Source organism: Microvirga ossetica (assembly GCF_002741015.1).
In the GTDB taxonomy this organism is placed as follows: Bacteria; Pseudomonadota; Alphaproteobacteria; order Rhizobiales; family Beijerinckiaceae; genus Microvirga; species Microvirga ossetica.
The window spans coordinates 1,194,863-1,252,533 of sequence record NZ_CP016617.1; the positions used below are offsets into that span (position 1 = coordinate 1,194,863).

Annotated in this window: 46 protein-coding genes and 5 pseudogenes (1 of these 51 cut by a window edge); 25 read left to right on the plus strand and 26 right to left on the minus strand. The window is 62.2% G+C overall.

Annotated features, from left to right (window positions below; all coding sequences use genetic code 11):
• Window positions 1-30 precede the first annotated feature (30 nt).
• Window positions 31-339 carry a 5'-methylthioadenosine/S-adenosylhomocysteine nucleosidase family protein gene (locus BB934_RS33790; protein ID WP_099514156.1) on the minus strand — a complete coding sequence of 103 codons (309 nt, stop codon included), beginning with the start codon at window positions 337-339 and terminating at the stop codon, window positions 31-33.
• A gap of 134 nt (window positions 340-473) precedes the next feature.
• Between BB934_RS33790 and BB934_RS33795 the strand changes: the two genes are divergently transcribed.
• Window positions 474-1,670, plus strand: coding sequence for an IS256 family transposase (locus tag BB934_RS33795; protein ID WP_099514157.1), 1,197 nt, complete (start codon window positions 474-476; stop codon window positions 1,668-1,670).
• On the opposite strand, the gene BB934_RS33800 is transcribed toward BB934_RS33795, so the two are convergent.
• Entirely contained in the window at window positions 1,598-2,116 is a 519-nt protein-coding gene (locus BB934_RS33800) for a 5'-methylthioadenosine/S-adenosylhomocysteine nucleosidase family protein (protein WP_099514158.1), read from the minus strand. The two genes, BB934_RS33795 and BB934_RS33800, sit on opposite strands and share 73 nt — an antisense overlap.
• A gap of 253 nt (window positions 2,117-2,369) precedes the next feature.
• Between BB934_RS33800 and BB934_RS47725 the strand changes: the two are divergent.
• From BB934_RS47725 to BB934_RS33815, 4 genes and pseudogenes are all read left to right on the plus strand, one after another.
• Window positions 2,370-2,513 (plus strand): annotated as a pseudogene (locus tag BB934_RS47725) (IS6 family transposase); the annotation flags it as partial.
• A 296-nt stretch (window positions 2,514-2,809) separates the two neighbouring features.
• A complete protein-coding gene (locus BB934_RS33805) occupies window positions 2,810-3,526 on the plus strand; it encodes an IS6 family transposase (RefSeq protein ID WP_099514159.1) in 717 nt (238 codons plus the stop codon).
• Between the two features lie 297 nt (window positions 3,527-3,823).
• Window positions 3,824-4,315: an RNA polymerase sigma factor gene (locus tag BB934_RS33810; RefSeq protein WP_099514160.1), complete on the plus strand. Its 492-nt coding sequence runs from the start codon at window positions 3,824-3,826 to the stop codon at window positions 4,313-4,315.
• A 21-nt stretch (window positions 4,316-4,336) separates the two neighbouring features.
• Window positions 4,337-5,092, plus strand: a complete 756-nt coding sequence (locus BB934_RS33815) for a hypothetical protein (protein ID WP_157934481.1) — start codon at window positions 4,337-4,339, stop codon at window positions 5,090-5,092.
• Window positions 5,093-5,222: 130 nt separating this feature from the next.
• Here BB934_RS33815 and BB934_RS33820 read toward each other — a convergent pair whose 3' ends face one another.
• From BB934_RS33820 to BB934_RS33835, 3 genes are all read right to left on the minus strand, one after another.
• Complete coding sequence (locus tag BB934_RS33820) at window positions 5,223-6,107, minus strand: TonB-dependent receptor domain-containing protein (protein WP_099514162.1); 885 nt, start codon at window positions 6,105-6,107, stop codon at window positions 5,223-5,225.
• Window positions 6,108-6,358: 251 nt separating this feature from the next.
• A complete protein-coding gene (locus BB934_RS33825) occupies window positions 6,359-6,556 on the minus strand; it encodes a hypothetical protein (protein ID WP_099514328.1) in 198 nt (65 codons plus the stop codon).
• An 896-nt stretch (window positions 6,557-7,452) separates the two neighbouring features.
• A complete protein-coding gene (locus BB934_RS33835) occupies window positions 7,453-7,839 on the minus strand; it encodes a hypothetical protein (RefSeq protein WP_099514164.1) in 387 nt (128 codons plus the stop codon).
• Window positions 7,840-8,458: 619 nt separating this feature from the next.
• On the opposite strand from BB934_RS33835, the gene BB934_RS33840 reads away from it, so the two are divergent.
• Window positions 8,459-9,265 carry a hypothetical protein gene (locus BB934_RS33840; RefSeq protein WP_157934482.1) on the plus strand — a complete coding sequence of 269 codons (807 nt, stop codon included), beginning with the start codon at window positions 8,459-8,461 and terminating at the stop codon, window positions 9,263-9,265.
• A 2,210-nt stretch (window positions 9,266-11,475) separates the two neighbouring features.
• Entirely contained in the window at window positions 11,476-12,693 is a 1,218-nt protein-coding gene (locus tag BB934_RS33850) for a S8 family serine peptidase (RefSeq protein ID WP_157934483.1), read from the plus strand.
• A gap of 168 nt (window positions 12,694-12,861) precedes the next feature.
• Here BB934_RS33850 and BB934_RS33855 read toward each other — a convergent pair.
• Window positions 12,862-13,570 (minus strand): annotated as a pseudogene (locus BB934_RS33855) (IS6 family transposase).
• A gap of 563 nt (window positions 13,571-14,133) precedes the next feature.
• Entirely contained in the window at window positions 14,134-14,379 is a 246-nt protein-coding gene (locus BB934_RS33860) for a DUF6894 family protein (RefSeq protein WP_099514168.1), read from the minus strand.
• Between the two features lie 195 nt (window positions 14,380-14,574).
• Between BB934_RS33860 and istA (BB934_RS33865) the strand changes: the two genes are divergently transcribed.
• The 3 genes from istA (BB934_RS33865) (at window position 14,575) to BB934_RS33875 (ending at window position 17,292) form a co-directional block, all read left to right on the plus strand.
• Window positions 14,575-16,113: an IS21 family transposase gene (gene istA, locus BB934_RS33865; RefSeq protein ID WP_099509451.1), complete on the plus strand. Its 1,539-nt coding sequence runs from the start codon at window positions 14,575-14,577 to the stop codon at window positions 16,111-16,113.
• An 18-nt stretch (window positions 16,114-16,131) separates the two neighbouring features.
• Window positions 16,132-16,893, plus strand: coding sequence for an IS21-like element helper ATPase IstB (gene istB / locus BB934_RS33870; protein WP_099509450.1), 762 nt, complete (start codon window positions 16,132-16,134; stop codon window positions 16,891-16,893).
• Window positions 16,894-17,031: 138 nt separating this feature from the next.
• Window positions 17,032-17,292: a DUF7696 family protein gene (locus tag BB934_RS33875; protein WP_099514329.1), complete on the plus strand. Its 261-nt coding sequence runs from the start codon at window positions 17,032-17,034 to the stop codon at window positions 17,290-17,292.
• A gap of 773 nt (window positions 17,293-18,065) precedes the next feature.
• On the opposite strand, the gene BB934_RS33880 is transcribed toward BB934_RS33875, so the two are convergent.
• From BB934_RS33880 to BB934_RS33890, 3 genes are all read right to left on the minus strand, one after another.
• On the minus strand, window positions 18,066-18,464 hold the full coding sequence (locus BB934_RS33880) for a transposase (RefSeq protein ID WP_335645646.1): 399 nt from the start codon (window positions 18,462-18,464) through the stop codon (window positions 18,066-18,068).
• Between the two features lie 71 nt (window positions 18,465-18,535).
• Window positions 18,536-19,677, minus strand: a protein-coding gene (locus BB934_RS33885; RefSeq protein ID WP_418294697.1) for an IS3 family transposase whose coding sequence is annotated in 2 segments (ribosomal slippage) — window positions 18,536-19,419 and window positions 19,419-19,677 — 1,143 coding nt in all. Because the reading frame shifts where the segments join, the coding sequence is not laid out codon by codon here.
• Between the two features lie 196 nt (window positions 19,678-19,873).
• Window positions 19,874-20,392, minus strand: a complete 519-nt coding sequence (locus tag BB934_RS33890) for a helix-turn-helix domain-containing protein (protein ID WP_237050067.1) — start codon at window positions 20,390-20,392, stop codon at window positions 19,874-19,876.
• Window positions 20,393-20,640: 248 nt separating this feature from the next.
• Here BB934_RS33890 and BB934_RS33895 point away from each other — a divergent pair.
• Together BB934_RS33895 and BB934_RS33900 are read left to right on the plus strand one after the other, a co-directional pair.
• A protein-coding gene (locus BB934_RS33895) for an IS3 family transposase (RefSeq protein WP_418294697.1) occupies window positions 20,641-21,782 on the plus strand; the annotation gives its coding sequence in 2 pieces (ribosomal slippage) (window positions 20,641-20,899 and window positions 20,899-21,782; 1,143 coding nt in all).
• A gap of 489 nt (window positions 21,783-22,271) precedes the next feature.
• Window positions 22,272-22,619 carry a DUF6894 family protein gene (locus BB934_RS33900; RefSeq protein WP_099514169.1) on the plus strand — a complete coding sequence of 116 codons (348 nt, stop codon included), beginning with the start codon at window positions 22,272-22,274 and terminating at the stop codon, window positions 22,617-22,619.
• On the opposite strand, the gene BB934_RS33905 is transcribed toward BB934_RS33900, so the two are convergent.
• Window positions 22,609-23,378, minus strand: a protein-coding gene (locus BB934_RS33905) for an IS5 family transposase (protein WP_099511788.1) whose coding sequence is annotated in 2 segments (ribosomal slippage) — window positions 22,609-23,057 and window positions 23,057-23,378 — 771 coding nt in all. Because the reading frame shifts where the segments join, the coding sequence is not laid out codon by codon here. The two genes, BB934_RS33900 and BB934_RS33905, sit on opposite strands and share 11 nt — an antisense overlap.
• Before the next feature lie 147 nt (window positions 23,379-23,525).
• On the opposite strand from BB934_RS33905, the gene BB934_RS33910 reads away from it, so the two are divergent.
• Entirely contained in the window at window positions 23,526-23,750 is a 225-nt protein-coding gene (locus BB934_RS33910) for a hypothetical protein (protein WP_099514170.1), read from the plus strand.
• A gap of 32 nt (window positions 23,751-23,782) precedes the next feature.
• Here BB934_RS33910 and BB934_RS33915 read toward each other — a convergent pair whose 3' ends face one another.
• From BB934_RS33915 to BB934_RS33920, 3 genes are all read right to left on the minus strand, one after another.
• Window positions 23,783-23,968: a hypothetical protein gene (locus tag BB934_RS33915; RefSeq protein ID WP_099514171.1), complete on the minus strand. Its 186-nt coding sequence runs from the start codon at window positions 23,966-23,968 to the stop codon at window positions 23,783-23,785.
• A 55-nt stretch (window positions 23,969-24,023) separates the two neighbouring features.
• Complete coding sequence (locus BB934_RS47730) at window positions 24,024-24,188, minus strand: hypothetical protein (protein ID WP_157934484.1); 165 nt, start codon at window positions 24,186-24,188, stop codon at window positions 24,024-24,026.
• Window positions 24,189-24,575: 387 nt separating this feature from the next.
• Window positions 24,576-25,010 carry a YybH family protein gene (locus tag BB934_RS33920; RefSeq protein ID WP_099514172.1) on the minus strand — a complete coding sequence of 145 codons (435 nt, stop codon included), beginning with the start codon at window positions 25,008-25,010 and terminating at the stop codon, window positions 24,576-24,578.
• A gap of 531 nt (window positions 25,011-25,541) precedes the next feature.
• Between BB934_RS33920 and BB934_RS33925 the strand changes: the two are divergent.
• Window positions 25,542-25,964: pseudogene (locus BB934_RS33925) on the plus strand (transposase); the annotation flags it as partial.
• Window positions 25,965-26,696: 732 nt separating this feature from the next.
• Here BB934_RS33925 and pbpC read toward each other — a convergent pair.
• Together pbpC and BB934_RS33940 are read right to left on the minus strand one after the other, a co-directional pair.
• Window positions 26,697-28,799 carry a penicillin-binding protein 1C gene (pbpC, locus tag BB934_RS33935; RefSeq protein WP_099514175.1) on the minus strand — a complete coding sequence of 701 codons (2,103 nt, stop codon included), beginning with the start codon at window positions 28,797-28,799 and terminating at the stop codon, window positions 26,697-26,699.
• Window positions 28,796-33,838, minus strand: coding sequence for an alpha-2-macroglobulin family protein (locus tag BB934_RS33940; protein ID WP_237050537.1), 5,043 nt, complete (start codon window positions 33,836-33,838; stop codon window positions 28,796-28,798). The genes pbpC and BB934_RS33940 overlap by 4 nt, the downstream gene beginning before the upstream one ends.
• Before the next feature lie 93 nt (window positions 33,839-33,931).
• Here BB934_RS33940 and istA (BB934_RS33945) point away from each other — a divergent pair, with 93 nt between their 5' ends.
• Entirely contained in the window at window positions 33,932-35,419 is a 1,488-nt protein-coding gene (gene istA, locus BB934_RS33945) for an IS21 family transposase (protein WP_157933989.1), read from the plus strand.
• Entirely contained in the window at window positions 35,416-36,183 is a 768-nt protein-coding gene (istB, locus tag BB934_RS33950) for an IS21-like element helper ATPase IstB (protein WP_099508287.1), read from the plus strand. The genes istA (BB934_RS33945) and istB (BB934_RS33950) overlap by 4 nt, the downstream gene beginning before the upstream one ends.
• Before the next feature lie 128 nt (window positions 36,184-36,311).
• Here istB (BB934_RS33950) and BB934_RS33955 read toward each other — a convergent pair.
• From BB934_RS33955 to BB934_RS33970, 4 genes and pseudogenes are all read right to left on the minus strand, one after another.
• Window positions 36,312-36,818: pseudogene (locus BB934_RS33955) on the minus strand (adenylate/guanylate cyclase domain-containing protein); the annotation flags it as partial.
• Between the two features lie 210 nt (window positions 36,819-37,028).
• Complete coding sequence (locus tag BB934_RS33960) at window positions 37,029-38,690, minus strand: tannase/feruloyl esterase family alpha/beta hydrolase (protein WP_099514177.1); 1,662 nt, start codon at window positions 38,688-38,690, stop codon at window positions 37,029-37,031.
• Between the two features lie 43 nt (window positions 38,691-38,733).
• Entirely contained in the window at window positions 38,734-39,861 is a 1,128-nt protein-coding gene (locus BB934_RS33965) for a serine hydrolase domain-containing protein (protein ID WP_099514331.1), read from the minus strand.
• A gap of 139 nt (window positions 39,862-40,000) precedes the next feature.
• Complete coding sequence (locus BB934_RS33970; RefSeq protein ID WP_099514178.1) at window positions 40,001-40,945, minus strand: LysR family transcriptional regulator; 945 nt, start codon at window positions 40,943-40,945, stop codon at window positions 40,001-40,003.
• A gap of 163 nt (window positions 40,946-41,108) precedes the next feature.
• Between BB934_RS33970 and BB934_RS33975 the strand changes: the two genes are divergently transcribed.
• The 9 genes and pseudogenes from BB934_RS33975 to tam all read left to right on the plus strand — a co-directional run.
• Window positions 41,109-42,212, plus strand: coding sequence for a 4-oxalomesaconate tautomerase (locus BB934_RS33975; protein WP_257792380.1), 1,104 nt, complete (start codon window positions 41,109-41,111; stop codon window positions 42,210-42,212).
• Window positions 42,205-43,200: a Bug family tripartite tricarboxylate transporter substrate binding protein gene (locus BB934_RS33980; RefSeq protein ID WP_237050438.1), complete on the plus strand. Its 996-nt coding sequence runs from the start codon at window positions 42,205-42,207 to the stop codon at window positions 43,198-43,200. The genes BB934_RS33975 and BB934_RS33980 overlap by 8 nt, the downstream gene beginning before the upstream one ends.
• Before the next feature lie 286 nt (window positions 43,201-43,486).
• Window positions 43,487-44,155 carry a tripartite tricarboxylate transporter TctB family protein gene (locus BB934_RS33985; protein WP_099514180.1) on the plus strand — a complete coding sequence of 223 codons (669 nt, stop codon included), beginning with the start codon at window positions 43,487-43,489 and terminating at the stop codon, window positions 44,153-44,155.
• Window positions 44,155-45,660, plus strand: a complete 1,506-nt coding sequence (locus BB934_RS33990; protein ID WP_099514181.1) for a tripartite tricarboxylate transporter permease — start codon at window positions 44,155-44,157, stop codon at window positions 45,658-45,660. The genes BB934_RS33985 and BB934_RS33990 overlap by 1 nt, the downstream gene beginning before the upstream one ends.
• 56 nt (window positions 45,661-45,716) lie before the next feature.
• Window positions 45,717-47,003, plus strand: a complete 1,287-nt coding sequence (locus tag BB934_RS33995) for an ATP citrate lyase citrate-binding domain-containing protein (protein ID WP_099514182.1) — start codon at window positions 45,717-45,719, stop codon at window positions 47,001-47,003.
• Window positions 47,004-47,040: 37 nt separating this feature from the next.
• The gene (locus BB934_RS34000; protein WP_099514183.1) at window positions 47,041-49,743 is read left to right on the plus strand and encodes a CoA-binding protein; all 2,703 of its coding nucleotides are present in this window, start codon (window positions 47,041-47,043) and stop codon (window positions 49,741-49,743) included.
• A gap of 33 nt (window positions 49,744-49,776) precedes the next feature.
• The gene (locus tag BB934_RS34005; protein ID WP_099514184.1) at window positions 49,777-50,430 is read left to right on the plus strand and encodes a TerC family protein; all 654 of its coding nucleotides are present in this window, start codon (window positions 49,777-49,779) and stop codon (window positions 50,428-50,430) included.
• A gap of 10 nt (window positions 50,431-50,440) precedes the next feature.
• The gene (locus tag BB934_RS34010) at window positions 50,441-50,827 is read left to right on the plus strand and encodes an acyl-CoA thioesterase (protein WP_099514185.1); all 387 of its coding nucleotides are present in this window, start codon (window positions 50,441-50,443) and stop codon (window positions 50,825-50,827) included.
• A 127-nt stretch (window positions 50,828-50,954) separates the two neighbouring features.
• Window positions 50,955-51,722: pseudogene (gene tam / locus BB934_RS34015) on the plus strand (trans-aconitate 2-methyltransferase); the annotation flags it as partial.
• Window positions 51,723-51,911: 189 nt separating this feature from the next.
• On the opposite strand, the gene BB934_RS34020 reads toward tam, so the two are convergent.
• The 6 genes from BB934_RS34020 to BB934_RS34050 all read right to left on the minus strand — a co-directional run.
• Complete coding sequence (locus tag BB934_RS34020; protein ID WP_237050439.1) at window positions 51,912-52,325, minus strand: hypothetical protein; 414 nt, start codon at window positions 52,323-52,325, stop codon at window positions 51,912-51,914.
• Between the two features lie 315 nt (window positions 52,326-52,640).
• Window positions 52,641-53,366 (minus strand): acetoacetyl-CoA reductase, encoded by a 726-nt coding sequence (phbB, locus tag BB934_RS34030; RefSeq protein WP_099510353.1) that lies wholly within the window; start codon window positions 53,364-53,366, stop codon window positions 52,641-52,643.
• Between the two features lie 90 nt (window positions 53,367-53,456).
• Window positions 53,457-54,629: an acetyl-CoA C-acetyltransferase gene (locus BB934_RS34035; RefSeq protein ID WP_099514107.1), complete on the minus strand. Its 1,173-nt coding sequence runs from the start codon at window positions 54,627-54,629 to the stop codon at window positions 53,457-53,459.
• A gap of 118 nt (window positions 54,630-54,747) precedes the next feature.
• Window positions 54,748-56,130, minus strand: coding sequence for an NAD(P)/FAD-dependent oxidoreductase (locus tag BB934_RS34040; protein ID WP_099514334.1), 1,383 nt, complete (start codon window positions 56,128-56,130; stop codon window positions 54,748-54,750).
• Between the two features lie 26 nt (window positions 56,131-56,156).
• Window positions 56,157-57,536: a dicarboxylate/amino acid:cation symporter gene (locus tag BB934_RS34045; RefSeq protein WP_099514187.1), complete on the minus strand. Its 1,380-nt coding sequence runs from the start codon at window positions 57,534-57,536 to the stop codon at window positions 56,157-56,159.
• A gap of 27 nt (window positions 57,537-57,563) precedes the next feature.
• Window positions 57,564-57,671 carry the end of an NADP-dependent malic enzyme gene (locus BB934_RS34050; protein ID WP_099514188.1) on the minus strand. 2,238 nt of this gene lie beyond the right edge of the window, so the window shows 108 of its 2,346 coding nt (coding positions 2,239-2,346); its start codon lies beyond the right edge, outside the window — the gene reads right to left on this strand; it ends in the stop codon at window positions 57,564-57,566.

Consider the following 57,671-nt stretch of genomic DNA (forward strand, 5'->3'; position numbering starts at 1 on the left):
TGTGATATCCGCGCCTGCCTGATGCTCCTGTCAGGGCATGATCCTGAGCAGATCCTCGACGCAGAGCGCCGAGTTGTGAGCCACCATAGCCACCATTTCGGCGTAGGACAGATGACTGTCATCCCCTGCCCCATCCGAGATGGTGCGGATGATATAGGCTCCCTTTCCGAAACGGTGGGCGACTTCGAGCACCGCCGTAGACTCCATATCCACGATATCCCCGCCAAGGGCCTTCAAGCGGGCTCGGGCGTCCTGACAGTTGATGAACACGTCCCCTGACAGTACAGAGCCGAGCCGGATGGTCAGCTTGTCGGCCATCCGGTCCCGGAGATGCTCCATCGTTTGCTCAACCTGGGTCGGAACACGTGGCGTCCCGGGACGTGGTGTAGGAGCAGGCTACCGATGAGGTGGTCATCGCCAGTCTTCGGTTAGAGTTCGGGTAGCGACACCTGACCCTGACCCCGGAGACGACGATGACCGACGAGAGAATGGCCCTGATCGAGCTGATCGAAAAGGGGGCCGATGCCGATCTCATCCGCGACATGCTCGCTTTTGCCGCCGAGCGCCTGATGAGCCTGGAGGTGGAGGCCCTGACCGGAGCTCCCGCCGGCGTACGCAGCTCGGAGCGCCTCACTCACCGCAATGGATACCGGGAGCGGGCCTGGGACACCCGCGCCGGCCGGATCGATCTTTCCATCCCCAAGCTGCGCAAGGGCTCCTACTTTCCTGTCTTTCTCGAGCCGCGGCGCACCGCCGAGAAGGCGCTCACGGCCGTGATCCAAGAGGCCTACGTTCATGGCATCTCGACCCGCTCCGTGGACGATCTCGTCAAAGCCATGGGGGCGTCCGGCATCTCGAAGAGCCAGGTCTCGCGCCTGTGCGAGGAGATCGACGAGCGCGTCAACGCCTTCCTCTCGCGCCCGATCGAGGGCGAGTGGCCGTACCTGTGGATCGATGCCACCTATCTGAAGACCCGAGAGGCCGGCCGGATCGTCTCCACGGCCGTAATACTGGCGGTGGGCGTCAATACGGATGGCCGGCGTGAGGTGCTGGGCATTGCCACCGGGGCCTCGGAGGCTGAGCCGTTCTGGACCGCCTTCCTGCGCTCTCTCGCCGACCGCGGCTTGCGCGGCGTGAGCCTGGTGATCGCCGATGATCACAAGGGGCTGCGGGCGGCAGCTTACCGGGTCTTCCATGCTTCGCTCCAGCGCTGCCGGGTTCATTGGATGCGCAACGCCATGGCGCATCTCGCCCCGAAGCAACGCCCAGCCGTGGTGGCCATGCTCAAGACCATCTTTGCCCAGGACACGGCCGAGGCGGCCAGAGAGCAGTGGGCCTCGGTGGCAGACGCCCTGCGCGAGCGCTGCCCCAAGCTCACCGAGCTGACGGACCGCTCGCGCGAGGAGGTGCTGGTCTACATGAGCTTTCCACGTGAGCACTGGGGCCAGATTGCGTCCACCAATCCGCTCGAGCGGCTCAATGGCGAGATCAAGCGGAGGGCGGATGTGGTGGGGATCTTCCCCAATGACCGGGCGGTGATCCGGCTCGTGGGAGCCCTGATGCTGGAGCAGAATGACGAGTGGGCGGTGAGCCGGCGCTACATGTCGCTGGAAAGTCTGAGCGCGTTGAGCGATGATCCCGTCCGCAGGCTGTCGGCCGTGACCGCCTGATCAATCCGGCTCAGCCGAGGACTGGCGCGCTTACACCACGCCACGGGACACGATCGGCAGATCCTGTAAAGGCTGGGCAATACCCGGTAGCGGGAGGTCACCGACTGGGACGCAGGTGAAAACGCCATTGCTGATGAGCCCGTAGTCATGGTGGCTCCCTTGGTGACCAGCACCACGGAGCCAACTTCAAGATCGGTCAGCGCTCCCGCAACGCCAGAGAATATTAGATCATCCCACCCGAAGGTCGTGAACAGGATCGTCGCCAGCGTGGCGGCATTGACCTTTCCAATACCAGACTGGGACAGGACGATAGGTCGGGAGCGGTCCGGGACATTGCCCTTCCAGAACTGAAACCCAGCAAGCGTGGTCGGCTCCCCGTCAAACTCAAATCGGTGGTGAAGAGCGTCTAACTCCTCCGGAGTCGCGCAAAGAATGCCTGTCGTCATCGAAGTTGCCTCCCACCGGCTTGAAGATCAGAACTCACTCACACTCCGGCATCTTTTGCCTAAACTGCCATGCACGAACCTAAGCGAGGAGTGACGACGGAGAATCTACTCTCGGTCGAATCCAGTATATTCTGAGATTTGGGCTGTGCTGGGTGTGGTCATATCTTGCAACGCGAGTTCAGGCTCTACAAGCGGCTCTGTTGCATTAACTCCGGCCGTATAGCGAGGAGCGGTTCATCAAGGATCCGCTCCCGTGTCTCTGTTCAAGCGCCGTCGCTTCCCGGTTGAGATCATCCTGCTGTGCGTGCGCTGGTACTGCAAGTATGGGATCAGCTATCGCGATCTCGCCGACATGATGCAGGAACGCGGTGTCGCCGTTGACCCTTCCACGATCTTCGACCTGTGAGAAAATCCACTGGGAGCTCGAACGTGCTACAATAGCCAGAGTCTTCGAGGGAGATCAGGTGGTGGCCCCTGTCGATCCGCAGGTCTCAAGTGAGACGGTTCAAGCATCCTGCTCAGACCTATCGCGACGGAAGCGCGTTCGGCTGGTGCACGTTGATCGCCGCCAGCTGTGCTGGACCATGCTGGATGTTGAGCGATTGTTCGACGAGGACCATCCGGTGGTTCTGTTGCAGCTTTGAGGCTTCGTCTACCCCCGCTATGAAGTGAGGGTGTAAAGAGGGGCTGGCGGTGAAGCAAGGAAGCAAGAACCCGTTCAAGGGTCGACAATTCACGGCGGAGATCATTCTGTGGGCGGTCCGCTGGTATCTGCAGTTCCCAATCAGCTATCGCGATCTCGAGCGCATGCTCGCCGATCGTGGCATCAAGGTGGATCATACGACCCTCTTTCGTTGGATCCAGGCTTATGCACCCGAGCTGGACAAGCGCATCCGTCCGCATCTCCAGATGACAAATGGATCCTGGCGCGTGGACGAGACATACATTCGGGTGAAGGGCGAGTGGGTGTATCTGTACCGTGCCGTCGATGCAGTCGGGCAGACGATCGACTTTCTGCTCTCGCCCAAGCGGGATGCAGCTGCCGGCCGACGTTTCTTCCGCAAGGCTTTGCGACAACCGCATACGGTCAATCCGAGGACCATCACGGTCGACAAGAATGCCGCCTATCCAATCGCGGCTAAAGCTATGAAGCAGAGTCAAGAACTCTGGCGCTTTGCCAAGTTCCGGCAGGTGAAATTTCTGAACAACATCGTTGAACAGGATCACCGGCGCATCAAGCGACTGGTCAGGCCCGGGCTGGGCTTCAAGAGCTTCATGACGGCCTCCCGAACAATTGCGGGCTACGAAATCATGGCGATGGTCCGCAAGGGTCAAGTGGCGAGCGTATCAGTGAACGACATGAAGGCCCAGAACGACTTCATTGCTGCTCTGTTCAGCGCTGTTGCCTGATCTGAGGCCTCATTCGGCTTCCGATCAACCTACCTCGCGGCTTGCAACAGAACCTACCAGTCTGCCCCACAAAACCTCATGCTCTCCGTCATGGCTCAGGTCGGAGGGAACCCCCGAACCTGGCGGCTGTGCAGGCCGGGATGTCCGGCGACGGCTATCCCTAGCAGAAGTGACGGGCCACCTTTGGCCCACCACATGATGCAAGTAAGTTGCGATTGCACTCGAATTTTCTCTTGAGACGGGAATAAAACGACTAGCTCCTCCGTTATGGCACCAAGGGGGCTCTTCGGAGCAGGAATGCCGACAGCCATAGGACAGGAACTGGTGGCGCTTCTGCCGCGGCTGCGGCGGTTCGCATTGGTGCTCTGCCGCTCACCATCACTTGCGGACGATCTCGTCCAAGGGGCATGCGAGCGCGCGCTGGCCAATCCGGACAGTTGGACGCCGGGGACCCGGTTCGACGCCTGGATGTTCCGAATCCTCCGGAACCATTGGATCGACCACCTCAGACGAACGAAAGCCGAAGGCATGGCGGAAGATATCACGACCCATACGCAACTGATCGGCGACCCGGGCGAAGGGCCGATCCTCAGCAGGCTGGTCCTGTCGGAGGTCCAGCGTGCCATCGACAGCCTGCCCTTGGACCAGCGGGAGGTTCTCGTTCTCGTCTGCGGCGAAGACCTCACATACCGGGAAGCGGCAGACATTCTTCACGTTCCCATCGGCACGGTGATGAGCCGTCTCGCGCGTGCCCGCAGGCGGCTCGTGGAACTGACGGCGGCTGCTTAGAGCGAGCATGGAGCAATGATCATGTCAGAGCTGCATCTCAGCGACGAGGTCCTGATGGCCTTCGCCGACGGCGAACTGGACGAACCCGTTGCCGCGGCAGTTGCAAGGGCGATGGCGGACGATCCCAGGGTCGCTAGGCGGATCGTCGACTTTCAGCAGAGCCGGCGGCTCACGCGCACCGCCTATTCCGGCGAGCTCATGCCGGAGGTGCCGCCCGCCCTGCTCGCTGCTGTATCGGCCCAGATCGAGGCCTATGAGGCGAAGGAGCATCGCACCGTCATCACGAACCTCGCGGAGGAGCGTAAGCGAAGGCTTCGGGCTGAACCGCGGCTCCTGCGCATGGCTCTGGCAGCCTCCATTGCCGTCGTCGCATGCGGCATCGGCTACTGGGCGGGTCGGCAAGGCAACGACAGAACCGACGATCTCGTAGCACGGCTGGATGATTCTGCGATCCATCGCGAACTGAGCCGAGTTGCCTCCGGCGAGGAAGTGGAGCTGCCGTTCGGCCGCCTGCGTGTGATCTCGTCCTATCGACTTGAAAATGGCTCCCTGTGCCGCGAATTCAGACTTGCCCATGCCAAGGAGATCGCCGATGCTGTCGCCTGCCTTCGGGATGGATGGAATGTGACTTTCGCTTTGGCGGGTGCTGCCACAGATGCCGGGTATGTGCCGAGCGGTGCCGGCGATCCGATGGCGGCCTATCTACAAGCGGTTGGAGCAGGAGAACCCCTTGTAGGTGATGCTGAGGCAAATGCGTTGCGCGAGGTTGCACGATAAGGTCCAAACAGGGCAGCCAATGCCCCCATCCGAAGGGCGGAGGCGTCAGCACTCCACGTCAGACGGCGATCCGCTGAACCTCGCCTGAATTCCTTAAGCCGTTGGCGGGCTCAATGGATCGGCGATCCGTTCAGAGCCGGGCCTTGATGGTCGCGGCGATCGTGCGGCCCGGGGCGGGGATGTAGAAACCGAACTCATAATCCTGGTCGAGCAGGTTCAGCGCCGTGACGCCAAACTGGAAGTGCCGATCCGGCGTCTCCCAGGTGATCGCGGCGTCGGTCGTCCAGTAGGCATCCAGCCTGTCGTTCTCATAGGAGCCCGAGCGTTTGCCGATGTAGTTCTGCGTCAGGGTAAAGCGCAGGCGGCTCGGATGGACGAACGTCACGCCGGCCCGCGCGAACCGATCCGGAATGTACGGCACCGGTTCGCCCTGTCCCCGTCCTTCGAGAATTTCCGAGGTTACTCCGCCGATCGTGCCGAAGACACCGATGCCATGCCCGAGCCAGACGTTGACGGTGGCGGCCAGCCATTCCGAACGAGCCTCGTCGATGTCCTCGATGAGGCTCAAGGTATTGATCCTCGGGGTGCTGAGGTCTTGCAGCGTCTGCCGTTGGTACTCCAGGGCCGTGAAGACGTGCGGCATCCATTCCGCGTCCCAGCGCAGAACCAGGCCCTTCGTCGGCCCGTTTGCGGGAGCGTCGGCCGGGATCAACCCGACGGTGGTTGTCGGTGCCAGCGAATAGGCCAGGAAGGACTGCGCATCCTCGATGTAGGCCGCGCGAAGCCTTGGCCCTCCACGGGCGACACGCCGACCCCGAGCCGCGGAGAGAACCAGACTTGCCTGCTTCCGATTCGGCTTCACTGCTGATGAGGCTTGATGCGCCGGGTCATAGATCGCAATCACCTGATCGATGGCCGAGACCTGCTTCTTGACCGTCTCGATCCTGAGCGTCAACTGCTCGACTACGACAATCATATCGGCGCGCTTCCGCTTCAGTTCCTCTTCAATCCTCACGTTGTCCAGCTCCAGAGATGAAGCTGGAACCTATCGGATTGGTCCGCTCAAGTCTGGTGGCGTTTGCTACCGAATGCCGGAAAAATAGCCGCCAGCGACGTACGTAGTCCCCTACCCTGCTTGAAGTCTGAATTTGGTCAGGCGCCGGCTGACTCCAGCTCGGCGCCTGACCTACCGGCGCAGCCCCTACGCCGTACCCCGCGCGCCTCACTCCTGACAGGTCCGGCGGCGGTAGCCTGACGTGGCAATCGCTAACCCACGTATTGCTCAGCGGCGGCCTCGCCCAACGAGAAGAGGAGAACGCCGATGTCCTCGCCCAGAAGCTTGATCGCATTGCGGGCGTACTCCCGGTAGCGTTCCCTGTCGAACGCGGGCTCCGCGTCCCAGGCGAAGGCACTTGGTTGGGCGTCATGGATGGCCTGCGCCACAAACTCAATGCGTCGTTTCATGTCGTCTGCTGTCGTTGTTGCCGCCATCGTGTCATGGGTTGGCTCGCATAAGGCTTGCTCCGATGAAGGAGCCGTAAGGGAGGCGGCGAAGTGGATTGATGCACGATGGAACGACGGCCCAGCATTGGGAACAGTCGCAGGCTCGGAAGTGATGATTTGTGATCCGCTATCGAGAGACATGACCCTGTCCTGGCTTCAGTGACGCTGATTGTTAGCAAACGTCGGCATCCATCGTTCTATTCCTTATATTTGCGAAAATTTTTCGGGCATGCGGCGGATGGATGGACGGTCTCGCAGTTGCTTCAGGCCGTTCACTCAGCACCTCCGTACTCCCGAATGATTATGTCGGAAGCGGTTCGGCCGTAACGCAAAAGGCCCGAGGAGATCCCCGGGCCTTTTCCTGTGTTGCTGTCCTTGGTGCTCAGTAGGTGCCGAACTTGAAGTTCAGCTTGGCGCGCGCCACGAAGAAGTCGTTGTCGTCGCTGCCAACGGCGGGAGCAAAGATATCGACCGGGGTTCCGCCTGTCGGGGTAAATCCATGTTGATTCTGAGTCCGCGACCGGCGGGCGGCGTTTGAGCGATCCGGCCTCGGTAGCAGCGGATTGACGAGACAATCCAAGCTTTCGTGTTGATGTCCGAAATGAGTGCAACCTGGCGATATTCGAAAGATGCCTGCCTGCCGTAAATCCCCTGATTGAGCGGCGGAGCCGCCTCAAAGCTGGTGACGTTCGCAATCGGATGCCGGAAATCTTATCGGTTTCGCGATGGGAGCTGACCTCGCCACGCTGATGGTCGACTTCGGGACAGTTTTTCCCGTTCAGGGCGCTTAGTTCGAAGTAATTCTGGACCATGCGAAGGGCGTTCGAGATCGAACACCTCTACGGCCAGACGGTCCCTCAAACTGACCGGAGACCAGCTTCTTCATCAGGGAAGGAACGCATACGCCCTTGGTTCCGGAGGAGCTTTCCCGAGGTCTTACCGATCCGTGTTTTCAGGATGTGTCGAATGCTCCGAAGCTCCTCCTGGAGGGACTCAAGCCGAGCCAACAATTCGGCATCAGTCATTTTGGGTAAGGCACCATCACCCTGATATGGCTGTGGTTGAAGGACCTCGTGGATCTTCTCCAGCGTCGAGGGGCCGACTTCGGGCGTTGCCAACCAGTGGCGATCGGAGATTTGCGCGACTTCCTGAACGGTGGGTCGGCGTCCCTGAAACTCCTGCAAGATCGCCCTGCGCACTCGAGGCGGAATTGCGTCCAAGGGAAAGAACTCGTCCTGCTGCATGTGACATCCTTCAACCCAAGATGTCCGGCCAACGCAAAGGAGGAATTTCGGCCCGCACATGGCGAGTTGAGGACATTTTTTGGTTGTCACCACCAAGATCCGTTCGGAAGGCCTGTTTGATACCTAAGAACTACGGATCAGTATGTCCGAGTAAGCGGACGGCATAGGGCCGATCAAGGATCGCTAGGCTAATATTGATCAAGAAACGACAACATGCCTAATGATGGGAGCCGATGTGCTAGATTTGAGGAAGATTGCTTTAAGTACAGCACGTATACTGCTCAGCTTATCGCTTGATGCAATAAGGGATTAGATCGCTTTCATTCATCTCGGATTTGTTGGAGGTTGCGTTTTCAGCGTCCCATGCTGCGCACCAACGAGCCGGCCCCTGTTCATTACTCCGCCGCGCTGCAATTTGCGAAGCCGGGCATTTGAAGCCGTCATGAGGTGATCATGGCACGTTGGTGGCGACATATCCTCGTTGCGGTAGCAAGCACCGCTGCTGCTCTTCCCCTTCGGGTTCAACTTGACCTCGGCCATAGCGCCAGCGTGCCCATCCTGGATGGGGCAGCCTTCGCCAAGGGCGGTGACCGCTCCGGGGGCGATGGGGGTGGAGGACATGGCGGCGATGGCGGTGGAGGCCGCGGTGGCGACGGGGGTGGAGGCCGCGGTGGCGATGGCAATGGCGGCGGGAAAGGCGCCGGGAGTGGCAAAGGCGGTGCCGATGGAAACCGCGGCGGAAAAGGCAGCGATGGCAGGTCGGGCGACGCTGGAGGAGCAGGCGGCGGGAACGGGAATGCCGGAGGCAGCAAGGGCGGCTCGCCTGGAGGCAACCAAGCTGGGGGCAATCCGGGCGGAGGCAATGCAGGCGCAGGCGGCCCAGGCGCGGGCAACCAAGGCGGAGAGCGCGGTAACGGTCAAGGCGGGGGCAAAGGCGACCCTGGCCACGGCGGTCAAAGCGGCGGCCCTTCCGGAGGTCCAGGCGGTGGTGCCGGAGGAGGCACCAGCCCTGGGGCGAGTGCCGGTAACAGCAGCGCCGGAGGCAACTCCCAGGGCCAGGGCAAAGGAGGCAACGCGGATGGCAACTCGTCCGCAGGCTCCGGTGACGGAAAGTCAGGCAACAACGGGAACGGCAAGGGACGAGGCGGCAAAGGGCCAGGCAAGGCTGACAACGCACGGGGCGGGAACAGGAGTGCCCGAGATAGCAAGGGAACCGGCTCGGCCGACGCGAGATCCGGCCTGGGGAACAGTAAAGGCAACGGCGCCACCAAAGGGAACTCGAAAGGCAGTCCTGGCGGCGTCGGGGATGGACACGGCACGGGTCATGGCAACACCAATGCTGACGGCAGCAGCGGCAAAGCCGGAGACAAAAGCGATGGCGCTCGCGGGAACAGCGGTACGAGGACACGTGAAGGCAGAAACGTAGCCGGCAGCACCGCCAGCGCAGGATCCAACAAGGATAACGCTGGCAGGAACAAGGCTGGGGCGCAAAGAGCCAACGGTGCCCAGAGAGTTGGTGACAAGGCGACCTCTGCGAGCAGTACGGAAAGCTCCGCCAAGACAAGTACGGCAGGCCACAGCGAACGCGGCAGCGCGAAGGCGCAGGCCAACGCCAGCAAAACCCGAACAAATCAGGGCAGGGCCGCTAAATCGGCTCAGTCAACATCAAGCCAGACCACAACTGCCTCCCCGGCGCAGGCGAACACCAGCCCAACCTCGTCGAGCCAGCGCAAGTCCGCCGCATCCGACCAGCAGACGACCGGTCGGACCAGAACTGCCTCTCAACCACCAGAGACATCAAAGGCCTCATCCCAGGCGAAGGCTGAAGCAGGTGCCCCCATTGGCTCAACACCGACGAGCAGGGACACCACCACGGTACCCGACCAACAACCAGCGGGCCCGGCCCCCACGATCGATCAAACAGCCGCTCCGATGCCGGCGACTTCACAGGCTTCAACCCAGACGCAGGCCGCACAGGCAAGTGCCCCCAACAGCGCCGCCACGATAAGCCAGAACTCAGCCCCCACATCCGAGCAGCAGGCAGTGGGAGAGCCCCCTACGCTCTCTCCGACATCGGCGAGCGCCAGCCCGACACCGACGAACCAGGCACCCGCCACCCCGGCGCAGGAAACATCTCTGCCGTCAAGCGAGACACAGACCGTACAGGCAGAGGCGCCCACCAGCGCTGCTCCAACGAGCCAGGGTACGGTCCCCAAGCCTGACCAACCGACAGGGATACAGCCCTCCGCAACCCCTCCGGCCGCGGTGAGCCCCAGTCCAACCCTGCCGAGCCGTGACATGGCTGCGACACCTGATGAGCAAACGACGAGCCCTGTCCCAGCATCCACGCCGGCCCCGACGAGCCAGGCCTCAGTTCCCGCGCCTGATCAGGCATCACCGAGTCAACCTCCGGAGGCCTCCCCTGCCCCCACGAGCGAAGTCACGACCACGGCACCCGGGCAGCCAACAGCAGGCCCGGCCCCCGCGACCGATCAAACAGCCGCCCCGACGCCTGCGGCTCCACAGTCTTCGACCCAGACGCAGGCCGCACGGGCAGATGCCCCCAACAGCTCCGCTCCGATAAGCCAGAGCTCAGCCCCTGCCTCCGAGCAGGCGGCGGTGGGTCAGGCCCCCACGGCATCTCCGACACCCGAGAGCGCCAGCCCGACGCCGACGAACCAAGCGCCAGCGTCACCCGCGGCACAGGGACCATCACAGCCGCCAAGCGAGACGCAGACCGCACAGGAAGGCACCCCGACCAGCACCACCCCAGCGAGCCAGAATACAGTCCCCGGGCCTGACCAACCGACAGGGACACAGCCCTCCGATATCTCTCCGGTCCCAGCGAACGCCAGTCCGGCCCCGCCGAGCCAGGACGTGGCTGCTGCACCTGAAGAGCAAGCAGCGAGTCCTGCTCCAGCCCCCGCGCCGGCCCCGACGAGTTCACAGGAACCAGCCGAGACGGAGGCTGTCCAAGTAGGCTCTTCCGCCAGCCCCACCCCGAGCCAAGCCCCAGTTCCCACGCCTGCTCAGGCAACACCGAGCCCAACTCCGGAGGCATCTCCGACACCCTCGAGCGAAGTCACGGCCACGGCACCCGCCCAGCCGACAGCGGACCAGCTTCAGGCCGTCTCTCAGGAAGCTTCCACATCACAGGGTTCAGGGTCAGGATCCGTGCAAGCGGACACCCCTGCCAGCCCAGCCTCAACGAGCGAGAGCCCGGCGACATCCCAGGGAACAGACAAATCAGGAGCCGTGCAAGCGGATGCTCCGGCCAGCCCGGCCTCAACGAGCGAGAGCGTAGCTGCCGCACCCGAGCAGCAAACATCAAGCCCGACCGAAGCCCCCTCACCGGCACCGGCAGCATCTGACGTTTCACCCCAGACAGAGACTGCACAAGAAGCTATCTCCACCAGCCCAACGCCGACGAGCCAGAGCACAGCCCCTGCATCCTCCGAGCCCATCGGGAGCCCGGCGCCAGCTCCCTCGCCGGCAGCGGCGAGCACCAGTCCAACGCCGACGAGCCAAGGTGTGGCCGCCGCATCGGACCAGCAGACTTCGAGCCCGGCTCAGGCAGCCTCTAAGGCAGCCGCTTCAGCGCAGGCTCCCTCACGGGCATCGACCCAGGCAGAGTCCGTGCAAACCGCCAGTGCCTCCGCGAGTGTGGCCGATGCTGTCGACCCCCGCCCCAAGCCGCGGCAATCCACCAGCTTCATCCTGGCATCAGGCCTGTCGCGGGACGACTTGACCAAGCTGACCGCTCAAGGCTTTCACGTCGAAACCCGGACGCAAGGCCGGATCACCCCACAGGTGGTCAGGCTGCGCATTCCCCAAGGCGCCTCCCTGACGCAGGCGCGGCAGAAAGTCCGTCTCGTCGATGCCCAGGCTTCAGCGGATTTCGATCACTACTACTATCTCGATGAAGGCGCAGGTACGTGCACTGGTCCTGATTGCAGGGCAACTGCTCTCGTGAACTGGTCAGCGTCCAACGCAGCTCAGTGCGGTCCGACGCCTCTCATTGGCATGATCGACACGGGCATCAACCTCGAGCACGAAGCCTTGAAGGACCAGGCGATCGAGGTATTGCCAGCTCCTGCATCCCATGCTGATGCCTCGTTGCAGGATCATGGCACCGCGATTGCGGCCCTCCTTGTCGGACGGCGGGGGAGCCAAACGCCTGGTCTCCTGCCGGACGCGAAGCTCGTCGCGGTGGATGCCTTCTACCGCGACGGCGGCACTGCTGATCGGACGGACGTGATGTCCCTTGTGGCCGGCGTTGAGGCATTGGCCGAGCGTGGTGTGCAGGTCATGAACCTGAGCCTGTCAGGTCCGCCGAATGAGGTCCTCCAGAACGCCATCGAGGCCGCCCAGGCCAAGGGCATCGTGATCGTTGCGGCCGCGGGCAACAATGGCCCCGGCGCCGAACCGTCATATCCAGCCGCCTATCCTGGAGTCATCGCGGTCACCGCAGTGGATCAGGAACTGAATGTGTACCGGCGCGCCACGCAGGGCGGATATGTTGACCTTGCTGCACCCGGGGTGAATATCTGGACAGCATCGTCGAAGGGCAGTGGCACCCTGAAGTCAGGCACATCCTATGCTGTCCCCTTCGTGTCCGCCGCAACAAGCCTGTTGCTCGCGTCCAACCCCACGTTGGACCCTAAAGTGGTTCAGTCCGGCCTGGAAGCGCGCACCCGCGACCTTGGGAAGCCCGGGTGGGATCCGACGTACGGGTTCGGCCTGATCCAGGTGGCAGGCCTGTGCCCGCAACCCACGAAGCCGGCACCGGTGACCGCATCCTATGAGCAGCCGGCTGCTTTACCTTTTGCAGCGCAGACTTCAGAGGTGCCTTGACCCAGGCGGTGGCGAGTGACGAGCCATAGTCGGTGATTGACGAGTCATAGGATCGCGCTTGGCTCTGTCTTGTGCGCTCGACCCACGCTTTGCAACTCCGGAGACGACCCGACGGGGCATCGTCAACTTAACGAGGTGAGATAGATCGGGTTGGTGAGGACCGTCAGATCAGCAGCCAGCGACAGCTTCAGTCATCTCATTCCAGGCCTGAAAGGCCTGAGCTCGGGATGTGCGATGAGCGGCAGCGGTGATGCTTGCAGGACGGCGGAAGAGGTTGGCAACCCGATCGTGAACTGAGAGGAAGCGCTGGGCCTGTCCGGCTGACTTGAACCGCTTCATGATCCGCTCGCGCCGCCGGGTGGGCTGATGACTGTTCTCGGCACGGTTGTTCAAGCCCTTGTGCTGCCGGTGTTCCACCCCGGGCATCACGACCCTCTTGGCGGCTGCGTAGCTGGCCAGTTTATCCGTGATCAACACGCGTGGGCCGATGCCGTGCTTCTTGAGCAGCTTCCGCAGCAAACGCTTGGCCGCTTTGGCATTGCACCGGCTCTGGACCAGGATGTCGAGCAATCCCATTCTGGTCGACCGCACGCCAAAGCCAGTTCTTCCGACCCGCGATGCTGATGGCAACCTCGTCGAGATGCCATTTGTCTCCGGCTGCCGGAAGACGCCTGCGGATCTGGTTGGCAAAGCCCTGGTCGAACTTGAGCGCCCACTGCCGCACGGTCTCATAGTTCACCAGGATGCCTCTGGCGGCCAGCATCTCCTCGACCATGCGCAGGCTGAGCGGAAACCGGAAGTACAGCCAAATGGCGTAGCTGATCACTTCAGCCGGAAAGCGGTGGCGGGCATAACGAGGGGCGCGGATCGGTTTCATCCCTCACAAATAGCTCGATCCTGGTCACTCTTCGGTTAAGCTGACGATGCCCCTCTAACAGGTGTGACAACGGATTTCCGCTGTATAGCGGGCCCGCGTCGCCACCAGGACCGCCGTTCGGCTCCACAGGTATGGGTTCTCCCGGATTGGGTTCTCCCACAGCAATTGCAGGCGGTTCTTTGCCGCTCGAATCGTAAGGTATATTGTAGCCGTTCATGAGACGTCCTTTCAAGTTAGGCTGCTCGCTTCCGCCGAGGATGCTCTCCGATGGCGAACGGTCACTTTGGCCCTCTTCACGACGCCTGATCAGTGAGATGCGTCACAGGCGGTCGACACGCCCTGGATAAAGGGAAAAATTACGTTCTGAGCGCAAAACGGCGATATGACCTACTCTCGCAACTCCACTTCCATCTCCAAGCTCACGATATCCGGATAAATTCGAACGACTTTTGAACTATTAGCCAGCCGCAGGCATTCACAGGTCCCGGTCCTGGTTTGCCCCGTGGATCGTACCTAAAGCGCCGCCTGAGGGAGGCGCTTTCTTTTTGGGCGAACGGAGAACCCTAGTCGTCGAACGTCCCTTCCTCCACGACCAGTGAGAGCGCCGCTCTCACCACAGTCTGCCGGGTTTCGTCCCGGACATTCACGACAAAGGTTCGATGGTTACCATCGGGAAGAGCATCTTTCACCATGTCCGGAAGCGCCTTCTGCGCCTCGCGCTTGGCTTCGTCGATATCGGGCAGATCGACGCCGGTTTCATCTGAGTGGAGATTTTCACCATCGAAGGTATCGAAGAAATAGCGGGGCATCGGCACTCCAAAATTCAGGATCTGTGGCTATCAACCTGGGAGTGCATGCGTGTTTCGCGTGATCGTGAGCAGCGATTTCGCGGCACCGTGAGCAACGATTTCAGAGGATCGTGAGCACCTTTTCGGAGGTGCCGGGAGCTTCGGCCGACAACTCAACCGGCTACGGGTGCCTCGTTCAACCCACGAGGAGGCCCGATGCCAACCCAGAGATTGTCGATGCGCCGGATCCGAGAAGTACTTCGTTTAAGACATGTCCAAGGCCTGACCGAGCGCGTCATCGCGCGCACGCTGGGGATCAGCAATGGCGTCGTTCATGGCTACCTGCGCCGCGCCCGTCTGGCAGGGCTGAGCTGGCCGCTGCCGGACGGGCTCGATGACGACGCGCTCGAACTCCTGCTGTTTCCGGCACCATCCTCGGCTCAGACCGATCGGCGCCCGGTCCCCGACTGGGTTTATGTCGAGAAGGAGCTGCGCCGGCGTGGCGTGACGCGCGTGCTGCTCTGGGAGGAATATCGCGCCGCCCATCCCGATGGCTTCGGCTACACCTGGTTCTGCACCACCTACGAGGCCTGGAAGGGGCGCGTTCGCCCAACAATGCGCCAGACCCACAGGGGCGGCGAGAAGGTGTTTGTCGATTTTGCCGGCGACACCATCGACGTCTTCGATCCGCTGACCGGCCAAGCCCATCCCATGAAGCTGTTCGTCGCCGCCATGGGCGCCTCCAACTACACCTATGCCGAGGCCTGCGCGAGCGAGAGCCTGCCGGACTGGATTGCCGTGCACGCCAACCTGTTTGCCTTCCTGGGCGGGGTTCCGAAGTTCGTGATCTGCGACAACCTCAAGGCGGCGGTGACCAATCCCGACCGCTACGATCCCGGCCTCAACCGCACCTATGCCGAGATGGCCGGCCATTACGGCACCGCCATTCTCGCGGCGCGGCCGAGACGCCCGAAGGATAAGGCCAAAGTTGAGGTCGCGGTCCAAATCGCCCAGCGCTGGATCCTGGCCCGGCTGCGCAACCATCGCTTCTTCGCGCTCGCCGAGCTCAATCGCGCCATTCGCAGCCTGGTCGTCGAACTCAACGCCCGCCAGATGCGCGGCTTCGGCTCCAGCCGGGCCGAACTCTTTGCCGAGATCGACCGGCCCCGGCTGGGAGCGCTGCCAGACGAGCCCTACGTCTTCGCCCGCTGGAAGCGCTGCCGCGTCGCGCCGGACTACCATGTCGAGGTCGACGGCCACTGGTACTCCGTGCCCTACCGCCTGATCCGGGAACTCGTCGACGTGCGCCTTGCCGGTGCGACGGTCGAGATCTTCCACAAGGGCCAGCGGGTCGCCAGCCATGCCCGGGCGCCGAACCGGCGCGGCCACACCACCGTTGCCGAGCATATGCCGAGCGCCCATCGCCGCCACGGCCAGTGGACCCCACGAGGCCTGATCGCCGCCGGTGAACGGATTGGGCCCTCCGTCGCGGCTTTCTTCGAGGCGGTGATCGCCGACCGTCCACATCCCGAGCAGGGCTTCCGCACCTGCCTCGGCATCCTGTCGCTGGCCAGGAGCTATGGCGACACCCGCGTCGAGGCCGCCTGCCGGCGCGGCCTCCTCATCAAGGCACGCTCCGTCGCCTCGATCCGGTCGATTCTCAAGAATGGCCTCGACCGCGCCGTCGTTGACGAGACGCCCGACCACGAACCCCTGCGCCACGGCAACATCCGCGGCCAGGGTTACTTCCACTGAACCCAGGAGACCCAACCGATGCTGACCCATCCCACCCATGAGCGCCTGATCGCGCTTGGCCTGACCGGCATGGCCAAAGCCTTCGAGGAGCAGCGACGATTGCCCGATCTCGACGCTCTGTCCTTTGAGGAGCGCATCGGGCTGTTGGTCGACCGCGAAGCGGCCGAGCGCGACACCAAGCGTCTCACCGCGCGGCTCAAGTTCGCGGCGCTGCGCCAGAACGCCTGCGTCGAGGACGTCGATTGGCGAACCCCGCGCGGCATCGATCGCGCGGTCTTTGCCCGGCTGGTTGTTGGCGACTGGATCGACCGGCATGAGAATGTGCTGATTACAGGGGCGGCCGGCCTCGGCAAGAGCTGGATCGCCTGCGCGCTCGGCCACAAGGCCTGCCGGGATAACCGCTCGGTGCTCTACCACCGCGTGCCGCGCCTGTTCGAGGCATTGGCGCTCGCGCGCGGCGACGGGCGCTATGGCCGCCTGCTCAAGGCCCTCGGTCGCGTACAGGTGCTGATCCTCGATGATTGGGGCTTGTCAGTGCTCACCGGGTCCGAGCGGCGCGATCTCCTGGAAATCCTCGACGATCGTCACGGCCGCTCATCGACCATCGTCACGAGCCAGGTTCCCGTGGACGCATGGCATGACCTGATTGGGGATCCCACTCTTGGAGACGCAATCTTGGATCGTCTTGTTCACAATGCCCACCGCCTTCAACTCGCCGGAGAAAGCATGAGAAAGCAGAACGCCAGAGCCCGCCCTCTTGACGGCGACCAAATCTCCTGACTCCATCACCCCATCGGTCGACGCGACCGCTCATGATCGCGTGAAATGCCTGCTCACGATCCCACGAAATGAGCGCTCACGATCCGCGAGATGCGCAGAGTGCACCCTTTGTTCAGCCTCATATGCGGTGCACAGGCCATGGACATCTCTAAAGACACCACCGCCATCTCCGAGCCCACTGGCCAGCCCGTCAGCACTTGGTCTGAGGAATGGAAGGAGGAGTGCGAAGCCCGAGCCATCCTGGCCATGTCCAAGGAGCAGCGGGACGCCTTCTTCAACGGCCGGAAGGATGCCGACGGCAAGCCGATTGACAGGGGCGTCGTCGGCGTCCGGGGCGTGAAGGCCGCCGAGGAGATCCGGGCCACTATGGAAAGGTTACTGACAGCAACGGGCCGATAATCCTAAGATACCTGACGCTTCGCAGTCTCTTTCGCGCGTGTCGATGTTCATCCCCGTTTGGGCTAATGTTCTCGGCCATCGGTATTACAGGTTCGCCAGCTTCTCGATTTGTTCGCCGTTCGATACCAACAATTGCGCGAAATTGCGGGTAGTCATCTCAACCGGCAAGAAGTCGCTTCCACCCCCGGACTTGCCGACTAGAGCAGAAACGCGGCGGATTTCCGAAGAGACGCCAATAGCCAATACCAGCCTTGGAATTCAGCGTCCAAAACCCCACGGTCAGCGGGACCTTAGGTGGGGTCTCGTTCTCGATCATCCAGAAGATCACAGGTGTGCCGTCTTGAGGCGCAGTGTCAACCGAGGCCCAGCCGCTGCTCATGGGCGTTCTCGACATGGCGGATCGACCTCACCGAGCCTTGTTAACGACAGGTAGTAGCCTTTGTTCGCGGTTCCATACTAGGGATTATGCGGCGGGCTTTACGCGCCTGCGAGGCGTTTCGATCGAACTAAGATCAACTCCCGACGGGCCTCCAGAGCCCTTTGCACATCTCGACCATGTCTTATGCCCGCTAAGTCAAGGATGTGCTTCTCCGCATAGCAATGCGCTGCCGAATGTTCTCGGGGGTGATGTACTTGACCGCATCAGTTCCATAAAATGGTAACTCTGAGAAATATCCCGAAATGAGTTCAGGAGGAAGCCGGACGCCAATTGCTAATGGCGGAGGCGGCAGCGAACAAGACCGCGCTTGCGAGAGCGACTGCTGTGATTTCCGCTAAGTAGGTCGCCAAAAGTTCTGCAACAGCTTTCTGAGCCAGAAGTGTTTGGAGGCCATGCCCGCCTTGCGACACGCTTGTTGTGGCGTCAGCGCCAGAACCCAGGCTGCGGCATCGGCGGCCAGGGCATCGATGGATGCGGCCTGCCGGTTGGCCGCAATCAGCCGCTTGAGTTCGCGCCAGAGCTGATCCATCGGGCTCAGTTCGGGTGCCTGCCGGGGCAGCCACACGAAGCGGATCCGCAACCGGTCTGCCAGCGCCTGGGTCTGCGGGGCGGTGTGGGCGCTGGCCCGGTCGCTCAGCAGCCAGAGCCAGCCGGCGCCGCGGTAGCGGCGCCGCAATGCGCGCAGGAACGCCTGGGCATCGGCCTGACCGGCGTGGGAACGGATCAGCACCACCCGGCGCGCGCTTCGCAGGTCGATCGCCCCAAACTGGATTTGCTTCGGTTTAGTGGAGAGCGGTTTGGTAGCTATCCGGCCAGCCTTTCGAACTGAGCCGGACTGACATAGTCCAGTGTCGAATGACGCCGGACGGGATTGTAGAAGCCATCGATGTAACGACCGATCGCCTTCCTGGCCTCGGCTCTCGTCTGGAAGACGGTGCGCCAGACCAGCTCGGACTTCAAGGTCTTGAAGAAAGTCTCGACCACGGCATTGTCGAAACAATTGCCTGTCCCGGACATTGAGATCCGGATGCCGTGCTTCCGCAACTCGGCCTGATACTCGATCGAACAATATTGACTGCCGCGGTCCGCGTGATGGGTCAGCCCCTCACCGGGTCTTCGGATCGCCAGAGCCTTGCGCAGCGCCTCGAGCGCCAGTTCCTTGTGCAGCCGGTCGCTCACCGCCCAGCCAACCACCCGGCGCGCGAAGAGATCCAGGACCACGGCCAGGTAGAGCCAGCCCTCGCTCGTCCACACGTACGAGATATCCGCGTTCCATTTCTGGTTCGGGCGCTCGGCCGAGAAGTCCTGCTCGAGCAGGTTGGGAGCAATAGGAAAGGCGTGGTGGCTGTCGGTGGTGCGCTTGAAGCGACGTTTCTGCCGGGCCTTGAGCCCATTCTCGCGCATCAGTCGGGCCGTCCGACGGCGCCCGATCGGCAGGCCCTGATCCTGGAGTTCGCGCGTCATCCGTGGGCTGCCATAGGTGCCATTCGATTCTCGAAAGGCGGATCGGACATGGGCGAGCAGCACCAGATCGTCGCGCTGACGCTGGCAGGCCGGACGACTTCGCCAGGCAAAGTAGCCGCTCTGGCTCACCTCAAGAACCTGGCACAGGCGCTGGATGGGGAATTCCGCTTTCGCCGCATCGATGAACGTGAACCTCATCGACTTCCCTCCTTGACGAAAAAAGCGGTGGCCTTCTTGAGGATGTCGCGCTCTTGCCGCAGCACCTCGTTCTCGCGACGGAGGCGCTTGAGCTCGTCCATGACATCCTCATTGGGCGGCGGGGCCGACGAAGGCCGCATATCCTGGTGCTCCGCCATCCAGCGCGCGAGCGTCGAACGGTTCACCCCAAGATCGTCGGCGATCGCGCGTTGCGAGCGCCCACTCGTCAAAACGAGGCGGACGGCCTCATCCTGAAACTCTCTCTTAAAACGGGTCTTCGGCATGGAGATCCTCCTGCTTCATCAGAAGCTCTCCATTTTTTCGAAGCAAGACCAAACAGCACCCGCTTCGCGTTGCGGCCGGTGATCGGCACGGTGGCCTGAGTGCCCTTGAGCGCCCAGGTCGCCCGCAGCGGCGGAAACAGCCGCAACAGCGTCCAGTCGAGGCACAGCAGCCGATCGCCTCTGTGCCAGCCCGCCTTCAGACGCCGGGTGATGCCCCTTTTTTCTGCGCCAGATGAGGCGCGCGCTCGACATAGACGTAGCGCGGGCGCTTCCAGCGATAGCCTGCCTCGTGCAGCCGGCGCCGCAGGGTCCGGGGGCTGACCGCGAGGCCCTTCGTGGCCAGGTCGTGCGCCAGCAGCGGCACCGTCCAGCTCGTGGCCTGATAGCCGCAGCGGCGCGGGTCGCGCGCCAGGGCCGCCGCCAGCCGCCGCGGCGTGAGGGTGTGGTGAAGGCGCGGACGCCCGCTGCGCGGCCGGTCGATCAGTGCCGTGGCCTCATGCTCGGCCCTGTACTGGGCCAGCCAGCGGTGCACGCTGGAGCGGTTGACGCGGCAGCGGCGGGCCGCCTCCGCCATAGAATGCCCCTCGGCCACCAGCAGCAGCGCTTCGAGGCGGCGATACACACGGGCCTCACGGGCGCCAGCAAGCGCGGCGGCCAGCCGCTTGCGATCCGCCTCGTCGAGCCACGTCTCGGGAGAGTGATCATGTCGTTGCATGCTCCCCAGAAAACACCCGCAGCTCTCGCGTTGCAAGACTTATGGCGGCCTACTTAGGATCTGGGCAAATGGCTCAACCTCACTCATGTCGTGAGAGATGGCTTCGTTTATCTCGTACACGCAGCCTAACGCTACGCCCAGAAGCGCCCCGATGAATGCCAGCAGTTCGGTGTCCCACTTCTTGCTGGCCGTGGATCTGGTCTTGCTTCGAAAAAATGGAGAGCTTCTGATGAAGCAGGAGGATCTCCATGCCGAAGACCCGTTTTAAGAGAGAGTTTCAGGATGAGGCCGTCCGCCTCGTTTTGACGAGTGGGCGCTCGCAACGCGCGATCGCCGACGATCTTGGGGTGAACCGTTCGACGCTCGCGCGCTGGATGGCGGAGCACCAGGATATGCGGCCTTCGTCGGCCCCGCCGCCCAATGAGGATGTCATGGACGAGCTCAAGCGCCTCCGTCGCGAGAACGAGGTGCTGCGGCAAGAGCGCGACATCCTCAAGAAGGCCACCGCTTTTTTCGTCAAGGAGGGAAGTCGATGAGGTTCACGTTCATCGATGCGGCGAAAGCGGAATTCCCCATCCAGCGCCTGTGCCAGGTTCTTGAGGTGAGCCAGAGCGGCTACTTTGCCTGGCGAAGTCGTCCGGCCTGCCAGCGTCAGCGCGACGATCTGGTGCTGCTCGCCCATGTCCGATCCGCCTTTCGAGAATCGAATGGCACCTATGGCAGCCCACGGATGACGCGCGAACTCCAGGATCAGGGCCTGCCGATCGGGCGCCGTCGGACGGCCCGACTGATGCGCGAGAATGGGCTCAAGGCCCGGCAGAAACGTCGCTTCAAGCGCACCACCGACAGCCACCACGCCTTTCCTATTGCTCCCAACCTGCTCGAGCAGGACTTCTCGGCCGAGCGCCCGAACCAGAAATGGAACGCGGATATCTCGTACGTGTGGACGAGCGAGGGCTGGCTCTACCTGGCCGTGGTCCTGGATCTCTTCGCGCGCCGGGTGGTTGGCTGGGCGGTGAGCGACCGGCTGCACAAGGAACTGGCGCTCGAGGCGCTGCGCAAGGCTCTGGCGATCCGAAGACCCGGTGAGGGGCTGACCCATCACGCGGACCGCGGCAGTCAATATTGTTCGATCGAGTATCAGGCCGAGTTGCGGAAGCACGGCATCCGGATCTCAATGTCCGGGACAGGCAATTGTTTCGACAATGCCGTGGTCGAGACTTTCTTCAAGACCTTGAAGTCCGAGCTGGTCTGGCGCACCGTCTTCCAGACGAGAGCCGAGGCCAGGAAGGCGATCGGTCGTTACATCGATGGCTTCTACAATCCCGTCCGGCGTCATTCGACACTGGACTATGTCAGTCCGGCTCAGTTCGAAAGGCTGGCCGGATAGCTACCAAACCGCTCTCCACTAAACCGAAGCAAATCCAATCTGTTTGAGTGACTGTCGAGAGCGAGAGACAAAGCAGACCCCTCCGGTGAGACACACTAGGCAGCCTCAACCACCGGCGACTTAGCATTGTTCCCGCAATGATCTTAAGAGGTATGCCTTCCAGGACGGGTCGGTGCAGGACCATATGGTACTTGATCGGCAAGCAGGGAAAAACTCATGCATCCTCGCCTCCCGCCATCGCAATGACCTGCTGTGGCACGAAGCTCGAGGGCTTCTAGTCCACCCAAGCGAGCCAGCCCCAAGACCGGGCCGCAGTCGCCAGTTCCTTCCTAATTTGGCATCACAGCAAATAGATAAATGCATCCGATACCCCGTAAGGGGTAGAACCCAATCGAACCTTGCCCTTAATTCGCCGCGAACCCGGCTAGCCTTCACGTCGGTGTGAAGAGGTGCGGCCTCTCCATTGTCCTGTTCTGATGGAGGGCAACTATGCGGTACTATTTTCATCTCGTCGGGCCTAACGACGACGTATTCCCCGACGAGATTGGAATCGAAGCCTCCTGCTTCGAGGCGGCTAAGGCGGAAGCGCTTGTGGCGATCCACGAAATTCGGGCTGATCATGAGGACGTTGATGTGACTTGGCGCGGCTGGCATTTGGAAATCGCCGATGCCTCGCAAGAAGTGATCTTCACCATTGCACTTGAGCTAAGACGACACCTCCAACATGTGCGGGAGAAGCTGCCTGCAGGCGGAGGACACATCGTGCATGCGTTATTCCTTGCGCTCGGACTTGGCCTCGACCAACTCGTTCCAATACTACGGCCTGTTAGCGCTTGAGCCAGTCGATTGCTGCGGCGAGGCAGAGCACGCCCATGAAGGATCGTGCGGTCTTCTCGTAGCGGGTTGCAACGGCTCGCCACTCTTTGAGCCTGGCCCAGAGCCGCTCGACGACATTGCGGTTGTTATAGATCCAGTCCGGACAGGCCACCGGCGCCTCATTGGACTTAGCCGGGATCGCCGGCTTCGCACCGATGCTCCAGATGTGCTCGCGGAAGCTGTGGCTTGAATAACCGCGATCGGCCACCACCCAGCTGGGCACACTCGGCAAACTGTGAAGCAGCGGAATGGCGTCAGGCAGCTCGTGCGCCTGACCGGGTGCAATGCGAAACGCGATGGCGCGTCCGAGCCCGTCGGCGATCACGCAAGCCTTGGTGCCATAGCCGCCACGAGACCGACCAAGCGCTTCACGATGGTCTCGTTGAGCTTGAGAGCCCCTTTTCGACGAGCCCCGGCGGCCTTCTGATGCGCGCGCACGCTGGTGCCGTCGAGGAAGGTCATCCCGAGCTGGATGCCGCACTTCTGTACCAGGTTGAGCAGGCGCTCCCAGACACCCAGACGGGCCCAGCGGATGAAGGTCTGAGCGGCGCGCCACCACGGCCCCAATTCAGCCGGCACGGCGCGCCACTTGGCGCCGTTCTCATGGCGCCAGAGAATGGCCTCGAACGTCCGACGCAGATCCTGTGGCGGTGTCTTGCCCTTGGGACGGCATTGCTCCACCAGTGGCTCCAGCATGGCCCATTGTGCTTCCGTTAGCATGGCTCCTCCTCAGACAGGACGAGCAAAACGCCTCCAGGTGCAAAGGGTTCAAGTCATAACAGGCCGTAGCCTAAGTCCATTATCCCCTTTCAAATTCACGGGGAAGCCGATTGCATCATCCCGGTGCTCGCGACAGGGAGATCCTCAATGGCCACACCACATTTCACGGATGAGGAGATCACGGCCCGAGCTCGGCAGCTTGCCAATGAGCAAGGGCCGGGCTGGGAGGCCATCGCAACAGAAGAGCGGGTCGGGAAGGACACGGCCGAGTTCAGGCACTGGCGAGCGCTGGCCCTAAAGGAACTAGAGGCTGAGCAGCCGACAGTCCTTGAAGTGGAAGCCAGCACGCCCAAAACAGTGGGGCTAGCTTAGAGATGCGCAAGAGTCCCACCATATTGGGGAGATCAGCGTTTGCTGCTACACTTCTCTAAGGCGAGCAGCAGAACACCAATATCGTTACCGAGAAGCTTGATCGCATTGCGCGCGTACTCACGGAAGCGCTCCTTGCGGCCTGCAGTCTCGTTATCCCACGTGCTTCCTTGCTCGACTTGATGAAGCGTCTGAGCAACCAGCTCGATCTTATAATCCATCTGTGTTCCACCGACGGCCACGACCCGGTCCGCATGTGAGAGGGCTCGAGAGCTCTCAATTCGGCGCAATGCTGGCGAGCAGAAGACTCGCTCCAATGAACGAGCCGAGCGAGGTGACGAAGAGTACCGAGGCGCGCTGGAACGAGGGGCGGGTGTTGGCAAACTCCTTTGGATCTGAAACGGCGTCTTGACAAGGTTCAGAAGTTTGTGCGGGTTCCATGAGCCTATCCAGCCTATCAAGAAATGTCAGACGGCAGGAAAACGTTAGCCGTTCGAACTTATTCCATCACGGAATTTATCAGAATGTTTCAAGAGAGTTGGCTCACAGTCATCGTCGATTGCGGATTCAACATGCGCGTACCCTTAGACCTAGAGCATCGGACTGGAAATCAGACTCCTGGGGGCTTGGGCTTGTGTGATCTGTGACTCAATCCCTGAAACGGGAGGTGGATCATAGGTCACTGCTATTCCCTCGATCTTCGGGTGCGGGTCGCAGCCTTCCTTGAGGCGGGTCATCCCTCGGCGACATATGCGATCTGTTCGAGACGCCTGAACGCCGGAACTACCTCAGGGCGGCTGGATATGTGTCGGTGAAATCGTCCGATGCTCAAGAGGAGGGTTTTCGCGTCCATGTATGCAGCACGAGGTGCCACCCGCTTCCATCCTTCATGAAAACATTGGTGAATTGTCCAGTAATCGGTTTGCCACCCGACTCAGCCTGCCAAGTGCCATAGGCATAGCCCATACTGCCGTCCATTTCCGCGCCCTCCACGGCAAGCTTGTGCGCTTTCACGCCGCTCTTGAGGATGTTGCCATAGAGGGTTTGGACACCTTCATGACCAGTAACCTGCTGCCCTCCAGCAGACATGATGACGGCATCCTTTGTGTAGAACGTCGCGAGCTTTGAAAGATCACCAGCGTTGAAAGCAGCGTCCCAACTTGCCGCAGCGGTAGCCACTTGGCTCTTGAAATCCTGGCCGTGAGCCGCGCCAGCTACAAGCATCCCGACAGTTACGAAAAGATACCTCACGCAATGCGCCATGACATCCTCCCTTTCTTGGGAGGTCCGAGTTTAGCAAAATTTAGCGGCCTGTGACAGGCGCTAGATGAGTGCTGGAACTATCTCAAGGCCGCCAGTAAGGTCGCCAGTTATGCGTCCGTTTAACCGTCCGATGCTTTAGCCGCTATGGTTGATGGGGGAGCAAGACAAATAGCTCTCCTAGAAATGGGGCCAACTATGTTTGAGGCAGCAGCAGTCGCGGTGATTTTCGGTGTCGGTTATGGTGTATGGCGTCTCGACGGTATCTACCGCGCGATCAGAGGCATTCGGTTCATGATGAATTTGGACCGTGGCCTTGGGGAAGGGAAGCTATAGGCTTAACGTTGAAATCAGGACGGAGCCCCTCGCGTGTGCAATCTATACAGCGTCCACACCACCCAGGCGATGATCCGGCGGGCCTTCGATATCGCCCGCGACAACGCCGGCAACATGCCGCCCCTTCCTGGGGTCTTCCCTGACCAGATGGCGCCGGTGGTTCGGGTGCACGATGGCGAGCGCGAGCTGCTACAGATGCGTGCTGAACGGATCGGAGACGAACAGCTTCAGCGCGTTCCATCCGCCAGGACTATCGCCCGACTGATGAGCACGGGACGAGACATGCTCTCTAAGACGGAGACCGTGACCATCGCCGCCATCGAAAGCGGCGTGCCAGCTCTCGCCAGTGCCCGCGACACGATTGCGGACTTCCAGACCCTGATCCGGAGTGGCCGCGAGGCTGACCTGACGTCATGGAATGCCCGAGCGCGCCAAAGCCTCGTGACCTCGTTTGCCAATGGCATCGCCAAGGATGAGGCGGCCGTTCGTGCGGCAATCACGCTACCGTGGTCGAACGGTCAGACCGAAGGCCAGATCACGAAACTCAAGCTTGTGAAGCGTCAGATGTACGGCAGAGGCCATCTCGATCTCCTGCAAGCCAGATTGATCGGAGCGGAATGACAGTCACGACGACTGGTGCACCAAAACTGCGTCAGAGCCAAACTTCAGAGCTGATTGACATACTAGGCGGCGCTCGACGCATTTGCTCGCGCGGTTCCGGGTCGATGAAACGGGCACTCTTTCCGAGTCGGCTGAACTTACTTGGCGCTTGGGTGAAGCGCTGCTCTAGGCAGACCAAGTCAGGGCCCACTATGGGCTACCTCCCACTACGGAGCAGCAAGGCCTCGACATTGAAGGCATCGCGCGTTGTCGGACGATGATCTCGCGCTCGGCCTGCAGGCCCCGATCCTGGGGGAATCAGAGGCCCCTAAAGACGCCGTTATCCTGCGCATACGGGCGTCTGAGCTCTTCTCCGTGGTTCCAGGGCAGTCTCCTTCAGTGCGGGTCGCCCGAGTTCGGCTCAGTGGAAAGGCGGGGATCCGCGACTTGGCCGCCCCGCCGGACGGCCGACTGGTGATCCTCTCGGGATCTCTGCAACAGCATCCGAGCGTCCTGCAAGAGCTTTTTCTCGTCACTCCCAGCGAGCAACCCATCTGGCCAGCACAGATTATCCCGACGCAGATCACTCCGCCGAGCTCAGACGCCAAGGCTGTGGGGATAGCAGTGCTCCGCGTATCAGGCCGTACACTCTCAATTCTAGTGCTCTTCGAAAATGCAGAACGGGATAAGCCTGTCGAGCATACGATCCAGTTGCCCTAGGCCTGCCTCTGGAGGCGATAGGTCCTACATGGCCTACTCCAGCCGCACCACGATACTGTCCGTGGCGCCTCTCGCGTCGATCACGGAAAGGCGAACGAAGCCGGCCCCCTCCGGTTGCCAGAATGCCTCGCGTCGCAGGGTGCCGATCTCCACAGGAGCGCCATCCACCATCCAGGTTAGAGGGGGAACCCCGCCTGACACCTTGAGGACTAGGCTGCCCCTCTCATCTGACGGATGCGAGAGGCCAAGATCGACCCGCGATCCGTCAAGTGGGAACGCAATTTTGAGAGGCGCCTGTACGGTCGAGGCGATCGTCTTCGGCACATCTTGGCGGATATGGCGCAGGGGCGGCGGCAGGGTGGCGGTCGTGGCCTGCAAGGCGTAGGGAGGTACCGCCAAGGCTCCCGGCTCGACACCGAGACGGGCGTAGGCATCGAACAGGATTGGCGCCGCGATCAAGCGGCCGACGAGACCAGGTACAGCCGTGCCGTCTGGCCGGCCAACCCAAACTCCTATCGTGAACCGCCGGTCATATCCGACGGCCCAAGCATCGCGATAGCCGTACGACGTGCCAGTCTTGAAGGCAATCCGTCCGGCAAGCGCATTGTCCGGTGGTGGAGCTCCTCGCAGGATGTCGAAGACGTACCACGCTGAGACAGGGTCGACGATGCGTCGCCCCTGCGTCGATGCCGCTGGCTCACCGGTATAGCGCACGAGATGTGGCATCTCCCCGCCTCTCGCGAGGCCACTATAGAGTCGTGTCAGGTCAGTTAGCGTAATGCCGAGGCCGCCGAGGCCGACAGCAAGGCCGGGGGCCGCCTCTTTCGGTATCACAATAGCGGTCTCCGTATCCCGCCGACGCGCCAACAAACGGGCCGGCCCGAGTTCGTTTAGGAGTTCGACCGCAGGCAGGTTGAGGGACATCTGCAGAGCCTTGCGTGCTGTCACCGTGCCCTGGAAGGCAAGATCGAAGTTCTCTGGCTGGTAGATCCCATATCGGGAGGGCCTGTCGTCGAGAAGTGTCTCTGGATGGGCCAGACCACCTTCGAAGGCGAGCGCATAAATGAAAGGCTTCAAAGCTGAGCCAGGCGAACGCATTGCGAGCGTCATGTCGATGGCGCCCGCCCGTTCCTTGCTCATGTAATCGGGACTGCCGACTTGGGCACGCACTTCGCCCGTCGCATTGTCGAGCACCAAGATCGCGACGGACAGCTTGGAATCGAGCCTTTCGACCCGCTCTCGCGCCAGTTGCTCAAGGTTTGCCTGCAATCGGGCATCGATGGCGAGTAGATGCGTGTTTGGATCTGGCCGTTCCGCGACAGCAGCCTCTGCCGCATGGGCTGCCAGCATCGGGAAAGGTCGACGGGCGTCAGGCATGGGCGCGGCCTTCGCGGCCTCAGCCTCCGCCGTGGAGATGACGCCACGCTCTCGAGCCCGGTCGAGAACCCGGTTACGGGCAATCAATGCTGCTTGGGCAAAGCGATCCGGACGGCGCGTCTCCGGCGATTGTGGCAGAGCGACGAGAAGGGCAGCCTCACTGAACGATAGGCGCTTCGGCTCGCGTCCAAAATAGGATAGGCTTGCAGCCCGCATGCCCTCGAGATTGCCGCTATACGGTGCCAGCGTGAGGTAAAGACGCAGGATCTCGTTCTTCGAGAGGCGGCTCTCCAGCTGGACCGCCCGGATTATCTGGCGAAGTTTTGCAGAAAGCGTACGCTCATCCCTGGGCTCCAAGAGGCGTGCCACCTGCATGGTCAACGTAGACCCACCGGACACAACCCTGCCGTTGGCGACGAATTGCCCTGCCGCTCTCAGGAGCGCCAGGGGATCGATGCCAGAATGGCGGTCAAACCGCCCATCCTCGTATGCTTTGAGCATGGCGAGATAGCGTGGATCGACATCATCTGTCTCGATCGGAAGGCGCCAGCGGCCCCCTTTCATCGCGAAGGGACGCAGTAACTGCCCATGGCGATCAAGGACCACTGTTGAGCGGTTCTCTACAACGGTCAGATCAAGCGGCCCCAAGCTCTCAGTAGAGTGCCACAGGGCGAGAGCCGGAATGGAAACGACAAGCGCAAGAGTAGTGGCGAGGATAAGTCCCCACTTTGCTTGCTGACGTTGTCGCTTATCCGTCACTGTTGGCGCACCTGCACGACCCCGACGGAACCGAAGCCCGTTCGCCCGTAGCGTTCGGGCCGGTACATGTCCTCAACCTGTGCCGATGGGTGAACATAGGTTCCAGGCGACACGGCACGGACCATGTAGGCGACCGTGAAGAAAGCGGGCTGATCCGGCTTGCGGTCAAAGGCCACGACAAAGCGGTCGTCGCGGTATTCCGTATGCGCCGGCTCCACATCCCGCTTGAGCCAGGAAAGGTTTGCCACCGTATCGCTGTCCACAAGCTTCGGATTATCGATCTCAAACCCTGCAGGCAAACGGTCGACCAACAGCAAGCGTGCCTCCTTCGCCTCTGCTTCAGTGACTTTCAGTACCACCACGAGGCGCTCGTTCTGCGGCACGGAAGTGAACTGGACCTCGCTGCCGTCGAGCCTGTAATAGCTCCGTTCCACCGTATAACCGTGTGACAGAGCGGGCTCAGGCTCAACCGGATTTCCGGCCACGGTCACAACCGCTTGGACCGGGGTGCGTCCGGCATTGGCGAGGCTAATTGAGGCGCTATCGAGCACGGCATCCTTGTAGGTGCGGTAAAACGCTCCGCGATGCTCGGCGCCATCGACCGTAAGGACGACATTTTCCGCACCGCGATCCATCGCCTGCGCGGCCATGACCAGCCAGGCGTCCTCCTGCGTGCTGGTCCGCCGGGTGCCCCGTTCCTCATCGATCACTCGTGCGACCGGCTGCATGATCGCCGGCAAGTTACTCGCCTCCGAAGCAAGGGCCAGGAGCCCTGCCCCATCCCGCAAGCGTGAGCCATAATCTGGACGGTAACTCCCGGTATCTTGAGCACTCTGCAAGAGATCAACAGCAGCCAAGAAAGCCTTCTGAGCTCTGGCACCATCGCCAAGCAAAGCGAGCGCCGCACCAATCTGACCACGTGAGAGGGGTGACGCAAACTCATCGATCTTCGTATCGGCGAGATAACGAAGATCTCCCATGACCGGGCGGCCGTTACGGGCCAGCACATAAGCCGCATAGGCGAGACTGGCTGCATTTTCCTCCACCTGGGTCGTGTTGGCGACGAAATTACGCAACCTGTCGAGGGCGAGGTTGAATGCCACTTGCGGCACCGTGAAGCCCCGCTCCCGCGCTCGGGTCAGGAAGTCGCTGGTGTAGGCATCCAGCCACAGATCGTCACCGCCAACAGACCAGAGGCCGAATGACCCGTTGGAGGCCTGCCGCGCCAGAACGCGTTCGATCGCCTGCCGAACTCTTTCATCGGCTGTAGCATCGAGAGAGAGGTTCTCCTCCTCGGCAAGTCGATTGACATAGAGCAGCGGCAAGGCCCGGCTCACGACCTGCTCCGTGCAGCCGTAAGGATAGCGGTCGAGGGCTTTGAGAAGGCCCGGCACGTCGAGGCTCGCAAGCGGCGAGACTGAGACGGAGACTGTTCCGGTGCCTGCGAGGATATCAGCGACGAGATCCTTCGAGATAGTGAGTCTCCCTCCCGGAGCCATCGTCTGCACAGTTCGCCTTGCAAGGGCTCCAGTCCCGGGCTGGATAGCAATAGCAAAGCTCTGCCTCAGCTCCTGGATATCTGGGCCCTTGAGGACGACGTCGATTTCCGCCGTCCCCTGACCGCCTGCAGTGACCGGAATGATGAGGCTGTCCTTTGCCTTTGCTTCGAGCTTGATGGTGGAGCTCAGGGCATCCGCCGCTACGATGATCGGGCCGCGGATGTCGAGATCGAACGTGTAATCTCCAGTCGGCCCCTCCACGTTGTCGATCTGCATGAAGAAGCGAGAGCGGTCGCCGACGGACAGGAAACGGGGGAGCGTACCTGTCAGCACGACGGGGTCGCGGACGATCACGTCTGCGCTCGAACTGCCAACGCGGCCCTTCGTCCAGGCGACAGCCATGACCCGCACGGTACCGTTGAAGGCAGGGAGATCGAAATTGATGTCGGCAGAGCCATCTGGCTCCACCTTCACCACACCTGAGAAGCGTGCCAGCGGCTCCTGGGTCGGCGGGATGCCGTCGAGGGCCTTCGGCTCCATGTCGCCGCCCGAACGGATGGCCCCGCGGGTGCCCTGCATGCCGTCGATAAGATAGCCGTAGAGATCCCGGATCTCAGAGGAGAGTTGCTTCTGACCGAAGAAATAGGTTGTTGGGTTCGGCGCCTCATAACGCGTGAGGTTGAGGATTCCCACGTTGACCGCCGCGACGGTGATCCGCGCTTCCTCGCCTGGTGCCAGCCCGGCAACCTTGATCGGCATGGTCAAACTTCCCCGAGGTCGGGCACTACTCGGGGCGTTCAGGCTCACTTGGAGGTTTCGAGCGTCACGGTCGACTTCGAACCAGGCTGTACCCAACGACCGTCCGGGCATCCGCTTCGCTGCCTGATCAAGGGGGCGATGTGCTATGGCAATGACGTAAGCCCCCGAACCCCAAGAGGGCTGTACAGGCAGGCTGACATTCGTGCCTTCCGCTGCCACATCGACCACGCGGATGTCGTGCACCCGGTCGCTGACGACAGCCAGCGTCGCTTTGCCCTTGAAACGCGGGTTGAGGCGCAGCTGCATGGGTTCGCCGGCGCGATAGCTCGCCTGGTCGAGGCTCATATCGAGAAGGTCTGGCGTGTCGGCCGTCTGGTCTCCGGACCAGCCCACCGTGAAGGACAGACTGGTCTGCCCGGTTTCGCCGAGGTCGGGGGCACTCACGTCAAGCCTGTAGGTGCCCCACTCTACGGGAACCGAAATACGCCCTGACGTATCGGCGGTTACATTGATACGCCCATCTGTCACGCGGCGTGTTGCTTTGACCGGCTCGTAACCCCAGCGCCCATCGGAATTGTACCACTGATAGCGTCGTTCGATCTTATACAGGCTCCAGGTGACGTTGCCGCTGGCAAGTCGCTTGCCCGTCGGATCTGCAAGAACGACATCGAAGGTGGCGTTCGCCCCCTCCCCGAGCTGTCCGGCAAAATTCTTACGTACGGCCACCACCGGACCCTTCGGCAGGATCGGCAGCGTCAGGCTGCGCTCCACTGCCCGTCCCCCAGCCTCAGCCACGCGTAAGGTGAACCTCGCCTCGGTCGGGCGCGGTGCCGCCATGTCCTGCACCGGGATCTGAAGATTGGCACGTCCCTGTGCATCCGTCGTGGCACTCTGCTCGATCTCTGCCGTGGAAGCATCGACCGTCTCGTCGTCGAGGCCGGTCGTGTAGCCCTCAAGCCCCTTGATGCCGCTCGCGGATGCCGCTGCGACCGTGACCTCGCCGCTAACCGAGAGTCCTGCCCCGGGAGCGCCGTAGAGATATCGCGCCGCCAAATCGATGGGAGCCGGCTGTCCCGGCCGCAGAGCATCCACCTTCGGCGTAAGGGTCAGTTCCAGCCGTTCGGGCACGTAATCTTCGACCAGGAAACTTGCGTCACCAACCGATGAACCCTTGGGATCGGTATAGGCGGCGATCCGCCAGGTGCCACGTAGGGATCCCGGCAGGATGGGGATTGATAAGGCGCGGCCGCCAAGGCCTTGGTCCTCGACCAAAGCTCGACGGTACTCGACGCCGTCGGGTCGCCGCACCACGATGGTCAGTGGCACTCCTGGGACTGCGGCGCCCTTCGCGTCCCGCAGGAGCGCTGACAACGCCACAGTCTCGCCGGTCCGGTAAACGCCGCGCTCCGTGTAGAGGTAGGCATCGACAGCGCCGGACGCAGCCCGTCCCTTCACACCCCGGTCGGTCAGATCGAACGCCGCGGTGCCGAGGTCGAGGAAACCATAATCGACCCCCTCCGTCGCTACCACGAGGCCCGGTGCAAGCCCGCCCTCGCCTCTGGCGAGACCCGGATCGAAGACGGCGACCCCCATGGCGTCGGTCTTCTTCGTCGACAAAACCTCGTTGTTGCGGGCGACCAGCCTCACCTCCACGTTAGCACGTGGTTCGGCGCCAGCGAGCGATCGCACGAAGACCTGCACGCCACCCTTGCCGGTGAAGGCCGTCAGACCGAGGTCGGACACCACGAACCATTGCGTGGCGATATTCTCGTAGCCCTCGGCGCTTTCGTTATCTGTCGCCGTGCCGTCATGAGGCTTCGCGGTCATCACGTAGACGCCAGGCTCGAGCTTGCCGACCGCCTCCATGACCGGGAAGGCCGTGACCACGTCCCGATTGAGAGCGGAGCCCGTATCGAGCGTGCCGTTCCAGATCTTTAAGCCCTTGTCGCGAGCAATTTCGGCGGCGGAGTAGCGGGTGAGCTGTCCAAGAAAATCGTAGGACCGCACGGTCGGCAGAAGGTTGCGGTCGCCAATCCGATAGACCTCGACATCGACTTTGTACGTGTTCACCGACACGACCGGGATGCCTTCCTGCCCCGTGCTCGGCAGCACGTAATTGCGACCGGTAAAACGGGCTTGGGGCGCACGGTCCCGAACATAGACCTCGTAATCCGCCGCCTTGATCAGGCTCTCTCCCACAGCCGACGGCAGTCCTTGCCGGAGGACGATGGCGTAGCGCTCACTGTGTTTCAGACCATCGACGCAGAGCTGTTGTCCCTCGGCTGATACTGCCGCATTGGCGTTGCCAGAGACAGCCACGTAGGGAGCAAAATCCACCTTGCCGGCCGTCAGCGGATCGGAGAACTGGAAGCAAACACGGGGCGAAGCCGAGTCGGAGTCCACCTTGAAGTCAGTCACCCTGAAGCCGTGCTCCTCGCGGAGTTGCTCGTAGGTCGAGCGTACATCAGGATTATCTTGAAGTTTTAAGCTCGCCGCATAGGCGTTGAGAGATGGACGCCACGCCTGCTGGGCCGCATAGACCTCGCCAAGAAGCGCAAGAGACATAGCCTCGTCGTTAGGTGTCCTTGCGCGTTGGTAAGCGGCATATGCTGCCGCGGCCTGACGCTCCTGCAGCTTGTAGCGCTCATCCCAGTTATTGCCTGGATTGATCGCGAGCGCCGCTCTGGCATAGCTGTACCAGCCCGCTGCATTGTCAGGCTCCACAGCAATGGTGGCAGCGAAGAGATCCAATGTGAGAACGGCGGTGCAAAATTTGACCACGGTAGCGGCGGGATAGACCCGCTGCGGGCGGCGCAAAAGTCGTCCACCTATTCCCTTTCTGCCGGTTGCAGGGAGGGCTGGGGGATTTTCACCGTGGAACTTTACCGGAAGGTTCGGCTGGCGTGCTCTGAAGGCATGAGCCAGCGCGAGGCGGCGAAGCATTTCAACATATCGCGCGACAGCGTTCGCAAGATGATGGCCTATGCGGAGCCGCCCGGCTATCGGCGTCATGCTCCTGTCCGGCGCCCGAAGCTGGAAACGTTCGTCCCGATCATCGATGCCTGGCTGGAGGGCGATCGGTCGGTTCACCGCAAGCAACGCCATACGGCGAAGCGGGTGTTTGACCGGCTCCGGGAGGAGCATGGGTTCACCGGCGGCTATACGACGATCAAAGACTACATCCGCGAGCGCGAGCGGCGATGCCAGGAGATGTTTGTGCCGCTGTCGCACCCACCCGGCCATGCGCAGGCCGACTTCGGGGAGGCGGTGGTCGTGATCGGCGGGGTGGAGCAGAAAGCGCATTTCTTCGTGCTTGATCTTCCGCACAGCGATGCGTGTTTCGTCCGGGCCTATCCCGCGGCTGTGTCTGAGGCCTGGGTGGACGGCCACATCCAGGCCTTTGCCTTCTTCGGTGCGGTGCCGCAGTCGGTGCTCTATGACAATGACCGCTGCCTGGTGGCAAAGATCCTGCCGGACGGGACGCGCAAGCGGGCGGCGTTGTTCAGTGGTTTCCTGTCGCACTACGTGATCCGGGATCGCTACGGTCGTCCGGGCAAGGGGAACGACAAAGGGAATGTGGAGGGCCTCGTCGGTTATTCCCGTCGCAACTTCATGGTGCCAATCCCGAACTTCCCGAGCTGGGAGACCTTCAACACCTGGCTGGAGGGGCAATGCCGCAAGCGGCAGGATGACAAGCTGCGGGGGCCGGCCGAGACGATCGGCCAGCGCCTGCAGCGGGATACCGCGGCCATGCGTCCCCTGCCGGCCTCGCCATTTGAGGCCTGCGATCAGGCCAGCGGGCGCGTCTCATCGCAGTCGCTCGTGCGCTACAAGACCAACGACTACTCGGTGCCCGTGGCCTGGGGCCATCAGGATGTCTGGATCCGGGGCTATGTCGACGAGGTGGTGATCGGCTGCCGCAGCGAGGTCATTGCGCGCCATCCCCGCAGCTACGAGCGGGAAGAGGTGATCTTTAATCCGCTACATTACCTCCCGTTGATCGAGAACAAGATCAACGCACTCGATCAGGCCGCTCCTTTGCAGGGATGGGACCTGCCCGAGGAGTTCGCGACCTTGCGCGGCTTGATGGAAGTCCGCATGAACAAGCAGGGCCGGCGCGAATATGTGCAGGTGCTGCGGCTGCTGGAACTCTTCAATCTCCCGGATCTCCATGCTGCGGTGAAGCAGGCCCTGCAGATGGGGGCGATCGGCTTCGATGCGGTCAAGCATCTGGTCCTGTGCCGGGTGGAGCGCAGACCGCCGCGGCTGGACCTCGATGTTTACCCCTATCTGCCGAAAGCCAGGGTCGAGAAGACATCGGCGGCGGCCTATATGTGCCTGATCTCGGAGGATGCCGCATGAGCGCTGAAGCTCCCGAGATTTTGCTCGCCCACCACCTCAAGGCGCTCAAACTGCCCACATTCCTGCGCGAGCACCAGAAGCTGGCCCGCCAATGCGCCACCGAGGGGCTTGACCATGTCCGCTTCTTGGCCCGGCTCGTGGAGATGGAGCTGATCGACCGCGAGCGGCGGATGGTCGAGCGGCGCATCAAGACCGCGAAGTTCCCGGCCGTCAAAAGCCTCGACAGCTTCGACTTCGCCGCCATCCCGAGACTGAACAAGATGCAGGTCCTAGAGCTGGCGCGTGGCGAGTGGATCGAGCGGCGCGAGAATGTCATTGCCCTCGGCCCCTCCGGCACCGGCAAGACCCATATCGCCCTGGGGCTCGGGCTGGCCGCCTGCCAAAGGGGACTGTCCGTCGGCTTCACCACAGCCTCTGCCCTGGTCAGCGAGATGATGGAGGCCCGTGACGAGCGCCGCCTGCTTCGTCTCCAGAGGCAGATGGCCGGATACAAGCTGCTGATCATCGACGAACTGGGCTTCGTGCCCCTCTCGAAGACCGGGGCGGAGCTGCTGTTCGAGCTGATCTCGCGACGCTACGAACGCGGCGCCACCCTCATAACCAGCAATCTGCCCTTTGACGAATGGACCGAGACCCTTGGCTCAGAACGCCTTACGGGCGCACTTCTCGACCGACTGACCCACCATGTCAGCATCCTCGAGATGAACGGCGAGAGCTACCGTCTTGCTCATAGCCGATCGCGCAAACGGCAAACATCGTCCTGAAATCAACCCGATGACAATTGGCCCAGGGGGCCAATGCGCCATGGCACGCGCCAGCTATGTGGTCAGCGCGCCCGCCACTGGCCCAGTTTTGCGCCGCCCCGTGGTCGACTTTTGAACCGCCGTTGACACACTGGCCGTTGCATGTTCTTGAGCGCGCGCTCGCCGAGGTACTCGAAGTCACACTCTAGCTTGCCCTGGAGATGATCGTAGGCCGTACCGGAAATGCACACGCCTCCGGGATCTGCCAGGGTCTGGAGGCAGGCCGCGATGTTGACCCCGTCGCCGTAGAGATCCCCGTCGTTCTCGTGAACCACGTCGCCCAAATTAATGCCGATGCGGAAGACGATCTATCGCTCAGTTGGGGCATCCACCTGCTTCGCGGCAACGGCCTTTTGAACAGCAACGGCACAGGCCACCGCATCGACAACCGAGCCGAACTCGGCGAGTGCCCCGTCTCCCATCAGCTTGACAATACGACCATGATGCTCGGCCAGCAGCGGATCGACAACCTCTCGGCGGAGAGCCTTTAGGGCCGACAGCGTCTCAGCCTCGTCCTGCTCGACAAGGCGGGAATAGCTGACGACATCCGCGGCGAGGATCGCCGCCAGCCGCCGCTCCACCCAAGAAGTCGCCATGGCTGCCTCTCCTTCGGGAGGTCGGCCGAAGGGGTCGCTCGCAATCGATGCGCCCCATCAGGTTACCCGATATCACAACAGCGTCAGGTCAGGATATCACTGAGGCAGTCCGGTGGCGACGCTTCGCCGGAGGCTCTCGCACAAGTGGAATTTTCCCCATGCAGACTTGAGGGGCTGGGCAGTGACCTCACGTCGTCTGCGTCATGGTCCTTACTCTGAGGCGCAGGAAAAGCTGGATGCGCTGTTGATGTCCCCGGATTTCTTGTACTTGGGCCACGTGGGATACTCGCAGAGTGGGCGCGTCCGCCCCTTGGTCGCCGTCTTCGTCGCATCGACGACGATAGGCGCAGTCGGGGGAACTCCGTTCTCAACCCAGTTGTCCAGCGCGGTCAGGTTGTCCCAAGTCGGCGAAAACTTGCCGCCGCCGTGGGCCAGGCCGGGAATGAGATAGAACCTCATGAACCCGTCCACCTGTTTCGTGCCCATCTTGGCAACGACACTCTTGTAGAGGCTCGCGTTCACGAAGGGGCTCACGCTGGGGTCGTCGTTACCTTGAACCCAAATGATCTTCCCGCCCCGTGCGCGGAACCGTTCGAAGTCCGATTTCGTGGCTCCGATCTGCTCGGACAGTTGTACGATCCTGTCCTTGAGCGGTCCGGGATTCATGATGTCAAAGGCCAGCAGGCTGAAATCGCCCCGGCGGGCAACAAAACTCTGCATGAACTCATGGGCCCGGCTCGAGTGGTGCGCGTTCGGGCCCGACACGGGCGGCTCGCGGTAGGCAGGCTGCGAGCCGAGTTGCATCGTGATTCCCTCGAGGCTGTTGTAGCCTTGGTAGTTGTCGATGCCGTCGGCGAGCTTGTACGGCAGGGAGTAGCCTTTGTGGTAGATGTTGATCGTCCGCTCGATCTGGGCCGTGGTGAGACAATGCTCGGGATGGCCCGTCTCGCCGTTCTTGCACCTCAAGCCCTCGATGAAGGTATCCGCCCGGCCGCGGCAGGCGTCCAGATTGCTGACCAGCCCGTCGGCGGCGCCATCAAGCGCGTCGCAGGCCTCAGCGGCATCCGCGGCAATCCTGTTGACGAGGCCCGGCGGAATCCACCCGGCCGAATTGTCGTCATAGACCGCGCGAGCCAATGCAGCTCCCCAAAGCCTAAGACCCACGAAACTGGCTGTGGGATAATTGCTGAGAATCCCGTCATAAGCCTCGGGCCACCGCATCGCTGCCGTCAGTCCCTCCCGTCCGCCCGTGGAACCGCCCGAAAAATACACACGTCGCGGCGTGGACCCGTAACGTGATTTCGCGAGGTACTGGGCCACATCCAGCGTCTTCTTAATATGCATGTAGCCATAGTTTAACATGGCCTCATCGTTCATGCCGAACGAAGCGTCATCGGCGTTCGGCGCCTGATGTCCCGAGTCGCTGGCGAAGGTTATGTAGCCTTGAGCAAGCGGTGTCGGAACGGTGTCCAGGCCGAGGGTAGGCTTCGTGAGGGTATCGGGGATGCTGCCGTTGTAGCCTCCGCCTCCCATTTGCAGGGCCTTCTTGTTCCAGTGTGTCGGAAGGTTCACTTGCCACAGGATCTTCGGCGCATTCCGGTCGACAGGATCGATGGCTCCCTTCACTTGGCAAAACTCGCCGTTCGAGTTGTCGGCGCGTGCAGCCTCCACGAAGGTTGCATCTGTTACCTCCGCTCCTGACGTTGGAAGACTGATCGCCCCCGCATCGATCTTGAGGCCCGCTAGGCGTTCGCAGTTCTCCTTGCCCCCGGACGATGCGGTGGCGGCAGAAGCCGTTCCCGCGCTGCCGCAAATGAATGCGGCCCCGAGAGCAGCGGCAGATGTCCATCGTATGACGGTCTTGGTTGGCACGTTGTTCCTCCTGAGTTCCTTTGTGGCCGTGATCGGCTTCAGATCATTTCCTACGTGCCGCGACGACGAGGTCTGCGACCTTGAGGAATTCGGTGGCCGACACCTTCGGGGGCTCGAATTTTGTCTCTCCGAGGTTGCGGGCGACGGAGAATTCATCCGTCACAGCGCGCCTGTGGACGATGACGGTATCGATTGCAGGCAGGACCAGGATGAACTGGCCGAAGTTCCCGTTTGCTAAAAACGAGCCAGCCCATTCGGGAGAGGTGCGATTTTCCGGGATCCACCAAAGATAGCTGTAGCCGAGCGGACCCTTGTCGGCCATGTCGCTCGCATTGACGCGGAGTTGCGTGCTTTCGGCGATCCACGGCGCAGGGATGACCTGCTGCCCGTACCACTGGCCCTTATTGGCCATGAGGACACCAAGGCGTGCCATATCCCGCCCCGACAGGAAGAGATGATAGGCCAAATAGCGTGACTGGTTCTGATAGCCCATCATGCGTTGGCGGGACGGATCGTAGTCCTGCATCTGGAGCGGCGCTGCGAGATCCTCGCCGAAAGCTTGAAAGACTGTCTTGCCGGTCAGCTTCTCGAAGATGGCGCCGAGGACGTTGAAGTCCCAGTTGTTGTAATGAAAGTACGTGCCCGGCTGCTTTGAACCACGTGGAGGCGTTGTTTCGTCTCCTCCAGGACTTCCAGCCGGGTGATAGACACCTGAACTGCTGATGAGGAGGTCGCGGACCCGCGCTGTCTTCTCGATCGGGAGAAGACCCTTATCCTCTTCGATTCCGAGCTCCTCGATCGTGCGATCGAGGTTGATCGTGCCGTTTGCCACATACTTCCCGTAGAGCATGGACAGGATGCTCTTCCGTGCGGAGGCCAGATAGCTCACCTGCGCCGTGAAGCCGTAGCGGTACACCACCTTGCCGGAGGTCACCACCATGAGCGAAGTCGTCGGCAGCGCGTAGATGCTTCGCTCCACAGCGGTCAGACCCTCGCGTGTGAAACCGGCTGCCTCCGGTGCCAGGGCTTCCCAATCCTTGCCTGGAGGTACGGAAGATGGTGCGGACTGAGCCCGAGCTGTCGTGGCTGCGGCCGAGACACTGAAAGCTGGTAGTCCGAGTGCGAGCCCTTGCGTGATGGCCCGACGGGTCAGCGAGATTTTATCCGTCATTTTGAGCATTTCCCTTAGTTCACGGCCGAGGCGGTACTTTTCGCCACCCACAGCCTATGAACGAGAATGCTCATAGTTAAATGCAAAGATCGGGCCGTTTATTGCAGAACATGCATCAAGCGAACACGCCGCTGCGTGATCAATCGCTTCCTGCGGTCAGGCGTGCCGATCGGCGTTCCGCCTCGGTTGAGCTTTTCCAAGTACCAAGAAGCATCTCGAGAAAACGTTCTGCTGCGGGCGCAAGACGACCGCCTCGCCGCCGCACCACGCCGATCGTGCGTGACACTTCCGGGTTCCGGATCGGTCGCGTGACGATGATGGGATGATCTCCCTGGGGTGTTGCGAGCTTCGGCAGGACCGAGATGCCGAGCCCAGCCTCCACGAGACCCAGGGATGTCGACAGGTGGGTCACCTCATAGGACCAACTCAGGCTTACACCGGCTCGCACGAGTGCTGCATCCAGCATGATGCGGTTGCCGCTGGTCCGGCTCACGGCCACAAGCGGCTGGCCCTCGAGATCCGACCACGCGACAACGTCCCGTTGGGCCAGCGGGTGGTCCCGTCGGCAAGCCAGGACAAAGGGATCCTCGATCAGGGGCTCGAACGACAGCTCCGGATCGGACGAGCCGAGAAGGTTGATGCCGAACTCGACCTCGCCACGTGCCACGCTCTCCAAGCCCTCGTTCGCGGACAGGTCCAGGATCCTGAAGCGGATGTTCGGGTACTGCTCGTTGAACCGTGCGATGACAGACGGCAGGAAGTAAAACGCCGCCGTCGGCACACAAGCGAGCGAGATCAAACCCCGCCGTTGTCTGCCGACATCCCGCATCGCGAACAGCGACGAGTCGAACTCGTCGAGCATCCGTCGGACAAGCGGCAGGAACTCCCGTCCGACGGTCGTCAAGGCCACGCGCCGGGTCGTGCGCTCCAGCAGCGCTGCTCCAACCGCGGCCTCCAGCTTCTGGATGCGCCGGCTGAGCGCCGGCTGCGACAGGTTCAAGGCCTCGGCCGCGCGATGGAACCCCTCAAGGTCCACGACTGCAACAAAGGCACGCAAGTCAAGGGATTCGAAATTGATGCTCATCACGCATTAATAGCACCGATCTTTGCATTTCACAGCAAGTTCTAGATCTGAGATGGTTAATAACCAATTCGAACCGACGGATTTTTGGTACAATACCAGGCAATTCAAACCGATTGGACCTGCCGCTGTGCAAACGATACTTGCCACTCCGAATGACCGTTCTCTGCGGGTTCCATGCGTGCTAATGCGAGGCGGGACATCGCGAGGTCCCTTCTTCCTTGAGGCAGATCTTCCTAGTGACCTGAGGGAACGAGAACGCTTCTTGATTGCGGCTCTTGGCTCTCCTCACGTGCTCCAAGTGGATGGCATCGGCGGCGGCAACCCGCTGACCAGCAAGGTCGCGATCGTCAGCGCCTCGTCACAGCCGGGAGCAGACGTCGACTACCTCTTCGCGCAGGTCGCAACCGACCGAGCCTCCGTCGACTTCAGCCCGAATTGCGGCAACATGCTTTCCGCCGTTGGCCCTTTCGCGATTGAGGCTGGGCTGGTGCGTTCCCAGATCGGCGAAACGACCGTTAGGATTTTCAACCGCAACACCTCGACCACTGTGGAAGCCGTGGTCCAGACCCCGGCCGGCGCCGTGGAGTACGAGGGCGAAACCGCCATCGACGGCGTGCCCGGCACGGCTGCTCCGGTTAAGCTGACGTTCCTGGACGCCGTCGGCTCCAAAACCGGCATGTTCCTGCCTACTGGACACGTTCGCGAGTTCATCGAGAACACGCCAGTCACGCTCATCGACTACGCCATGCCGATGGTGCTGCTCAGGGCATCCGATCTGGGGATCTCCGGGGACGAAGCTCCCGATCAACTCGAGACCAACCAAGTCCTCCTGGCGCGCCTGGAGGCGATCCGGCTGGAGGCGGGACTGCGCATGGGCCTCGGCGACGTGTCGGGCAGCGTCGTGCCGAAGCTCGCGATCCTGTCCCAGGCCCGTCACGGCGGGACGATCACGTCCCGCTACTTCATGAACTCCCAACGCTGCCACAAGGGCCACGCGGTCACCGGCGCCTTGTGCATCGCCGCGGCCTGCCGCCTGCCCGGCAGCGTCGCGCACGACCTCGCCACTCCCAGCCTCACGTCATTGGTGCACCTCGAGCACCCAAGCGGCCGAACCGAGATCGACCTGAGCTTCGACGCCTCCGGTCATGTCTCACGGGCAAGCCTCGTCCGCACCGCCCGCAGAATCTTCGAGGGAAACGTCATCGTCCCGGCAAGCGCTGTCGCTGCGCCTCTGGAAGGGATACAACAAGGAGGAAACCATGCCTAAGACCATCACACGCCGACTGCTCAGTTGCGCACTCCTGGCGGCATCGACGGCGCTCGCCACACCCTTCGGCGGCGCGATCGCGCAGGACAGCTTCCCGGTGCGGCCGATGAAGCTCGTTGTCCCGTATGCCGCCGGTGGCGGGACCGACGCGATCGCGCGCCTCGTCGCCCAGGGTGTCGGCGAGAAGCTCGGACAGAGCCTGATCGTCGAGAACAACGGCTCCGCCGGCGGCAACGTTGCCACCCAGCAGGCAGCGAAGGCCGAGCCGGACGGCTACACCGTCCTGATGGCCAATCAGGGACCGATGGTGGTCAACCCCCACCTGTTCAAGAACGTCAAGATCGACCCCTTGACCGCGTTCGACCCGATCACGCTCATCACGGCGGCGCCACTCGTCGTGGTGGTGCCGAAGAACTCGGAGCACAAGACGATCAAGGAACTGATCGAGCACGCCCAGAAGAACCCCGGCAAGCTGACCTACGGTTCGGCCGGCAACGGTTCGGCGAGCCATCTTGCCACCGTCCTGCTCGCCCAGGTCACGAACTTCCAGGCTACTCACGTGCCGTACCGCGGCGCAGGACCGGCCTTGAACGACCTCCTCGGCGGCCGCATGGACTTCATGGTGACCACCGTACCGTCCGTTCTCGGTCTCATCGAGAGTGGTGACGTGAAGGTTCTCGCAGTCACGAGCAAGACCAAGACGAAGAAATTCCCGGAGGTGCCCTCCGTGGCGGAAAGCGGCTGGCCGACCTACGAGGCGACCGCCTGGTACGGGTTCGCCGTTCCGAAGGGAACGCCGAAGGACATTGCCGACAAGATCCGCAAGGCAACCATCGAGACAATCACCACGGGGGTCGTGCGGGAGCGGCTCGAGAACGAAGGCGCGGAGCCGATCGGCAACAATCCCGAGGAGTTCGCCACGATGATGAAGGCGGAGTCCGCGCGCTGGGCCGAGATCGTCAAGAAGGCATCGATCTCCGTCGACTGACCGACGGCCTGAGAACAACTCCGCCCGGCGCTTTCGACCGAAGCCGCCGGGCGGGGATCGCAAGCCGGAACGGAAGACCGGGATCGGCACACTGACGGTCTCCCGAGGCGGTTCGACGATCCGACCGCCCGCGAAGCGATCGGACCGAAAGCCGACAGGTACGGGTAGCACCCCTTAGGCCGCCTTCAGGCTCCGGGTGGGTTGCCGTGCACACGACCTGCGCATGCAGGCGCTCAAATAAATTGAGGGAAATCAGCGCATCACGTGATGCGCCAGGGAGAGAAACATGTCCGAAGCTATTCCAGGAGGCCCGGGTCCAGCGCGTGCAGGACCCCTTCGTTCGCCGCAGGGTCTTGTGGCCGGATTGACGCTCATTACGCTCGCGGCCTTGGCGCTCTGGCTGACGAGGGATCTCGATCAGGGTACATTGCGGTCTATGGGCCCCGCGCTCCTACCAGATTGGCTTGCAATCGGCGTCGGGCTTTGTGGGCTTGTTCTTGTCGGGATGAGCTTCACTTCGGATGGGCACGGGCTGGATCGCTGGAGCCTGCGTGGCCCTGTACTTGTGATCCTCGCAATTGTCGCGTTCGCCGTCACCATCCGGCCGTTCTCGCTCGGGGCTGTCTCGTCACCGGGCCTTGGGCTTGCCGTTGCCGGACCGCTGGCGATCATCATCGGGGGCTATGCCACTCCCGAGGCGCGCTTGCGGGACCTGCTGATCCTTGCGTTCCTACTCACACCGTTCTGCATGATCCTCTTCGGCGATCTCCTCAATCTTCCGATCCCGATCTTTCCGCAAAAGTTTGCCGAACTTTTCCCGGCGACCTGGTCACAGAAACAGATCTTGCGGCTCACAGCAGCTTTCTTCGCTGGCGGCGCTCTTCTCGTATTCCTTCTCTACCCTCGTCATCACAACCAGTCGGTCGACGCAGCTGACCATTCCGGGAGGATCTGATGGGTGATTTCTTCTCCAACCTGAGCCTCGGCTTCGGGGTTGCATTGTCGCTCCAGAACCTCGGCCTCGCCTTCCTGGGCTGCCTCGTCGGTACTCTGGTTGGCGTCCTTCCAGGCGTCGGGCCGATCGCCACCATAGCGATGCTGCTGCCGATCACCTTCGGGCTCGACCCGGTCGGCGCGCTGATCATGCTGGCCGGCATCTACTACGGCGCCCAGTACGGCGGCTCGACCACCGCGATTCTGGTCAACATTCCCGGCGAGGCGACCTCCGTGGTGACCGCCCTCGATGGCCACCAGATGGCCCGCCAAGGGCGCGCCGGCGTAGCCCTCGGCATTGCGGCCATCGGCTCCTTTATTGCCGGCACCTTTGCGACCCTCGTGATCGCGGCCCTCGGCAAGCCCCTCACCGGCCTTGCCCTGCTGTTCGGCCCAACGGAGTATTTCTCCCTGATGGTCATGGGCCTGGTGTTCGCCGTGGTGCTCGCCCATGGCTCGATCCTGAAAGCCGTTGCGATGATCCTTCTCGGCATTCTGCTCTCGACGGTCGGCACTGATCTTGAGACCGGTGAAGAGCGCATGACCTTCGGCCTGCCGTTCCTGGCCGACGGCATCGACTTCGCGGTGCTGGCCATGGGCATCTTCGGCATCGCCGAGATCATGCGCAACCTCGACCATACCGAGCACCGCGACGTGGTGCGCCAGGCCATCGGCCGTCTTCTTCCGAGCAAGGAAGACTTCAGACAGGCGGCCGCGCCGATTGCACGCGGTACCGTCATCGGGGCGATCCTCGGCATCCTGCCCGGCAACGGCGCGGTGCTCGGGCCATTCGCAGCCTATACTGTGGAGAAGAAGCTCGCCAAGGATCCAAGCCGCTTCGGCCGCGGCGCCATCGAGGGCGTGGCAGGCCCCGAGAGCGCCAACAACGCCGGCGCGCAGACCTCGTTTATCCCGCTGCTGACGCTCGGCATTCCACCGAATGCAGTGATGGCGCTGATGGTGGGCGCGATGACCATCCACGGCATCGTGCCAGGTCCGCAGGTGATGACCAAGAACCCTGACCTATTCTGGGGCATGATCGCCTCGATGTGGGTGGGCAACCTGATGCTGCTGATCATCAACCTGCCGCTGGTGGGCGTGTGGGTACGCCTGCTGAAGGTGCCGTATCGCCTGATGTTCCCGGCGATCCTGATGTTCTGCTGCATCGGCATCTACTCGATCAACTCGTTGCCGACCGATGTCATGTTCATCGCCTTCTTCGGCCTGGTCGGCTACGCGCTGATCAAGTTGGGCTTCGAGCCAGCGCCATTGCTTCTCGGTTTCGTGCTCGGCAAGCTGATGGAGGAGAACTTCAGGCGTGCGCTCATCATCTCCCGTGGTGAAATCATGACCTTCGTCGATCACCCCGTCAGCGCCGGCCTGCTCGTTGTAGCATTGATCGTCCTCGTTCTCGCGTTGCTGCCGACGATCCGCAAAGGACGGGACGAAGTTTTCGTTGAGGACTGAACCCAAGGGGCAACCATTCAATATTTGCGTCAACATCCTAACATTGGAGGTTTACAATGCAGATCACGGGCATGCTCCATGGAGCCAAGCTCCTGCAATTCGCCGGGTTTCCGACCTCGGAAGTCCTTGGCCCCGACGCCAGCGAGGAGGAGATCCGGGCGCTCATCGACCGCCATGGCAGCGTGTTCATCAAGCCGGTGTTCAAGGGCGGGGTCGGCAAGAAAGGCAAAGCCGGGCTCCTTGGCCGGGCCTCGGATCTACAGACCGCCTTGAAGGAGAAGGAGCGGCTCTACTTCGTCGAGCACCGGGTAGGATCCATCGTGGCCAAGGCCAACGGGGTCACCTTCGAGGGCGCGGTGCCGGCCGAGCACGAGGTCTACTTCTCGATCGCCGACTCGACCCGCTTTCGCGCTCCCACCATGACCCTGACCCACCATGGCGGCATGGACATCGAGGAGCTCGACAAAAGCCTCGTAGCCCAGATCCCCTTTGATGCGCTGACCGGCCTCAAGGCCTTCGTGGTCGCCAACGCCCTGTCGGAGCTCAACGCCCCCAAGCCGATCATCTCGCCCCTCGTCCAGCAGTTGCCCAAGCTGTGGGAGCTCTACCACAACTTCGGCATGACCACGCTGGAGCTCAACCCGATCCGCATGCGGCCGGACCGGAACGGGCGCCTGACCCCGGTGGCGTGTGACTTCAAGTGCGGCTTCGACCGCGACGATCCGCGCTGGGAGCGGCTCAACCTTCCCAACCACCTGTTTGCCACCGACTACTCGGACTTCGAGCTCGAGATCAACCAGCTCCGCACCTACCAGGGCCAGAGTGACGTCTACGTCATCAACCCGCAGGGCACCATCCTGGCGCCCACCTTCGGTGGCGGCGCCAACTCTCTCGTCACCCAGATGCTGGGCGACGATGCAATCATCTCGTCGGACTTCGGGGGCAACCCTCCGTATGAGAAGATGAAGAAAGTCGCACAGATCTGCTTCAAGCACTGGCTCAAGCAGTCGAACGTCCTGTTCATCATCGGCGGCAAGTCCAACAACACCGACATCTTCGAGACCTTCCGGGCGATGGCCGATGCCCTGCGGGAGCATTTCGGCCAGCATGGCCCCTCGCCGCTCTACGTCGTGGCCGGCCGCGGCGGGCCGAATCTGGTGCGTGGCATGGGTGTCTTGCGCGACACAATCGAGGCTCTCGGCCTGCCGTATCGCCTCTTCGGCTTCGACTCCGACATGAGCGAGGTCATCAACTACGCCCGTGCCGCAGATGCCTGGATGAAGGCTGGCGGACGTGACGAGGTCGCGGCGAAGCTCCGCATTCCTTTGGCGACCGCAGCCTGAGCGGGACTGACGATACAAACAGACTGGAGGAGACACAATGTTCAAGCAAGGCGTCGGCAGCTTCAAGTATCACGTAGGCATCAGCTCGCTCGACCAAATCGCCACCCGCGACGATCGGGTCTGCGTGCTCAACATCCTGGGCGGCGAGTCGAGTGACGTCACTCCCGTCGGGCACGCCTACTCTGGCGGCAACGTGGTGTTCGGCACCTCGCCAGGCCGCAGCGGCCAGGTCCTGGAAACTCCGGTTGGTGATATTCCGGTCTACAGCAACGTCCGAGAGGGCCTCGAGGCGGGACACCGCTTCAACTGCGGTGTGGTGTATCTGCCGCCCTCCGGCGCCCGGGACGGCGTCGCCGAGCTGATCCGGGTCAATCCCGAGCTCAAGAAGATCTTCATCGTCACCGAGAAGCTGTCGGTGCACGACTCGCGCGAGATCCGCGCCCTGGGCCAGCAGAACGGGATCGACATCTTCGGCGGCAACAGCCTCGGCGTGGCGGATGCCTGGAGCCAGGTGCGCATCGGTGGCGCCCTCGGCGGGGACAGTCCGGCTGAGGCCCTGCGCAAGGGCTCGATCGCGATCTTCTCGAACTCCGGCAACTTCACCACCACGATCGCCACCTACCTCCGCATGGCCGGCTGGGGCACGACCACGCTGATCTCGAGCGGCAAGGACGTGTACATCCATTATGCCGCCCCCGAGTTCGCCTTCGCGCTCGCCAATGATGCCCGCACCAAGGCGGCCGTCCTCTATGCCGAACCCGGCGGTTACTACGAGCTCGATGCCACCTTCACCAAGCCGGTGGTCGCCTGCGTGGTCGGGCGCTGGAAGTCGAAGCTCACCCGCGCGGTCGGTCATGCCGGCGCCATGGCCGGCGGCCATGACGACGCCGAGGCCAAGGAACAATGGTTCATGGCCAAGTTCGGCGTCGATGATATCTTCACGCCGGAAAACCCGGTGTTCTCGCCCCGGGGTGCGGTGGTGGCCAACATCGCCCATATCCCGCAGGCCCTGACGGCGGTGATGCAGGCCAATGCGGCCCGCCCGGACTTCGAGCCCGAAGGCAGCCTTGCCCTCAAGCCCTGGTTCGGCTCGAGCCAGGGCATCGTGCTCCCACCCGAACTCGACCTGCCGGTTGTCGCTGCCGCCAACCCATACGACAGGCAGATCGCGCATCTGAACCGGCAGATCGGGGCGGTGTTTCCGCGCCAGGCGATGAAGGACGCGTCCGGCGCGTCGCAGATGGATGCCAAGACCCAGATCACGTCCCTCCATGGCACGTCCATGCTGGATGCAGCGCAGTTTCCGGTGGAGTCGAACATCTGCCTGTCGCTGCTGCGGGGACCGGGCAGCGAGAACGACCGGAAGCTGATCAATGCTGCCGTGGGGGCAGAGCTCAATCTGTTCGGCATGCCAGCCCTGGCGGCGGCTCAGGCGGCGCGGGAGGGCGGCAATGCGCCCAACACGGTTCTTGCTGCGGCGTGCAGCATCCTGGGTCCACGATATGCGCAGCAGGCACGCCAGGCCGTGCGGGCCCTCGTGGAAGGCTTTACGGCAGCCGGATTGCGGAGCGCCCTCGACGAGGAGTTCGATCTCGGTCTGATCGACATCGATGACCCCGCAGACCTGTTCGTGTCCGATCAACCTGACGCGAAGGCGGAAGCCCTGTTGCACGGATTGCAGACCCGGGGCGTGAAGTCGGTGTTCGTGCGCTACCTGCGTACCCTCAACGGCCACCCGACCGCCGATGCCGTCCTGGCCGCGGCGGCGGCGACACTGGCGTGGGAGCCCCTGATGCGCAAGCGCATCTCATTGCTGACGGTGGAGACCTTGCCCTGGTGGCTTCGTCTTTTTGGGGTGCTGATCGGCGCGTCGGCCGATGCCGGCCAGCACCAGGAGGATTCATTCTGTGGCATCCCCAAGGAGGAGATCGTCGGCTCGCGGTCGCTGACCGAGATCGCGTTCGCCGCCCTGGTCGGCACCGAGCCCACCCCAGACAGCCTGTTTGCCTTCCAGACCCTGGTCGGCCTGCTGCTCTCGAACGGGCCGGGCACGATCTCGGCCCAGGGCGCCAAGGGGGCGGTTTCGGCCGACGGGCCCGAGACGCCCGAGCGGGTGCAGCTCAACAAGGCGCTGGTCGGCTTCCTGACCCATTCCGGTTACGCGCATGGCGGCAACGGCTACGAGGGTATCGCCTTCCTGATCGAGCAGTTCCAGGATGCCGATCTGGCCGATCCGGGTGATCCGGATCATGGCATCGATCTCTCGGCCCTCGCCCACCGATATGCGGCCGAATACGCGACCTATAAGGCGGACAAGAAGACAACCGGCAGCCTGGACATCCGGAAGATCCCCGGCGTGAACCACCCGGTGTTCAAGGACAAGCCCGTGAACCATGACCCGCGCGAGGTCTTCGTGCGCGAGTTGTTCGGGCGCCGCGAGGAATACAACGTCTTCCATGAGTACTACCAGGAACTCGTGAGGGCGCTGTACGAGACCGGCGTCTCGCGCACCGTGTACTGCGTCAACATCGATGCCGTGATCGCAGCCCTGCTCCTCAAGATGCTGTGGCAACCCTATCGGGACGGTGCCTTGACCCAGGAGGCTCTCGAGACGAGCGCGTTCACGATCTTCCTCTATGCCCGGATGCTCGGATGCGCTGCCGAGGTCGACGACCACCTCAACCGCGGCCGGAACATGGACACGCGGACGGCAGCGTCCAAGTGCCAGTACGTATCCTGACCAGAGCTGAGCGGATGACAGGGAGGTCCCGGAATGAGTGAGCTTCTGACCACCGAGGCCTTATCGGCCTTCCTCCAGGTGATCATGATCGACCTGGTGCTGGCCGGCGACAACGCCGTCGTCATCGGCCTCGCGGCCGCGGGCTTGCCGAAGGAGCAGCGCAACAAGGCGATCCTGATCGGCATCATCGCCGCCACGGTCCTGCGCATCGTGTTTGCGCTTCTCACCACCCAGCTTCTCCAGATCGTTGGTCTGCTGCTGGCCGGCGGCATCCTATTGCTGTGGGTGTGCTGGAAGATGTGGCGCGAGCTGCGGGCGGGCCATGCCGAGAAGGATCTCGAGGCCGAGGAGGCCTTGGAGGATCGCGACCTCGACGGGGACGGGAAGATCGCCGAGCATGCTCCGCGCAAGACCTTTGCCCAGGCGGCCTGGCAGATCGTGGTCGCCGACGTGTCGATGTCGCTCGACAACGTGCTCGCCGTGGCAGGCGCCGCGCAGGATCACCCGGTCATCCTTGTCTTCGGCCTTGGGCTGTCGATTGCCCTGATGGGAATCGCCGCCAGCTTCATCGCCCGCCTGCTCCAGAGGCACCACTGGATTGCCTATGTCGGTCTCGCCGTCATCCTCTACGTGGCCGTCGAGATGATCTACCGCGGGGCATTGGAAGTCTGGCCAAGATTGTCGTGAGGGAGAAACCATGGAAACCGGTAAGATGGAGGTCCGTGAGGCGGTTATCCGCACGATCGCAATGCCGTCGGATACCAACCCGGCGGGCGACATTTTCGGCGGCTGGCTGATGGCGCAGATGGACTTGGCCGCCGGTAACGCCGCCGCCCGCCGTGCCCGCGGACGCTGCGTGACCGTTGCGGTCGACGGCATGACCTTTCACAGCCCTGTCCACGTTGGGGATGAGGTCTCGGTCCATGCCGAGCTGATCTCGACAGGGCGGACATCGATGAAGTTCCGGGTCGAGTCCTGGCGCCGCTCTCGCGACGGAGACGAGCGGATCAAGGTGACCGAAGCGGTCTTCACGTTCGTGGCCATCGACAGCGGGTCACGGCCCCGTCCATTGCCGACCGGATGAACCCGAGGGGAAGCCATTACACCACGCCGTGGGCGCACGTCAGTCGTCCTGGGGAGGCCCTCGGTCCCTGATTGCTGCGGTGATCGAGGCGGCGAAAAGGAGCGGCACAGTGAACGAGGACATCCCGTTGTCCGAATGGGACGCCGATCAATACCTGAAGTTCGAAGCTGAGCGCACGCGCCCATCGGCTGATCTCCTGGCGCGTGTGCCGTTGACCGAGGCACGGCGATGCATCGACATCGGATGCGGGCCGGGAAACAGCACCGAGCTCGTCCTCGGTCGCTTCCCGGAAGCCATTGTCACCGGCCTCGACAACTCTCCCGGTATGCTGTCCAAGGCGCGGGAACGGTTGGGAGGACTGACCTTCGAGGAAGCCGACCTGACAACATGGTGGCCGGACGAGCGATTCAACCTGATCTTCGCGAGCGGTGTCCTGCAATGGCTGCCGGACCAACAGCGGATCGTGACCCGTCTTGTGTCGTTTCTGCATGATGGCGGTTGCCTCGCCGTTCAGGTTCCCAACACCGTCGACGAGCCATCCCATCGGTTGATGGACCAGGTGGCAAGCGATGGCCCCTGGGCAGGGAAGTTGTCGGCTGCATCCGTTGGCAAGCACAGCGCCGGAACGATCGACGAGTACTACGCCTGCCTGCAACAGATGGGCTGTACATGCGATCTTTGGGAAACCACTTACCTTCATCCTCTCACCGGTCCCGGTGCCATCGTCGAGTGGTTCAAGGGTTCGGATCTGCGGCGCTACCTGAAACTCCTTACTGACAAGGAAAGACCGGAGTTCTTGAGCCGGTACCAGGCAGCGCTCGCGAAAGCGTATCCGGCTCAGACTGAAGGAAAGGTCCTGTTGCGCGTGCCCCGGGTATTCTTCGTTGCTCAACGCAGCCGAACGAGGAAGTCGATCGCTCCATGGTCCTCGGATCCAGGAGCCCGCCGCCGGACGGGACGTGTGGTCGAATCTGAGCCGACGACGGTCTAGGGGCCGGTGCCAGCCAGCTTGCTCCCTGACACGGCGGCAGGGCGGCTGCTGCCGCTTGAGGTCAGGCGCAACAGCCCCGTTCGCAAATCGAAATCACCAAACCATTCCGGTCGGCGGGAAATGTCTCGCCAGGGATGCGGACACGAACCTGCTGGAGGGGCGGTGGCGCCGGTTGAGCGCGATGAATGTTCGATACACCACACAAATTGAAAGAAACACCTCGCGTGTCCGTTCTACTTCTACCCTGTCGGCACAGGCCAAACGGGTCACAAAGAGCAGCAGCAGCTGCCGCTCCTCGTCGCTGGCTTCGTCATTCAAGTGCATTGCCAAGCGGCAGATCGGGTGCGAGAAGCAACCTGGCATATCATCAACGGTACGGACTGGCCGGTATGGGAAGCCGGCCGCGACCACGGCTGCTTCATTGATGCAGGTGCCTCCGTCTTTCCCTGGGAACACGTGCGAGCCTTGTTTCAATTTCCAATTCAGGATGTAGTCGAAACTGTTCATGGCGGCCATCCCTGTGGCGCGCCCCCACTTCGGAATTGTGATATTCTGGCACCACCTCTTTCAATCGAGAAAGCCTGCAGCCAGCGGCATCGGCAGAAAGGCGAGAAACCTTAAGTGGTGTTCCGAGCCATTTACGGTGAACGACAGCAAGTGGTGCGCACCGAACCTGTGCCTTGGGTCAATTTTTGCCCCACGGCAGACCGGACTTACCCTCTGCCCCTGACTGTAGAGCATTCTTCCTCGGGCACCGTCCTGGTCTCGCTCAAGCAACCTGATCATCAGAGGCCCTCTCCCCCAACAACGCGGCGGATCACGTCAGGCCATATACTGGCCGCCGTTGACGGACAGGGTAGAGCCCGTAACGAAGCCGGCCTCATCGGCGGCCAGGAAGAGCACGCTGCGGGCGATCTCCTCCGCCTCGCCGAGGCGGCCGACGGGAATGAGCGGCAGGATCTTCGCCTTGAGGACTTCTTCGGGAACCGCCTTCACCATCTCGGTGGCGATATAGCCCGGCGCGATCACGTTGACGGTGACGCCCTTGTTGGCGTTTTCCTGCGCCAGCGCCTTGGCGAAGCCGATCACGCCCGCTTTCGCAGCGGAATAGTTGGCCTGTCCCATCTGGCCCTTCTGGCCGTTGATGGAGGAGATGATGATGATGCGCCCGAAGCCGCGTTCGCGCATGCCCTCGATCACCGGGCGCGTGCAGGTGAACATCGAATCGAGGTTGGTGCGGATGACGGCGGACCACTGATCGAAATTCATCTTGTGGAACATGCCGTCACGGGTGATGCCCGCATTGTTGACGAGAATGTCGACGGGGCCGAGCTCGGCTTCGACCGCGCGGATGCCCGTCTCGCAGGCAGCGGAATCGGAGACGTCGAACTTGAAGACCGGGATGCCGGTCTCAGCTTTGAACTGGTTGGCGGCTTCGTCATTGCCGCCGTAATTGGCCGCAACTTTGTAGCCTGCGTCCTTCAAACCTTTTGAGATTGCGGCACCGATGCCACGAGTGCCGCCGGTGACCAATGCAACGCGCGCCATGCCGTTTCCTTCTGAGGTTTCCATCCGGTCGGATCGGCTTGGATCCGATCTCAAAACAGCCCAGGTTGATCCCGGGCTGCTGGTGCTGTCTTAGCGCTCCAGGCACATGGCGACGCCCATGCCGCCGCCGATGCACAGGGTAGCGAGGCCCTTCTTGGCGTTGCGCCGGCCCATCTCGTGCAGCAGGGTCACGAGCACGCGGGCGCCCGAGGCGCCGATCGGGTGGCCGATGGCGATGGCGCCGCCGTTCACGTTCACGATCGACGGATCCCAGCCCATGTCCTTGTTGACCGCGAGCGCCTGGGCCGCGAAGGCCTCGTTGGCTTCGACGAGATCGAGGTCGGAGACCTTCCAGCCGGCCTTCTCCAGCGCCTTGCGGGAGGACGGGATCGGGCCCGTGCCCATGATCGCCGGATCGACGCCGGCCGTCGCCCAGGAGGCGATGCGGGCGAGCGGGGTCAGGCCGCGCTTCTGGGCCTCGGCCTCGGTCATCAGCACGAGGGCTGCCGCGCCGTCATTGATGCCGGACGCATTGCCGGCCGTGACCGTGCCGTCCTTCGAGAAGGCGGGCCTGAGCTTCGCCAGGGATTCGACGGTGGTGCCGGCGCGGATATACTCGTCCTGGTCCACCACGATGTCGCCCTTGCGGCTGGAAATCGTGACGGGCGTGATCTCGTCCTTGAAGCGGCCTTCCTTCTGGGCCGCCTCGGCCTTGTTCTGGGAGGCGGTCGCGAACTGGTCCTGCTCCTCGCGGGTGAGCTGCCAGCGCTGGGCCACGTTCTCGGCGGTGGTGCCCATGTGATAGCCGTTGAAGGCGTCCATCAGGCCGTCCTTCAGCATGGTGTCGACGAGCTTGAAGTCGCCCATCTTGGTGCCGGAGCGCATATGGGCGGCGTGGGGGGCGAGCGACATGGATTCCTGGCCGCCGGCGACGATGATGTTCGCATCGCCATTGGCGATCTGCTGCAGGCCGATGGCCACCGTACGCAGGCCCGAGCCGCAGAGCTGGTTGAGCGCCCAGGCGGTCTTTTCCTGCGGCACGCCCGCGGCGATGGCGGCTTGGCGGGCCGGGTTCTGGCCCTGGCCTGCGGTCAGGATCTGGCCGAGGATGACCTCGTCCACTTCCGCGCCGTCGACCTTCGCCCGCTCGAGGGCCGCCTTGACGGCGATGGCGCCGAGCTCGTGGGCCGGGGTGTTGGCGAAGGCCCCGTTGAACGAGCCGACGGCCGTGCGCGTCGCTCCGACGATGACGATGTTAGTCATGGGTTCCTCCAGTGGGTTGTTTGTCGACACTCAACGTCGCAGAGCACGCGATGGTCAGAGGCGTATTTCGACGGGTAATGTATGGCAGAGCAGCAATCCACGCCCATGATCCTGCCTATCAATGAAGCTTAATACGGGGTTCGGTCCGGCGTGTCAGCATGCGCGCGGTCGTATCGATGGCAACCTTCGATGAGCCGTGAAGTGCCCTCTGGTGCATCGTGTAGAGTGACTGGTACATCAAGCGAGCAATCAAGCCTTCGATGAAGAAGTCCTTGCCCCGGATGAACCCCATCAGGTTGCCGACCGTGCTGTATTCTCCAAGCGACACCAGCGAACCAAAATCTCGATAGCGAAACGGCTGCAGAGGTTTCCCTTCAAGGTGCCGTTGAATCTGTTTGACGAGATGTGATGCCTGTTGATGGGCGGCCTGCGCGCGTGGTGGGATTGGCGTCGGCAGATCTGGCGTGACGAGATAGGCGCAGTCGCCAATGGCAAAGATGTTGGGATCCCGCGTTGTCTGGAGCGTCGGGGTAACCACAAGCTGATTGTTCCGGCTCGTTTCAAGCCCAGCCAAATCCTTCAGGAAGTCAGGCGCCTTCACTCCCGCGGCCCAGACCACAAGCTCTGAAGGCACAAAGCTCCCGTCGGCAAGATGCACGCCCTTATCGGTCACCTCCGTCACACGCGCCTTCGTCCGGACTTCAACCCCGATCTTCCCGAGCAGGCGCATAACGCTCTCGGAAACCCGCTCCGGGACCGCCGGGAGAATGCGATCTGCCGCTTCAATGAGAGTGATCTTGAGGTCCTTCTCCGGGTCAACCCTGTCGAGCCCATGGGCGACAACGTGCCGGGTCGCCCGGTGCAATTCTGCTGCGAGCTCGGTGCCGGTTGCGCCAGCGCCAATCACAGCCACATGCAGCTGGCCGGGACGCACCGGGCCCGGCTGCGCATGGGCTCGAATGAGACTGTTGACCAGGCGTTGATGAAACCGCACCGCCTGATCCGGCGTGTCCAACGCGATGGCATGCTCCTTCACACCTGGGGTGCCGAAGTCGTTGCTCCCGCTGCCGACCGCCAACACCAATGTGTCAAAGCAAAAGGAGCGGGCCGGGGTGACCTCGCGACCTTCATTGTCGAAGCTGGCCGCGAGGAATACTTCCGGCTTATCGCGATCAAGGCCTATCATCTCGCCGATGCGGTAGCGGAAATGATGGCGGTGCGCTTGCGCCAGATAATCGACGGCATGGTGACCGACATCCATGCTGCCGGCCGCTACCTCATGCAGAAGAGGTTTCCAGATATGGGTTCTGAATCGCTCGACCAGCGTCACCTGGGCTTTCTTGTGGCGGCCAAGCCGGTCGCCCAGCTTGGTCACAAGCTGCAGCCCTGCCGCACCGCCACCAACAACCACAATCTGATGGAGAGACGGCTCCGCACGGGGCTGCGAGGTGGGCTCCTGCTGATGTTCCGCGCGTGTATCCAAACTATGTCGTTCGGACATGAGCATCCGTCCTTTGGGTTGAGTGGTCACACCCGAATCGGCTGTGGGACACCCGCCTCAGCGACATCATCCTCTACCTTCACCGTTTCTGGCTCATCGGCTTCAAGATCCGTCTCCTGGTTCAAGCGCTGGTGGAGGCGCTTTTCATCGAGAGCGCCTTCCCATTTCGCAACAACGACAGTCGCCAGACCATTACCGATCAAGTTGGTGAGGGCCCGCGCCTCCGACATGAAGCGATCGATTCCAAGAATCAGGGCGATGCTTGCGACCGGGATTGTGCCGACCGAGGCAAGTGTCGCAGCCAAAACGATGAAGCCGGATCCAGTGACTCCGGCCGCTCCCTTTGAGGTGAGCAGGAGAATCAGGATGATGCCCAGTTCTTGCGACAGGGTCAGGTCGGTGTTGGTTGCCTGGGCGAGGAACACCGCCGCCATCGTCAGATAGATGCACGTTCCATCGAGATTGAAGGAGTATCCGGTGGGGATCACCAGCCCAACGACTGAGGCCTCACAGCCCAGGTTCTCCATCTTGGCGATCATGCGCGGGAGCACCGACTCCGAGGACGAGGTGCCGAGGACGATCAGCAACTCTTCCTTGATATACCTGATGAACTTGAAGATGGAGAATCCGCACAGCGCCGCGATGCCGCCCAGGACGCCAAAGATGAACAGCAGGCAGGTCGCGTAGAAGGCCAGCATGAAGTTGCCGAGCGACAGCAGGGTTCCCACGCCGTATTTGCCGATCGTGAACGCCATTGCACCGAACGCACCGATCGGGGCCAGCTTCATGATCAAGCCGACGATGCGGAAGAAGATGTGACCGACGATGTCGATGAGGCGAAGCACCGGCTCGCCATGCGAGCCCAATGCCTGCAAGCCGAAGGCGAACAGGATCGCGAAGAACAGGACCTGGAGGATTTCACCGGTCGCAAAGGCACCAACAACCGTCGATGGAATGATCTCCATCAGGAACCCGATGGTACTCTGGTCCTTCGCCTTCGTGGTGTAGGTTGCAATTGACGAGGTGTCGACGCGGGAGAGATCGACATTCATGCCCACACCCGGCTGCCATAGGTTGACGACAATCAGCCCAATCACAAGAGCCAGCGTTGTCACGACCTCGAAGTAAATGAGCGCCTTCAGCCCGACCCGGCCGACCTTCTTCATGTCCTTCATGCTGGCAATGCCATGCACGACCGTGAAGAAGATGATCGGGGCAATGAGCATCTTGATCATCTTGATGAAGGCATCGCCCAACGGCTTCATCGCTTCGCCGAGGGAGGGATAGAAGTGGCCCAAGAGGACACCCAGCACGATCGCGGTGAGTACTTGGACGTAGAGGTGCTGATACCACCGGCCTTGGTGATGGGATCCCAGAACCGCCGTTGTCGGGGTTACCGTTGCCATGTCGTGTCCTCCATTAAAGAGATCCGATCAGCCGGTCTGCGCTGCTGATCCAGCGGCCACGGCCGTCAGCGCGGTCATATTCACGATCCCCCTCACTGTTGCCGTGGGGGTGAGGATGTGGACAGGCTTGGCGGC

Coding starts and splice junctions, on each gene's coding strand:
- BB934_RS33790 (WP_099514156.1), bottom strand. CDS start 339: ATGGAGCATCTCCGGGACCGGATGGCCGACAAGCTGACCATCCGGCTC.
- BB934_RS33795 (WP_099514157.1), top strand. CDS start 474: ATGACCGACGAGAGAATGGCCCTGATCGAGCTGATCGAAAAGGGGGCC.
- BB934_RS33800 (WP_099514158.1), bottom strand. CDS start 2,116: ATGACGACAGGCATTCTTTGCGCGACTCCGGAGGAGTTAGACGCTCTT.
- BB934_RS33810 (WP_099514160.1), top strand. CDS start 3,824: ATGCCGACAGCCATAGGACAGGAACTGGTGGCGCTTCTGCCGCGGCTG.
- BB934_RS33815 (WP_157934481.1), top strand. CDS start 4,337: ATGTCAGAGCTGCATCTCAGCGACGAGGTCCTGATGGCCTTCGCCGAC.
- BB934_RS33825 (WP_099514328.1), bottom strand. CDS start 6,556: ATGAAACGACGCATTGAGTTTGTGGCGCAGGCCATCCATGACGCCCAA.
- BB934_RS33835 (WP_099514164.1), bottom strand. CDS start 7,839: ATGCAGCAGGACGAGTTCTTTCCCTTGGACGCAATTCCGCCTCGAGTG.
- BB934_RS33840 (WP_157934482.1), top strand. CDS start 8,459: ATGGCGGCGATGGCGGTGGAGGCCGCGGTGGCGACGGGGGTGGAGGCC.
- BB934_RS33860 (WP_099514168.1), bottom strand. CDS start 14,379: ATGCCCCGCTATTTCTTCGATACCTTCGATGGTGAAAATCTCCACTCA.
- istA (WP_099509451.1), top strand. CDS start 14,575: ATGCCAACCCAGAGATTGTCGATGCGCCGGATCCGAGAAGTACTTCGT.
- istB (WP_099509450.1), top strand. CDS start 16,132: ATGCTGACCCATCCCACCCATGAGCGCCTGATCGCGCTTGGCCTGACC.
- BB934_RS33875 (WP_099514329.1), top strand. CDS start 17,032: ATGGACATCTCTAAAGACACCACCGCCATCTCCGAGCCCACTGGCCAG.
- BB934_RS33890 (WP_237050067.1), bottom strand. CDS start 20,392: ATGCAACGACATGATCACTCTCCCGAGACGTGGCTCGACGAGGCGGAT.
- BB934_RS33900 (WP_099514169.1), top strand. CDS start 22,272: ATGCGGTACTATTTTCATCTCGTCGGGCCTAACGACGACGTATTCCCC.
- BB934_RS33910 (WP_099514170.1), top strand. CDS start 23,526: ATGGCCACACCACATTTCACGGATGAGGAGATCACGGCCCGAGCTCGG.
- BB934_RS33915 (WP_099514171.1), bottom strand. CDS start 23,968: ATGGATTATAAGATCGAGCTGGTTGCTCAGACGCTTCATCAAGTCGAG.
- BB934_RS47730 (WP_157934484.1), bottom strand. CDS start 24,188: ATGGAACCCGCACAAACTTCTGAACCTTGTCAAGACGCCGTTTCAGAT.
- BB934_RS33920 (WP_099514172.1), bottom strand. CDS start 25,010: ATGGCGCATTGCGTGAGGTATCTTTTCGTAACTGTCGGGATGCTTGTA.
- istB (WP_099508287.1), top strand. CDS start 35,416: ATGAGCGCTGAAGCTCCCGAGATTTTGCTCGCCCACCACCTCAAGGCG.
- BB934_RS33965 (WP_099514331.1), bottom strand. CDS start 39,861: ATGACGGATAAAATCTCGCTGACCCGTCGGGCCATCACGCAAGGGCTC.
- BB934_RS33970 (WP_099514178.1), bottom strand. CDS start 40,945: ATGAGCATCAATTTCGAATCCCTTGACTTGCGTGCCTTTGTTGCAGTC.
- BB934_RS33980 (WP_237050438.1), top strand. CDS start 42,205: ATGCCTAAGACCATCACACGCCGACTGCTCAGTTGCGCACTCCTGGCG.
- BB934_RS33985 (WP_099514180.1), top strand. CDS start 43,487: ATGTCCGAAGCTATTCCAGGAGGCCCGGGTCCAGCGCGTGCAGGACCC.
- BB934_RS33990 (WP_099514181.1), top strand. CDS start 44,155: ATGGGTGATTTCTTCTCCAACCTGAGCCTCGGCTTCGGGGTTGCATTG.
- BB934_RS33995 (WP_099514182.1), top strand. CDS start 45,717: ATGCAGATCACGGGCATGCTCCATGGAGCCAAGCTCCTGCAATTCGCC.
- BB934_RS34000 (WP_099514183.1), top strand. CDS start 47,041: ATGTTCAAGCAAGGCGTCGGCAGCTTCAAGTATCACGTAGGCATCAGC.
- BB934_RS34005 (WP_099514184.1), top strand. CDS start 49,777: ATGAGTGAGCTTCTGACCACCGAGGCCTTATCGGCCTTCCTCCAGGTG.
- BB934_RS34010 (WP_099514185.1), top strand. CDS start 50,441: ATGGAAACCGGTAAGATGGAGGTCCGTGAGGCGGTTATCCGCACGATC.
- BB934_RS34020 (WP_237050439.1), bottom strand. CDS start 52,325: ATGAACAGTTTCGACTACATCCTGAATTGGAAATTGAAACAAGGCTCG.
- phbB (WP_099510353.1), bottom strand. CDS start 53,366: ATGGCGCGCGTTGCATTGGTCACCGGCGGCACTCGTGGCATCGGTGCC.
- BB934_RS34035 (WP_099514107.1), bottom strand. CDS start 54,629: ATGACTAACATCGTCATCGTCGGAGCGACGCGCACGGCCGTCGGCTCG.
- BB934_RS34040 (WP_099514334.1), bottom strand. CDS start 56,130: ATGTCCGAACGACATAGTTTGGATACACGCGCGGAACATCAGCAGGAG.
- BB934_RS34045 (WP_099514187.1), bottom strand. CDS start 57,536: ATGGCAACGGTAACCCCGACAACGGCGGTTCTGGGATCCCATCACCAA.